The organism is Paraburkholderia ferrariae NBRC 106233, assembly GCF_000685035.1.
GTDB lineage: Bacteria > Pseudomonadota > Gammaproteobacteria > Burkholderiales > Burkholderiaceae > Paraburkholderia > Paraburkholderia ferrariae.
Genome location: NZ_BAYB01000003.1, coordinates 55905 through 113575, shown reverse-complemented (window position 1 = coordinate 113575; position 57671 = coordinate 55905). Strand labels below are relative to the sequence as shown.

49 protein-coding genes, 1 tRNA gene and 2 pseudogenes (1 of these 52 only partly in view) are annotated in these 57671 nt (G+C 62.6%); 15 read left to right on the top strand and 37 right to left on the bottom strand.

The genetic code is table 11. The features are described from left to right. The 3 genes from prfB to BFE01S_RS03555 all read left to right on the top strand — a co-directional run. Nucleotides 1-1041 (top strand): peptide chain release factor 2 gene (gene prfB, locus BFE01S_RS03565; RefSeq protein WP_156966893.1). Its coding sequence is split into 2 segments (ribosomal slippage): nt 1-17 and nt 19-1041, totalling 1104 coding nucleotides; it begins 64 nt to the left of the window's first position; the frame shifts between segments, so codons are not numbered across the junction. Nucleotides 1042-1116: 75 nt separating this feature from the next. Continuing rightward, nucleotides 1117-2652, top strand: a complete 1536-nt coding sequence (gene lysS, locus BFE01S_RS03560; RefSeq protein WP_028224426.1) for a lysine--tRNA ligase — start codon at nt 1117-1119, stop codon at nt 2650-2652. 296 nt (nt 2653-2948) lie between these two features. Beyond that, nucleotides 2949-3659 (top strand): glycine zipper 2TM domain-containing protein, encoded by a 711-nt coding sequence (locus BFE01S_RS03555; RefSeq protein WP_028224425.1) that lies wholly within the window; start codon nt 2949-2951, stop codon nt 3657-3659. Between the two features lie 127 nt (nt 3660-3786). On the opposite strand, the gene iscX is transcribed toward BFE01S_RS03555, so the two are convergent. From iscX to BFE01S_RS03495, 12 genes are all read right to left on the bottom strand, one after another. Next, nucleotides 3787-3984: a Fe-S cluster assembly protein IscX gene (iscX, locus tag BFE01S_RS03550; protein ID WP_028224424.1), complete on the bottom strand. Its 198-nt coding sequence runs from the start codon at nt 3982-3984 to the stop codon at nt 3787-3789. A 22-nt stretch (nt 3985-4006) separates the two neighbouring features. Further along, entirely contained in the window at nt 4007-4348 is a 342-nt protein-coding gene (gene fdx / locus BFE01S_RS03545) for an ISC system 2Fe-2S type ferredoxin (RefSeq protein ID WP_028224423.1), read from the bottom strand. 171 nt (nt 4349-4519) lie between these two features. Further along, nucleotides 4520-6391, bottom strand: a complete 1872-nt coding sequence (hscA, locus tag BFE01S_RS03540) for a Fe-S protein assembly chaperone HscA (protein ID WP_028224422.1) — start codon at nt 6389-6391, stop codon at nt 4520-4522. Nucleotides 6392-6489: 98 nt separating this feature from the next. Continuing rightward, on the bottom strand, nt 6490-7026 hold the full coding sequence (gene hscB / locus BFE01S_RS03535) for a Fe-S protein assembly co-chaperone HscB (protein WP_028224421.1): 537 nt from the start codon (nt 7024-7026) through the stop codon (nt 6490-6492). 101 nt (nt 7027-7127) lie between these two features. Then, entirely contained in the window at nt 7128-7451 is a 324-nt protein-coding gene (gene iscA / locus BFE01S_RS03530) for an iron-sulfur cluster assembly protein IscA (protein ID WP_028224420.1), read from the bottom strand. A gap of 166 nt (nt 7452-7617) precedes the next feature. Then, on the bottom strand, nt 7618-8028 hold the full coding sequence (gene iscU / locus BFE01S_RS03525; protein ID WP_028224419.1) for a Fe-S cluster assembly scaffold IscU: 411 nt from the start codon (nt 8026-8028) through the stop codon (nt 7618-7620). Between the two features lie 102 nt (nt 8029-8130). Beyond that, nucleotides 8131-9354: an IscS subfamily cysteine desulfurase gene (locus tag BFE01S_RS03520; protein WP_028224418.1), complete on the bottom strand. Its 1224-nt coding sequence runs from the start codon at nt 9352-9354 to the stop codon at nt 8131-8133. A 57-nt stretch (nt 9355-9411) separates the two neighbouring features. Then, nucleotides 9412-9945: a Fe-S cluster assembly transcriptional regulator IscR gene (gene iscR, locus BFE01S_RS03515; protein WP_028224417.1), complete on the bottom strand. Its 534-nt coding sequence runs from the start codon at nt 9943-9945 to the stop codon at nt 9412-9414. A gap of 149 nt (nt 9946-10094) precedes the next feature. Further along, a complete protein-coding gene (locus BFE01S_RS03510) occupies nt 10095-10577 on the bottom strand; it encodes a low molecular weight protein-tyrosine-phosphatase (RefSeq protein WP_028224416.1) in 483 nt (160 codons plus the stop codon). A gap of 81 nt (nt 10578-10658) precedes the next feature. Then, the gene (locus tag BFE01S_RS03505; RefSeq protein WP_028224415.1) at nt 10659-10889 is read right to left on the bottom strand and encodes a hypothetical protein; all 231 of its coding nucleotides are present in this window, start codon (nt 10887-10889) and stop codon (nt 10659-10661) included. A 162-nt stretch (nt 10890-11051) separates the two neighbouring features. Next, the gene (locus BFE01S_RS03500) at nt 11052-12491 is read right to left on the bottom strand and encodes a lactate utilization protein B (RefSeq protein WP_028224414.1); all 1440 of its coding nucleotides are present in this window, start codon (nt 12489-12491) and stop codon (nt 11052-11054) included. A gap of 78 nt (nt 12492-12569) precedes the next feature. Continuing rightward, nucleotides 12570-13292, bottom strand: a complete 723-nt coding sequence (locus BFE01S_RS03495) for a (Fe-S)-binding protein (RefSeq protein WP_028224413.1) — start codon at nt 13290-13292, stop codon at nt 12570-12572. A 202-nt stretch (nt 13293-13494) separates the two neighbouring features. Between BFE01S_RS03495 and BFE01S_RS03490 the strand changes: the two genes are divergently transcribed. Then, nucleotides 13495-14301 carry an IclR family transcriptional regulator gene (locus tag BFE01S_RS03490; RefSeq protein WP_028224412.1) on the top strand — a complete coding sequence of 269 codons (807 nt, stop codon included), beginning with the start codon at nt 13495-13497 and terminating at the stop codon, nt 14299-14301. Nucleotides 14302-14421: 120 nt separating this feature from the next. Here the strand turns inward: BFE01S_RS03490 and pbpG are convergent, their stop codons facing one another. Continuing rightward, nucleotides 14422-15441 carry a D-alanyl-D-alanine endopeptidase gene (pbpG, locus tag BFE01S_RS03485; RefSeq protein ID WP_245621019.1) on the bottom strand — a complete coding sequence of 340 codons (1020 nt, stop codon included), beginning with the start codon at nt 15439-15441 and terminating at the stop codon, nt 14422-14424. On the opposite strand from pbpG, the gene BFE01S_RS45550 reads away from it, so the two are divergent. Both BFE01S_RS45550 and BFE01S_RS03480 read left to right on the top strand, forming a co-directional pair. Further along, the gene (locus BFE01S_RS45550; RefSeq protein WP_245621018.1) at nt 15434-15700 is read left to right on the top strand and encodes a hypothetical protein; all 267 of its coding nucleotides are present in this window, start codon (nt 15434-15436) and stop codon (nt 15698-15700) included. The genes pbpG and BFE01S_RS45550 overlap by 8 nt on opposite strands. A 604-nt stretch (nt 15701-16304) precedes the next feature. Then, on the top strand, nt 16305-16877 hold the full coding sequence (locus BFE01S_RS03480; protein WP_028224410.1) for a phasin family protein: 573 nt from the start codon (nt 16305-16307) through the stop codon (nt 16875-16877). A gap of 250 nt (nt 16878-17127) precedes the next feature. Here BFE01S_RS03480 and lpdA read toward each other — a convergent pair whose 3' ends face one another. The 3 genes from lpdA to aceE form a co-directional block, all read right to left on the bottom strand. After that, nucleotides 17128-18906: a dihydrolipoyl dehydrogenase gene (lpdA, locus tag BFE01S_RS03475; protein WP_028224409.1), complete on the bottom strand. Its 1779-nt coding sequence runs from the start codon at nt 18904-18906 to the stop codon at nt 17128-17130. Nucleotides 18907-19004: 98 nt separating this feature from the next. After that, a complete protein-coding gene (gene aceF, locus BFE01S_RS03470) occupies nt 19005-20687 on the bottom strand; it encodes a dihydrolipoyllysine-residue acetyltransferase (RefSeq protein WP_028224408.1) in 1683 nt (560 codons plus the stop codon). An 81-nt stretch (nt 20688-20768) separates the two neighbouring features. Further along, nucleotides 20769-23474 (bottom strand): pyruvate dehydrogenase (acetyl-transferring), homodimeric type, encoded by a 2706-nt coding sequence (aceE, locus tag BFE01S_RS03465; RefSeq protein ID WP_028224407.1) that lies wholly within the window; start codon nt 23472-23474, stop codon nt 20769-20771. 290 nt (nt 23475-23764) lie between these two features. On the opposite strand from aceE, the gene fixL reads away from it, so the two are divergent. The 4 genes from fixL to BFE01S_RS03445 all read left to right on the top strand — a co-directional run bounded on the left by fixL (nt 23765) and on the right by BFE01S_RS03445 (nt 30419). Continuing rightward, nucleotides 23765-26281 (top strand): oxygen sensor histidine kinase FixL, encoded by a 2517-nt coding sequence (gene fixL / locus BFE01S_RS03460; RefSeq protein WP_028224406.1) that lies wholly within the window; start codon nt 23765-23767, stop codon nt 26279-26281. Beyond that, the gene (fixJ, locus tag BFE01S_RS03455; RefSeq protein WP_028224405.1) at nt 26278-26925 is read left to right on the top strand and encodes an oxygen response regulator transcription factor FixJ; all 648 of its coding nucleotides are present in this window, start codon (nt 26278-26280) and stop codon (nt 26923-26925) included. The genes fixL and fixJ overlap by 4 nt, the downstream gene beginning before the upstream one ends. 243 nt (nt 26926-27168) lie before the next feature. Next, nucleotides 27169-28029: a bifunctional methylenetetrahydrofolate dehydrogenase/methenyltetrahydrofolate cyclohydrolase FolD gene (gene folD, locus BFE01S_RS03450; protein ID WP_028224404.1), complete on the top strand. Its 861-nt coding sequence runs from the start codon at nt 27169-27171 to the stop codon at nt 28027-28029. 290 nt (nt 28030-28319) lie between these two features. Continuing rightward, the gene (locus BFE01S_RS03445) at nt 28320-30419 is read left to right on the top strand and encodes a M3 family metallopeptidase (protein ID WP_028224403.1); all 2100 of its coding nucleotides are present in this window, start codon (nt 28320-28322) and stop codon (nt 30417-30419) included. Nucleotides 30420-30528: 109 nt separating this feature from the next. Here BFE01S_RS03445 and BFE01S_RS03440 read toward each other — a convergent pair whose 3' ends face one another. Together BFE01S_RS03440 and dinB are read right to left on the bottom strand one after the other, a co-directional pair. After that, nucleotides 30529-31815, bottom strand: a complete 1287-nt coding sequence (locus BFE01S_RS03440; RefSeq protein WP_028224402.1) for an amidohydrolase family protein — start codon at nt 31813-31815, stop codon at nt 30529-30531. Nucleotides 31816-31917: 102 nt separating this feature from the next. Then, nucleotides 31918-33081: a DNA polymerase IV gene (gene dinB / locus BFE01S_RS03435; RefSeq protein ID WP_028224401.1), complete on the bottom strand. Its 1164-nt coding sequence runs from the start codon at nt 33079-33081 to the stop codon at nt 31918-31920. Between the two features lie 145 nt (nt 33082-33226). On the opposite strand from dinB, the gene BFE01S_RS03430 reads away from it, so the two are divergent. Further along, nucleotides 33227-33922 carry an aspartate/glutamate racemase family protein gene (locus BFE01S_RS03430; protein WP_028224400.1) on the top strand — a complete coding sequence of 232 codons (696 nt, stop codon included), beginning with the start codon at nt 33227-33229 and terminating at the stop codon, nt 33920-33922. Nucleotides 33923-34083: 161 nt separating this feature from the next. Here BFE01S_RS03430 and BFE01S_RS46470 read toward each other — a convergent pair whose 3' ends face one another. The 5 genes from BFE01S_RS46470 to BFE01S_RS03420 form a co-directional block, all read right to left on the bottom strand. Further along, nucleotides 34084-34434, bottom strand: a complete 351-nt coding sequence (locus BFE01S_RS46470) for an OmpA family protein (protein ID WP_169742589.1) — start codon at nt 34432-34434, stop codon at nt 34084-34086. A gap of 136 nt (nt 34435-34570) precedes the next feature. Continuing rightward, complete coding sequence (locus BFE01S_RS43900; protein WP_156966892.1) at nt 34571-35044, bottom strand: hypothetical protein; 474 nt, start codon at nt 35042-35044, stop codon at nt 34571-34573. A gap of 4 nt (nt 35045-35048) precedes the next feature. Then, a complete protein-coding gene (locus BFE01S_RS42500; RefSeq protein ID WP_169742588.1) occupies nt 35049-35996 on the bottom strand; it encodes a 3D domain-containing protein in 948 nt (315 codons plus the stop codon). An 883-nt stretch (nt 35997-36879) separates the two neighbouring features. Next, nucleotides 36880-36956, bottom strand: a tRNA-Met gene (locus BFE01S_RS03425). Nucleotides 36957-37109: 153 nt separating this feature from the next. Next, complete coding sequence (locus BFE01S_RS03420; protein ID WP_028224399.1) at nt 37110-37640, bottom strand: PadR family transcriptional regulator; 531 nt, start codon at nt 37638-37640, stop codon at nt 37110-37112. A gap of 221 nt (nt 37641-37861) precedes the next feature. On the opposite strand from BFE01S_RS03420, the gene BFE01S_RS03415 reads away from it, so the two are divergent. Next, nucleotides 37862-38854: an NAD(P)H-dependent flavin oxidoreductase gene (locus BFE01S_RS03415; protein WP_028224398.1), complete on the top strand. Its 993-nt coding sequence runs from the start codon at nt 37862-37864 to the stop codon at nt 38852-38854. Nucleotides 38855-38958: 104 nt separating this feature from the next. On the opposite strand, the gene BFE01S_RS03410 is transcribed toward BFE01S_RS03415, so the two are convergent. After that, on the bottom strand, nt 38959-39576 hold the full coding sequence (locus BFE01S_RS03410; protein ID WP_028224397.1) for a 2-hydroxychromene-2-carboxylate isomerase: 618 nt from the start codon (nt 39574-39576) through the stop codon (nt 38959-38961). Between the two features lie 304 nt (nt 39577-39880). Between BFE01S_RS03410 and BFE01S_RS03405 the strand changes: the two are divergent. Then, nucleotides 39881-40123: pseudogene (locus BFE01S_RS03405) on the top strand (IS5/IS1182 family transposase); the annotation flags it as partial. A gap of 31 nt (nt 40124-40154) precedes the next feature. Here the strand turns inward: BFE01S_RS03405 and BFE01S_RS03400 are convergent. After that, the gene (locus tag BFE01S_RS03400) at nt 40155-41162 is read right to left on the bottom strand and encodes a SphA family protein (RefSeq protein WP_028224395.1); all 1008 of its coding nucleotides are present in this window, start codon (nt 41160-41162) and stop codon (nt 40155-40157) included. 346 nt (nt 41163-41508) lie between these two features. Between BFE01S_RS03400 and BFE01S_RS03395 the strand changes: the two genes are divergently transcribed. Further along, nucleotides 41509-42519 (top strand): helix-turn-helix domain-containing protein, encoded by a 1011-nt coding sequence (locus tag BFE01S_RS03395; RefSeq protein WP_028224394.1) that lies wholly within the window; start codon nt 41509-41511, stop codon nt 42517-42519. A 50-nt stretch (nt 42520-42569) separates the two neighbouring features. Here BFE01S_RS03395 and BFE01S_RS03390 read toward each other — a convergent pair whose 3' ends face one another. From BFE01S_RS03390 to BFE01S_RS37195, 12 genes and pseudogenes are all read right to left on the bottom strand, one after another. Further along, entirely contained in the window at nt 42570-44033 is a 1464-nt protein-coding gene (locus BFE01S_RS03390) for a carotenoid oxygenase family protein (protein WP_028224393.1), read from the bottom strand. A 51-nt stretch (nt 44034-44084) separates the two neighbouring features. Next, complete coding sequence (locus BFE01S_RS03385; RefSeq protein WP_028224392.1) at nt 44085-45572, bottom strand: aldehyde dehydrogenase; 1488 nt, start codon at nt 45570-45572, stop codon at nt 44085-44087. 306 nt (nt 45573-45878) lie between these two features. Beyond that, complete coding sequence (locus BFE01S_RS03380; RefSeq protein ID WP_028224391.1) at nt 45879-47006, bottom strand: methyl-accepting chemotaxis protein; 1128 nt, start codon at nt 47004-47006, stop codon at nt 45879-45881. Nucleotides 47007-47117: 111 nt separating this feature from the next. After that, entirely contained in the window at nt 47118-47762 is a 645-nt protein-coding gene (gene leuD / locus BFE01S_RS03375; protein WP_028224390.1) for a 3-isopropylmalate dehydratase small subunit, read from the bottom strand. 82 nt (nt 47763-47844) lie between these two features. Next, nucleotides 47845-48975 carry a porin gene (locus BFE01S_RS03370; RefSeq protein ID WP_028224389.1) on the bottom strand — a complete coding sequence of 377 codons (1131 nt, stop codon included), beginning with the start codon at nt 48973-48975 and terminating at the stop codon, nt 47845-47847. Between the two features lie 86 nt (nt 48976-49061). After that, a complete protein-coding gene (locus tag BFE01S_RS03365; protein ID WP_028224388.1) occupies nt 49062-50378 on the bottom strand; it encodes an MFS transporter in 1317 nt (438 codons plus the stop codon). 93 nt (nt 50379-50471) lie between these two features. Then, the gene (locus tag BFE01S_RS03360) at nt 50472-51425 is read right to left on the bottom strand and encodes a PDR/VanB family oxidoreductase (RefSeq protein ID WP_028224387.1); all 954 of its coding nucleotides are present in this window, start codon (nt 51423-51425) and stop codon (nt 50472-50474) included. Between the two features lie 5 nt (nt 51426-51430). After that, a complete protein-coding gene (locus BFE01S_RS03355) occupies nt 51431-52507 on the bottom strand; it encodes an aromatic ring-hydroxylating dioxygenase subunit alpha (protein WP_042337157.1) in 1077 nt (358 codons plus the stop codon). 60 nt (nt 52508-52567) lie between these two features. After that, nucleotides 52568-53047 (bottom strand): annotated as a pseudogene (locus BFE01S_RS03350) (formaldehyde dehydrogenase, glutathione-independent); the annotation flags it as partial. Between the two features lie 188 nt (nt 53048-53235). Continuing rightward, nucleotides 53236-54297 (bottom strand): gentisate 1,2-dioxygenase, encoded by a 1062-nt coding sequence (gene gtdA, locus BFE01S_RS03345; RefSeq protein WP_042337154.1) that lies wholly within the window; start codon nt 54295-54297, stop codon nt 53236-53238. A gap of 3 nt (nt 54298-54300) precedes the next feature. Further along, a complete protein-coding gene (locus BFE01S_RS03340; protein ID WP_028224383.1) occupies nt 54301-55170 on the bottom strand; it encodes a fumarylacetoacetate hydrolase family protein in 870 nt (289 codons plus the stop codon). A gap of 61 nt (nt 55171-55231) precedes the next feature. Further along, a complete protein-coding gene (locus BFE01S_RS37195; protein WP_042337152.1) occupies nt 55232-56464 on the bottom strand; it encodes a 3-hydroxybenzoate 6-monooxygenase in 1233 nt (410 codons plus the stop codon). Nucleotides 56465-56632: 168 nt separating this feature from the next. Here BFE01S_RS37195 and BFE01S_RS03330 point away from each other — a divergent pair, with 168 nt between their 5' ends. Then, nucleotides 56633-57529 carry a LysR family transcriptional regulator gene (locus BFE01S_RS03330; RefSeq protein ID WP_028224382.1) on the top strand — a complete coding sequence of 299 codons (897 nt, stop codon included), beginning with the start codon at nt 56633-56635 and terminating at the stop codon, nt 57527-57529. The last annotated feature ends 142 nt before the right edge of the window (nt 57530-57671 follow it).

The following is a 57671-nucleotide window of genomic DNA, read 5'->3' as shown; positions in this document are numbered from 1 at the left end:
AGCTACGGGGGTATCTTTGACTACGATGCCAAGTCCACGCGACTGATCGAAGTCAATCGAGAACTCGAAGACCCTAACGTCTGGAACGACTCGAAGCACGCCCAGGGTCTCGGCAAGGAAAAGAAACTGCTCGAAGGCGTGGTGCACGTGCTCGACGGCATCGAGAACGACACGCGCGATGCGCAGGACCTCTTCGAGATGGCGCGCGAGGAAGACGACGAAGACACGCTCGTCGCCTGCGAGGCCGATGCTGCCGCCATCGAGAAGCGCGTGGCCGACGTCGAGTTCCGCCGCATGTTCGCGAATCCCGCCGACCCGAACAACGCCTTCATCGACATCCAGGCGGGCGCGGGCGGCACCGAGGCCTGCGACTGGGCTTCCATGCTGCTGCGCCAGTACGTGCGCTACTGCGAGCGCAAGGGCTTCAAGACCGAAGTGCTCGAAGAGTCCGAAGGCGACGTGGCCGGCATCAAGAGCGCGACGATCAAGGTCGAAGGCGAATACGCCTACGGCTTCCTGCGCACCGAAACCGGCATTCACCGGCTCGTGCGCAAGTCGCCGTTCGATTCGTCCGGCGGTCGCCATACGTCGTTCTCGTCGGTGTTCGTGTACCCGGAGATCGACGACTCGTTCGAGATCGAGGTCAATCCGGCCGATCTGCGCATCGACACCTACCGCGCTTCGGGCGCGGGCGGCCAGCACATCAACAAGACCGACTCCGCGGTGCGGATCACGCACATTCCGTCGGGCATCGTCGTGCAGTGCCAGAACGACCGCTCGCAGCACCGCAACCGCGCCGAAGCCATGGCGATGCTGAAATCGCGCCTGTACGAAGCCGAAATGCGCAAGCGCCAGTCGGAGCAGGACAAGCTCGAAGCGGGCAAGTCGGACGTGGGCTGGGGCCACCAGATCCGCTCCTACGTGCTCGACAACAGCCGCATCAAGGATCTGCGCACCAACGTCGAAATCAGCAACACCAAAGCCGTGCTCGACGGCGATCTCGACGACTTCATCAGCGCCAGCCTGAAACAGGGCGTGTAAGCCGCCGCGTGCCCGGGGCGTCCCCCGGGCACCGCGCAATCCGCAACATCGCCGTATCACCGAATCCGAGCCAACATGACCGAACCGACCCAGCCGACGGCGGCCAGCGCCGCACCCGACCTGGACGACAACCAGATCATCGCCGAGCGCCGCGAGAAGCTGCGCGCGCTGCGCGAAACGGGCGTCGCCTATCCGAACGACTTCCGCCCCACCCACCACGCCGCCGACCTGCAGCGCGACTACGCCGGCAGCGACAAGGACGCGCTCGAAGCGCAGCCGCTGGAAGTGGCGATCGCGGGCCGCATGATGCTCAAGCGCGTGATGGGCAAGGCGAGCTTCGCAACGGTGCGCGACGGCTCGGGCCAGATCCAGTTCTTCATCACGCCCGCCGACGTCGGCGAAGCCATCTACGAAGCGTTCAAGAAGTGGGATCTGGGCGACATCGTCGCGGCAAAGGGCGTGCTGTTCCGCACGAACAAGGGCGAGCTGTCGGTGCGCTGCACCGAACTGCGCCTGCTCTCGAAGGCGCTGCGCCCGCTGCCGGACAAGTTCCACGGCCTCGCCGACCAGGAAACGCGCTATCGCCAGCGCTACGTCGACCTGATCGTCACGCCCGAATCGCGCAATACCTTCGTCTCGCGCACGAAGGCGATTTCGTCGGTGCGCCGCTTCATGGCCGACGCCGGCTTCATGGAAGTCGAAACGCCGATGCTGCACCCCATCCCGGGCGGCGCGGCGGCCAAGCCCTTCGTCACGCACCACAATGCGCTCGACATGCAGATGTTCATGCGCATCGCGCCCGAGCTCTACCTGAAGCGCCTCATCGTGGGCGGCTTCGAGCGCGTGTTCGAGATCAACCGGAATTTCCGTAACGAAGGCGTTTCGCCGCGTCACAATCCGGAATTCACGATGATGGAGTTCTACGCCGCGTACACCGACTACGCGTGGCTCATGGACTTCACCGAAGCGCTGATCCGCCAGGCCGCCATCGACGCGCAAGGCACCGCCGTGCTCAGCTACCAGGGCCGCGAACTGGACCTGAGCAAGCCGTTCCATCGCCTCACGATCACCCAGGCCATCCAGAAGTACGCGCCGAACTACACCGACGCCCAGCTTGCCGACGCGGCGTTCCTGCGCACCGAGCTCAAGAAGTTCGGCGTGGACGCGAACCAGCCCGCGTTCCTGAACGCCGGCGTGGGCTCGCTGCAACTGGCGCTCTTCGAGGAAACGGCCGAATCGCAGCTCTGGGAGCCGACCTACATCATCGACTACCCGGTGGAAGTGTCGCCGCTCGCGCGCGCCTCGGACACGCAGCAGGGCATCACGGAGCGCTTCGAGCTCTTCATTACGGGCCGCGAGATCGCCAACGGCTTCTCGGAGCTGAACGATCCGGAAGACCAGGCCGCGCGCTTCAAGAAGCAGGTCGAGCAGAAAGACGCCGGCGACGAGGAAGCGATGTACTACGACGCCGACTACATCCGCGCGCTCGAGTACGGCATGCCTCCGACGGGCGGCTGCGGCATCGGCATCGACCGTCTCGTGATGCTGCTGACCGACAGCCCGAGCATCCGCGACGTGATCCTCTTCCCGCACCTGCGCCGCGAAGACTAAGTCGCGCGCTTGCGGTAGCACCAGGGGCGCATGCGGTTCACGCCGCATGCGCCCTTTGTTTTGCCGCTGCGGCTTGCCTTCCCGGTTTGTAACCATCGGTAAAAGCTGTCGGGGTCGAAACCTGCATCTGGCCCTGCCCCATTCGTCAGAACAAGCGTTCATGCGCCTCGCCGCCCGCTTGCGCGACGGCACGAGGCAGGAGCGACGCGCCCGGGTTACAAATTGAAACCCGCCGGGAATCGTTCTGGCTCAGACTTGTCTCATAAACATCAACTCTGCTGAAGACGGAGCCCTTCATGAACCAACCCGATCCGAATACCTCACGCAAACGTCTGCATCCCCTCATCGCCGCGGCCGCGGCCGCCGTGATTGTCGCGAGCCTCGCGGCCACCGCCGCCATCACGGGCGTCTTCCCGAAGGCGTCGAGCAACACCGAACAAAACGCCCAGACCCAGACCGGGCAGACCGCCATGGCGGCCTCGCAGCCCGTGGTCGATTCGACGCAGCCGGCGCCGGCCCCGCAAGGCGCAAACGCGCAGGTCGCGCAGAACACCGCACCGGTCGCGCAGCAAGCGGGGCAGCCCATGCCGGTCGCCCCGGCGCAGCCGCAACAGCCGCAATATGCCCAGCAACCGCAGCAGGGGGCCGAGGAGGCTCAACCGGCTCCGGCGCCGTGCGAATCGTGCGGCACGGTAGTGGCGATTTCGGCCGTCAGGCATGAAGGTCACGGCACCGGCATCGGCGCCGTGGGGGGCGCCGTGGCCGGCGGCCTGATCGGCAACCAGTTCGGCGCGGGCGGCGGACGCACCGCCATGACGCTGCTCGGCGCGCTCGGCGGCGGCGTGGCCGGCAACTCGGTCGAAAAGCACCTGCGCAGCACGACGAGCTACTCGGTGCGCGTGCGCATGGAAAGCGGCAAGCTGCGCTACTTCACGTACCACGAAGCGCCGCCGTTCCAGCAAGGCCAACGCGTGCGCGTGGAAAACGGCACGCTCGTCGCGGGCTGAGGCGGCTGCTACCTCGATCCGCAGAAGCGCGCAAAGAAAAAGGCGATCCACCCGACATGGGCGAATCGCCTTTTTTACGTCCTGCATGAACCAGCGCCCGCTGGAGCGCCGGGGGGCGGCTCGGTACTCAGTAACCGGCGTCCTCGATCCACGCGGCCTGGATGGCCTCCAGGATCTTCTCGTTCGAGCGCTCGGGATCGTCGTCGAAGCCTTCGAGTGCCGTGATCCAGCGATGCAGATCGGTGAAGCGCACGTACTGCGGATCCACTTCCGGATGCGTGTCGGTCAGTGCCACCGCGATGTCCTGCACATCGGTCCATTTCATGGCTGCGCGCTCCTCTTCGGGCTTAATGGTTTTCCTTCGCGTGATTGATCGAGTAACGCGGAATCTCGATCACCAGGTCGTCGTCCTTCGGCACGAGGGCCTGGCACGACAGCCGCGAGGTCGGCTCCAGACCCCACGCCTTGTCGAGCAGATCGTCCTCGGTTTCCTCGGACGGCTCGAGCGCGTCGAAGCCTTCACGCACGATCACGTGACAGGTCGTGCACGCGCACGACTTCTCGCATGCGTGCTCGATCTCGATGCCGTGCTCGAGCAGCGCGTCGCACACGCTCTCGCCCGGCTTCGCTTCGATCACCGCACCCTCCGGGCACAGTTCGACATGGGGCAGCACCACGATTTGAGGCATTGTGAATTCCGTTTCCAATAACGTTCATACCGGGTGCAGTCCCCCGTCCTCGACGGCGGCCTGCGCCCATTCTACTGGCGCCGCACGCTTTCCTGCATCGGGAAAGCACGCAGGCGCCGCGGCGCGCGCACGCCGCTTCGGCAGTCCTGGCCGGCTCTGCCGGCGCTATGCTCAGCCGATCTCGTCGAGCCGCTTGCCCGCAAGTGCGCGCTTGATGCCCTTGTCCATGCGGCGCGCGGCGAATTCGTCGGTGCCTTCGGCCAGCGCCTTCGTGGCCGCCTCGATCGCCCCGGCGTCCTCGCCTCGCGCGACGCCGCGCAGGGCATCCACGAGCGCGTCGAGCGCGGTGCGCTCACCGGCATCGAGCAGTTCGCCGTCGGCGGCCAGCGCGGCCGTGGTGGCCTCGATGATGCGCTCGGCTTCCACCTGTGCCTCGCGCAGCGCGCGGGCGCGCATGTCCACTTCGGCGGTCTTGAAGCTGTCTTCGAGCATCTTCGCGATGTCGTCGTCGGCGAGGCCGTAGGACGGCTTCACCACCACCGAAGCCTCCACGCCCGAATGCTGCTCGCGGGCGAACACGGAAAGCAGGCCGTCCGCATCCACCTGATAAGTCACGCGGATGCGCGCCGCGCCCGCCGCCATCGGCGGAATGCCGCGCAATTCGAAGCGCGCGAGCGAGCGGCAGTCGGAGACGAGCTCGCGCTCGCCCTGGACCACGTGGATCGCCATCGCGGTCTGGCCGTCCTTGAAGGTCGTGAAGTCCTGCGCGCGCGCGACCGGAATGGTCGAGTTGCGCGGAATGATCTTCTCGACGAGGCCGCCCATCGTCTCCACGCCGAGCGACAGCGGAATCACGTCGAGCAGCAGCCAGTCGTCCTCGCCGCCGCGGTTGCCCGCCAGCAGGTCGGCCTGGATCGCCGCGCCGAGCGCGACCACCTGGTCGGGGTCGAGGTTCGTGAGCGGCGCCTGGCCGAAGTACTGTTCGACCGCGCGGCGGATCACCGGCATGCGCGTCGCGCCGCCGACCAGCACCACGCCCTTCACGTCCTTCGCCGCGATCTTCGCGTCGCGCAGCGCACGGCGCGTGGGCGTGAGCGTGCGCTGCACGAGTTCCTGCGTGAGCGCTTCGAAGCGCGCTTCGTCGATCGTCAGCGCGATGGCCTTGCCGCTCGACAGCGTGACCTCGAGCTTCGCTTCGGGCGCCGACGAAAGCGCTTCCTTCGCGTCGCGCACGCGGTCGAGCAGGAGGCGCACGTCTTCGGGCGCGAGCGCGTGGGCATCGAGCCCGGCCTGCTCCAGCACGTAGCGGTAGAGCGCGTGATCGAAGTCGTCGCCGCCGAGCGCCGAGTCGCCGCCCGCCGCGAGCACCTCGAACACCCCCTTGGTGAGCTTGAGGATCGACAGGTCGAAGGTGCCGCCGCCCAGGTCGTACACCGCGTAGAGCCCTTCGGCGCCGTTGTCGAGGCCGTAGGCAATGGCCGCCGCGGTCGGCTCGTTCAGGAGCCGCAGCACGTTCAGGCCGGCGAGGCGCGCGGCGTCCTTGGTCGCCTGGCGCTGCGCCTCGTCGAAGTACGCGGGCACCGTGATGACCGCGCCGACGAGTTCGTCGCCGAGCGTGTCTTCGGCGCGCTGGCGCAGCGTCGCGAGAATTTCCGCCGAGACTTCGACCGGGCTCTTCACGCCATCGGCCGTCTGGATCTGCACCATGCCCGGCGCGTCGACGAATGCGTACGGCGCGTTCTCGGCGCCTTCGACGTCGGCCTTGCCGCGGCCCATGAAGCGCTTGACCGAGACGATCGTGTTGCGCGGATCGGTGGCGGCTTCGGCCTTGGCCTTGCGGCCGATACGGCGGCCGCCGCCCGCGAGATAGCGCACGACGGAAGGCAGCAGCGCGTGGCCGTCCTCGTCGGGCAGCACGTCGGGCACGCCGCTGCGCACCGCGGCGACCAGCGAGTTCGTCGTGCCGAGGTCGATGCCGACCGCGAGCCGCCGCTGATGCGGCGCCGGCGCCATGCCGGGTTCGGAGATTTGCAGTAATGCCATCTGTGTGATCGTGTGGGGAGCCCGTATGGCCCCTTGCTTTAATCCATTCGGCTCGCGCCCCGCCCTGCCCTACGCGGGCGGCCTGGCGCTCACCCCATTCAGCCTTCCAGACGCTCGATCTGCGCGTCGATCTCGCCCGCCACGCGCTCGATGAACATCAGCTGGCGCACCGCCTCGGCCGCCGCCTGGTTCGAACCGCTGCCGATCAGCGCCGCAAGCTTCGCGAGGCGCGCGCGCTCGTCGTCGCGCAACTCGGCCGCGAGCGCATCGAGTGCATCGACGTTCTTCGCGCCCACCGCGTCCTCGATCGCCTCGCGCCACTCCATCTGCTGCATGAGGAACGCGGGCTCCATCGCCGTGTTGTTCTCCGCACCCACGTCGATGCCGCGCAGATGCAGCAGATATTTCGCACGCCTGAGCGGATCGCGCAGCGTCTGGTATGCCTCGTTCGCGCGCGTGGCCCACTGCATCGCCACGCGCTTTTGCGCGTCGCCGGCCGCGGCGAAGCGGTCGGGATGCACCTGCGCCTGCACCGTGCGGTAGGCATGGTCGAGCGTATCGGCGTCGATCTCGAACTGCTCGGGCAGGCCGAAGAGGACGAAGTGGCTGTCGGAGAGTGAGGAAAGCGAGGTCATCGAATGTATGCCGCCCGGGCGGATTCCAGCGGGCGCGCCGCGCGCACCCATCAAAAGTCAAAAAGGCGGCACAGGCCGCCTTTTCACCGCTACGCGCGGACTCAGACGCGGAACGACTCGCCGCAGCCGCACTCGTCCTTCACGTTCGGATTGTTGAACTTGAAGCCCTCGTTGAGCCCTTCGCGCACGAAGTCGAGCTGCGTGCCGTCGATATAGGCGAGGCTCTTCGGATCGACGATCACCTTCACGCCATGGCTCTCGAACACGTTGTCTTCGGACGCGAGTTCGTCCACGTACTCGAGCTTGTACGCAAGACCCGAGCAGCCCGTCGTGCGCACGCCGAGGCGCAGACCCACGCCCTTGCCGCGCCGGGTCAGATACTTCTGCACGTGCTGTGCCGCTTTTTCCGTCAACGTAATTGCCATAGCGTCTTCGCCGCGCCCTGCAGCATGGGGTCCGGACTTGCCGTTCCCTCACGCCGCCGCGCCGGGCTGCCTGCCTTCAAAGTCGTTAATCCCGCAGCGGGCGGCGTCGCCGTCCGCTGCGCTCCTGCCTTCGGACCGCGAGGTCTCCCTCGGGTCTTTCCGCGCCTCAGGCCGCGTCGGCGTCGGCCTTCGCGTCCGCCGTGTGGCGCTGGCGGTAATCGGCCACCGCTGCCTTGATCGCGTCTTCCGCGAGAATCGAGCAGTGGATCTTCACCGGCGGCAGCGCGAGTTCTTCCGCGATCTGCGTGTTCTTGATGTCGAGCGCCTGATCGAGCGTCTTGCCCTTCACCCACTCGGTCACGAGCGAGCTCGACGCGATGGCCGAACCGCAGCCATAGGTCTTGAACTTCGCGTCTTCGATAACGCCGTCCGCGCCCACGCGGATCTGCAGCTTCATCACGTCGCCGCACGCCGGCGCGCCGACCATGCCGGTGCCCACTGTGTCGTCGTCCTTCGCGAACGAGCCGACGTTGCGGGGGTTTTCGTAATGGTCCAGAACCTTGTCGCTATATGCCATGATCACACTCCTTCAATTCGTTGGCCGCGCTGCACGCCGTGCGTTGCGCTGCGGCCGGGTCGATGTTCGCTACGTTCGCTACACTCCACGCCCGATGCGCCTTTAGTGCGCCGCCCACTGGATAGTCGAAATATCGATGCCGTCCTTGTGCATCTCCCACAGCGGCGAGAGTTCGCGCAGCTTGGCGATCTTCGACTTGAGCAGGTTGATCACATAGTCCACGTCCTGCTCGGTCGTGAAGCGGCCCACCGTGAAGCGGATCGAGCTGTGCGCCAGTTCGTCGTTGCGGCCGAGCGCGCGCAGCACGTACGACGGTTCGAGCGACGCAGACGTACAGGCCGAGCCCGACGACACCGCCACGTCCTTGACCGCCATGATCAGCGACTCGCCCTCGACGAAGTTGAAGCTGATGTTCAGGTTGTGCGGGACACGCTTTTCCATGTCGCCGTTCACATAGGTTTCTTCGATTTCCGAGAGGCCGCGCAGCAGCTTGTCGCGCAGCATGCGCACGCGCTCGTTCTCGGTTGCCATCTCTTCGCGCGCGATACGGAACGCTTCGCCCATGCCCACGATCTGGTGCGTGGCGAGCGTGCCCGAGCGCATGCCGCGCTCGTGGCCGCCGCCGTGCATCTGCGCTTCGATGCGCACGCGCGGCTTGCGGCGCACGTACAGCGCGCCGATGCCCTTCGGGCCGTAGGTCTTGTGCGCCGAGAACGACATCAGATCGACCTTGAGCTTTTGCAGGTCGATGGGCGCCTTGCCCGTCGATTGCGCGGCGTCCACGTGGAAGATGATGCCCTTCTCGCGGCAGATCTCGCCGATCGCCTCGATGTCCTGGATCACGCCGATCTCGTTGTTCACGTGCATCACGGAAACGAGGATCGTGTCGGGACGGATCGCGGCCTTGAATGCCTCGAGGTCGATCAGACCGTCGTCCCTGACGTCCAGATAGGTGACTTCGTAGCCTTCGCGCTCGAGTTCGCGGCAGGTGTCGAGCACGGCCTTGTGCTCGGTCTTCACCGTGATGATGTGCTTGCCGCGGCTCTTGTAGAAGTGCGCGGCGCCCTTGATCGCGAGGTTGTCCGATTCGGTGGCGCCGGAGGTCCAGATGATTTCGCGCGGGTCGGCGTTCACGAGCGCCGCGACGTTTTCGCGCGCTTCTTCGACCGCACGTTCCGCATCCCAGCCGTAGGCGTGGCTGCGCGACGCCGGATTGCCGAACTGCTCGCGCAGGTACGGAATCATCTTGTCCACCACGCGCGGGTCGACCGGGGTCGTCGCGCTGTAGTCCATGTAGATGGGCAAGTGGGGAATGTCGTTATTCATCTATCGCTCCGGGGATTCTGTCTGCTGCTCTGTGTATTGCGCTGGCCGTGGTCCGGGTCAGGAGCCGGCCATGTTGAATATGGAATTCGGCCCGAGCGGCACGGTACGCACCGGATCGAGCGCTGGCGCCTCGGCGCGGCGGTCGCGCAGGACGGCGGGCGCGGCGCCTTCGCGGGCGCGCTGCTTGTCCACCAGATCCTTGAGCGACACGGAATCGAGGTACTCCACCATCTTCTGGTTCAGCGTGGACCAGAGCTCGTGCGTCATGCAGTGGCCGTCGTGCTGCTTGGTGCCTTCGCACGCGCCCTTGCCGCCGCACTGGGTGGCGTCGAGCGGCTCGTCCACGGCGATGATGATGTCCGCCACCGTGACGTCCTCCGCGCGGCGCGCGAGGTTGTACCCGCCGCCCGGCCCGCGGACCGATTCGACGATTTCATGACGGCGGAGCTTGCCGAACAGCTGTTCGAGGTACGACAGCGAAATATGCTGGCGCTGGCTGATACCCGCAAGCGTCACCGGGCCCTGCTCCTGGCGCAGGGCCAGGTCGATCATCGCCGTGACGGCGAAACGGCCTTTCGTGGTGAGTCTCATGATGTAGGGGAACCGCAATTCTCGACAATTTTCGTCAAGTATAAATACATGACTAGTTTAGTCAAGTATCCGCACAGCGATACGGGTTATTCGGTGGCCTGCGAATAGCCCAAATTCGCCCAAAAACGACGTACGACGCGAATCAGGGCTCAGACAGTAAACTGAGTGCGCAAGGCGGCCAGCAAACCCGTGCACGCTGCCTCGCACTGATCGAGCACCGCTTCAAAACCGGCCTCGCCGCCGAAATAAGGGTCGGTGACGACACGTTCATTCCGTTGCGGCGCGAACTCCATCAGGAGGCGGATCTTGTCGCGCGTCGCCGTCGGCGCGACGTTCTGCAACGCGGTGACGTTCGCGTCGTCCATCGCGACAACGAGATCGAAACGCTCGAAGTCGTCCGCGCCGATCTGGCGCGCGCGCAGCGGCGCGAGGCCGTAGCCGCGGCGCTGGCCCGCGCGCTGGGCGCGCTCGTCGGGCGCCTCGCCCAGGTGCCAGTCGCCCGTGCCCGCCGAATCGACGTCGATGCGCTCAGCCAGCCCCGCCTGTCCGACCAGGTGCCGCATCACGGCTTCGGCCGTGGGCGAACGGCAGATGTTGCCGAGGCAGACGAAACAGACGGAAACTTTCTTCATCGGGTCGGACGGCGCGAAGGTCAATATGAGATGGCCAGGAAGGCGCAATTATACAAAGCACAGCGCAGCCGCGCCGCGCGCTCAAATGGCGCTCGTGCGCGGCAGCGCTTCGCCGGCCACGGGCGTCTTGACGGGAACCTTGCCTTCGCTGCCGACGAGGCCGTACGACACGGCACGCGCCAGTTCGGCACTCAGTTGATCGGCGGCGAGCGGCATTTGCTGCTGCGCCGTATTCCATGCATGGGCCCACGCGATGGCCGCGCAGGGCAGGATCAACGCCAGCGGCCAGTACACCGATATTTTCTTTTTCATGATGCGCACTCTCTCGACTTGGGCGACCGGTGCGGGACGCACTATCGCCAGTCGAAATGATATAGACATTCGCAATCAGGAAAAACCCGGTCGCGCCGAACACACTGTTGCTCCAGGTTAAACAGTGGTCAGACCCGGCTTGACTGCCCCGCTCGCGTCTGTTCAGCCCGGCCCGTTCTGTCGCCGTGTCGCGTCGAGGTGGGTGCGCTGGGCCGCGTAAAGCTCGCGGAAGGTCCGCCCGACGGGCGCCGGCAGGTCGCGGCCCTCGGTCCAGCCGCGCGCGAGCGGCAGTTTGCGGATGAGCCGCGACTCGCCGCCGAGGCGCTCCAGCACCCGCACGCCCAGCTTCGTCAGGAGCGCGTAGGCGCCGGGGTGCAGCGCGAACCAGCCCCACACGGCCAGCGCGGCGCGCTCGCGCCAGGGGCGCAGATGACGCTCGGTCTGCTTCTCGCGCAGTTTGCGCAGCAGGTCCGAAAGCGGGATGCCCACCGGGCAGACGCTGTTGCATTCGCCGCAGAGCGTCGCGGCCTGCGGGAGATCGAGAGCCTGCTCGATGCCCACGTAGCTCGGCGTCAGCACCGAGCCCATCGGCCCCGGATAGACCCAGCCATAGGCGTGTCCACCGACCTTCTGATAAACGGGACAATGGTTCATGCACGCGCCGCAGCGGATACAGCGGAGCATGTCCTGGAACTCGCCGCCGATGAGCCCCGTGCGGCCGCCATCCACGAGCACTACGTACATGTGCTCCGGGCCGTCCTGGTCATCCGGGCCGCGCGGCCCCGTGAGCACGGAGAAATAGTTCGACGTGGCCTGCCCCGTGGCCGAACGCGGCAGCAGCCGCATGGCCGTGGCGAGGTCTTCGAGCGTGGGCAGCACCTTTTCGATGCCCGTCACCGCCACGTGCACGCGCGGCATCACCGTGCACATGCCCTCGTTGCCTTCGTTCGTCACGAGCACGACCGAACCGGTTTCGGCCACGAGGAAATTGCCGCCCGTCACGCCCATGTCCGCCGAAAGAAAATGCGGGCGCAGCATCTCGCGCGCCTCGCGCGTCATGTCGGGAATTTCGGTCAGGCGCGGCTTGTGGTGCGTCTTCGCGAAGAGATCGGCGATCTCCTCCTTGTCCTTGTGCACCACGGGCGCAATAATGTGGCTCGGCGGCTCGTTGCCGTTGATCTGCAGAATGTATTCGCCGAGGTCGGTTTCGATGGACTGCACGCCCATGCTTTCGAGCACGGTATTGAGCTGCATTTCCTCGGACACCATCGACTTCGTCTTGATGACCTTGCGCACGTCGTGCTGCCGCGCGATCTCGGCCACGAGCCGCGCCGCGTCGCGCGCGGTCTGCGCATACAGCACCGTCACGCCGCGGCGCGTGGCTTCGGTCTCGAACTGTTCGAGCCAGACGTCGAGGTTCTCCAGCGCGCGGTTGCGGCGTTCCTTGAGCGCGGCGCGCGTGGCCGGGAAGTCGATCTCGGTCATGCCGGCGGCGCGGGCCGTGACGAACTTGGTCGAGAGCTTCGTGAGGTTCTGCTGGAGGCGCTGGTCGGCCAGCTTCTGGCCGGCGCGCGCCTTGAACTGCATCGACTGGACTTGCATGGTTCGGGAATCCTGGTTCGAAGAGCGCGGGTGAAAAACGCGGAAGGCGCGGCTGAAAGAGGCGCGGAAAGCGGCCCGTCAGACGTCGCCGGCCAGCACCTGGGCCACGTGCAGCACGCGCGTGGACGTGTCGCCCGTGCGGCGCAGGCGCCCTTCGATGTTGAGCATGCAGCCGAGGTCGCCGAGCACGACGGCGCCGGTGCCGCTCGCGCGCACGTTCGCGCATTTTTCGTCGGCAATCGCGGTCGAGATCGCGCCGTACTTCACCGCGAACGTGCCGCCGAAGCCGCAGCAGTGCTCGCAGTCCTTCATCTCCTGCACCGCTACGCCGCGCTGCGCGAGCAGCGTGCGCGGCTGCGCCTTGACGCCCAGTTCGCGCAGGCCCGAGCACGAATCGTGATACGTGACCGGCCCTTGGAATTCGCCCGCCGGCAGCTCCACCTTCGCGACGCTGACAAGAAAGTCCGTGAGCTCGTACACGCGCTCGCGCAACAGGCCGTACCGGCGCATCAACTCCGGATCGTCGCGAAAGAGATCGCCGTAGTGCGCGCGGATCATGCCGCCGCACGAGCCCGACGGCACCACCACGTAGTCGTACTGCTCGAATTCGCGCAGCGTCTTTTCGGCGAGGTCGCGCGCGAGCGCCCGGTCGCCCGAGTTGTAGGCGGGCTGCCCGCAGCAGGTTTGCGCGGGCGGCACATCCACCTCGTAGCCGGCCTGCTCCAGCAGCTTGATGACCGAAAACCCGATTTCGGGACGCATCGTGTCGATGAGACAGGTGACGAACAAACCGACTCGCATGGGGGCTCCTCTCTAAAACCGTCCCCGATTATCCGACGTTTCGGAGCCGCCACCAATGCATCGGGCGCATTGCGGCCTGCGTGCGACTTCCCGGCAGCCGCTTACTTTTTTCACAATACGAGATACAATGGATTTCCCGCCTAATATATCGAGCTCGGTGTCGGCCCCGGCCTCTACCCCGGCGTCAACCGAATCTGAACCCATGAGCGAAAGTGGAAACACGCCAGATCCGAAGACCTCGATTCAGGTAATCGAGCGCATGATGCGCCTTCTGGACGCGCTGGCCGCGCACAGCGACCCTGTCAGCCTCAAGGAACTGGCGCAGCGCACCGAACTGCACCCCTCCACGGCGCACCGCATTCTCAACGACATGGTGAGCTGCCGCCTGGTCGACCGCTCCGATCCCGGCACCTACCGGCTGGGCATGCGCCTGCTGGAGCTGGGCAATCTCGTGAAGGCGCGCCTCTCGGTGCGCGACGCGGCGCTCACGCCCATGCGCGAGCTGCACCGCCTCACCGGCCAGACCGTGAACCTCTCGGTGCGCCAGGGCGACGAGATCGTCTATATCGAACGCGCCTATTCGGAGCGCTCGGGCATGCAGGTGGTGCGCGCGATCGGCGGCCGGGCGCCGCTGCACCTCACCTCGGTCGGCAAGCTCTTTCTCGCCGCCGACGAGGCCAACCGCGTGCGCGCCTACGCCACGCGCACGGGCCTGTCGGGCCACACCCGCAACAGCATCACCGACCTGAGCCGCCTCGAACGCGAACTCGCGCACGTGCGCCAGCAGTCCTGCGCGCGCGACAACGAAGAGCTGGAACTGGGCGTGCGCTGTATCGCCGCAGGCATTTACGACGATACGGGCAAGCTCGTTGCGGGGCTCTCGCTCTCGGCGCCGGCCGACCGCCTGCAGGATTCGTGGCTCGGCCAGCTGAGCAAGACGGCGCTCGTGATTTCGGAATCGCTCGGCTATCACGCACAGCCCGCCGAGGGCCACGTTCAACCGGCCTGATTGCGGCGGCACCCTTCCGCCGCATCTGAATTTGCGCTTCGGTAACGAGAACGCCCCGCAACTTGCGGGGCGTTTTGCATGGGCGCCGGGAAAAGCGCCGAACGACGCGAAACCCGTCGATCAGGTTCCTGCGCCGCCCGCGTCCGCACTGGTAATGCGCGGCTGCTGGTCGGCACCGCCGTTGTCGAGCCACGCGCGCACGCGCGTCGCGTCGGCAAAGCGCGAGTACTTGCCGCTCGAATCGAGCAGCACCATGATGACCGGGCGATCGTGAATGGTCGCCTGCATCACGAGGCATTCGCCCGCTTCGTTGATGAAGCCGGTCTTCTGCAGGCCGATGTCCCACGACGGGTTGCGGATCAGCGCATTCGTGCTGTTGTAGGCGATGGTGCGCTTGCCCGTGAACACGGTGTAGCTATGATCGGTCGAGAACTGGCGGATCATCGGGTACTGATAGGCCGCGTTGACCATCTTCACGAGGTCGCGCGCGCTCGAAACGTTCTGGCTGGAAAGGCCCGTGGAGTTCTCGAAGTGCGTGTCGGTCATGCCGAGTTGCTTGGCCTTCGCGTTCATCGCGGCGATGAATGCCGGACGGCCGCCCGGATAGTAGCGCGACAGCGCGGCGGCGGCGCGGTTTTCGGAGGCCATCAGCGCGATGTGCAGCATGTCTTCGCGCGAAAGCACCGAGCCCACCGAGAGGCGCGAGCCCGTGTTCTTGTCGAAGTCGCGGTCTTCGTCGGTGACTTCGATCTGCTCGGTCATCGGCGCCTTCGAATCGAGCACCACCATCGCGGTCATCAGCTTCGAGATCGACGCGATCGGCACGACGGCGTGCGAATTCTTGTCGAAGAGCGGTTCGAGCGTGTTCTGATCGACCACATAGGCCACGCCCGAGCGCAGCATCAGCGCGTCCTGCGCCTCATGCAGGCCGAACGCCTGGCCCACGGTCGGCTGGCGCGGCTCGTACGCGACACGGCGCACCACCTGGCGGTGGCCATTCATCGTGTAGCTCACGCGCTTTTTCTTCGCCACCGGGCGCGCATCGGCGTCGTTGGCCGCGACCGTGCGCGCGCCTTTGACCGACTTGTGCGAGACCTTGGCCGGCGCCGTCGCGGCCGGTTTGGCAACCTTTTTGGTCACTTTCTTCGCCTTCGCCGTCTTGGCCGGCGCTGCATCTTGCGTTGCAGCGAAAGCGCTTGCGGGCATGGCGATCGTCGCACTGATGGCTACGGAAACAGCCACCGACAGCGCGGTGCTGACCACGGCACCGGGCATCAGTTTGAACGACAGGAGCTTGTCGGATTTCATTGATGTTCTGGATGAAGCGGCGGGATTGTTCGCCAAGTGTAGTAAAACCACGAAAATTTCGCAAATTGAAGCACTTATCGCCACTCATTAAACCGAAGTCTGACTTTCGATTGAAATGATCGATAGGCTTCATGCACCCATTGACTGCAGCAATCAAAACGCCGGCTTTTCTCCATCGACTCGGCGCCTATCTCGTTTTTACGGAGATTACGGCCCGAGTCAGATGAAACTTGATATGGGGAAAATACCGGGGAGCGATCGCATACGCGACGCGCATTCGACTGCAACGAATCTTTAACGTTCCATTATCCATTCTGGTGGACGCGCCGGGAATATCTTGTACGCATATACCGGGACGCCTCCCGCGAGGCCGGAACGCTATCCTGCCCGATCCCGTGCACCCTTGCCGGGCGCCACCCTACCCGTTCTACGCCCACCCTGTCCCCGCGCGAGCCCCGTGCGGCGAAGCATCGCGGCCGCTCCGCTTCGACCCTAACCAGTCGGCATAAGCATCTGTTTAATAAGAATTTATTGAGATTGTGCGACGCACAAAATAAGCTTGACTTTCTTTGGCGGCATCCTACAATCATTGACAATGTTGCGACGCACAAAGCGCGTGGCAGATCGCCTCGAGTCTTGCCACTTATCTACACGGACCGCATCAGACGGCCCGTCATCCATCCAGGAGCGTAAACATGAGTCTGCTGACCCCTGAGCAATTCGCCGCTGCCCAGAAAGCCAACCTCGAAACCCTCTTCGGTCTGACCGGCAAGGCCTTCGAAAGTGTGGAAAAGCTCGTCGAATTGAACCTTCAGGCCGTCCGCTCGAATCTGGCGGAAACGCAGGAGCATGCGCAGCGCGCGCTGTCCGTGAAGGACGCGCAGGAACTGCTGGCCCTGCAAACGAGCTATGCCCAGCCGCTCGCCGAAAAGCTGCTGTCGTATGGCCGTCACGTGTACGAAATCGCATCGGCTACGCAAGCCGAATTCGCGAAGGTCGCTGAAGCTCACTACGAAGAGCAGAACCGCAAGGTCCAATCGCTCGTCGACAACGTGGCGAAGAACGCCCCGGCCGGCTCGGAAACCGCCGTTGCCGTGATCAAGTCGGCCATCAACGCCGCGAACACGACCTACGAAACGGTTCACAAGGCCACGCGGCAAGCCGTCGAAATCGCCGAAAGCAACTTCAACGCGGCCACGGCTGCCGCGAGCAAGGCTGCTGCGCAGGCTTCGCGCTCGGCTGCCGCCACGGCCAAGAAGGCGGTCTAACGCCCGGCGCCGATTTCCGGTGCGCCTGATGGCGTGATGCGCACCGCTGCGCCGGACCCGACGCTCCGGCATGCCCGACGGGCGTGCCGCTTGCCCGGCCAGTCTTGACCGGGACTTTTTTTACGCTCCGGCGCCTCTCGCAGACCCCAAGGAAAAACGGCGCACCCCTCGCGGGGTGCGCCGTTTGCTTTGGTGCACTTTTTTGCGCTTTGGTGCGCACGTCGAACCGACCGTGCGCACGAACTTCCTCTTACTTCTTCTTTTGCGGCGGCAGGTCCGTGCAGACGCCTTCGTACAGCTCGGCCGCCATGCCCACCGATTCGCCCAGCGTCGGGTGCGGATGGATGGTCTTGCCGATGTCGGTCGCGTCCGCGCCCATTTCCACGGCGAGGCAGACTTCGCTGATGAGGTCGCCCGCGTTCAGGCCGACGATGCCGCCGCCGATCACGCGATGCGTCTCTTCGTCGAAGATCAGCTTGGTGAAGCCCTCGTCGCGGCCGTTGGCGATTGCGCGGCCCGAAGCGGCCCACGGGAACACCGCCTTGCCGTACTTGATGCCTTCGGCCTTGCACTGCTCTTCGGTCTTGCCCGCCCACGCCACTTCCGGATCGGTGTAGGCCACCGAAGGAATCTGCAGCGCGTCGAAGTAAGCCTTCTCGCCGTGCGCCGCTTCGGCCGCCACGTGCCCTTCATGTACGGCCTTGTGTGCCAGCATCGGCTGGCCGACCACGTCGCCGATCGCGAAGATGTGCGGCACGTTGGTGCGCAACTGCTTGTCCACCTCGATGAAACCGCGATCGGTCACCGCCACGCCGGCCTTGTCCGCGCCGATCTTCTTGCCGTTGGGCGAGCGGCCCACGGCAACCAGCACGAGGTCGTAGCGTTGCGGCCCGGCCGGGGCCTTCTCGCCTTCGAACGTGACGTAAATGCCGTCTTCCTTCGCTTCGGCCTTCGTGGTCTTCGTCTTGAGCATGACGTTCGCGAAGCGCTTCGCGTTGTACTTCTCCCAGACCTTCACGAGATCGCGGTCCGCGCCAGCCATCAGGCCGTCGAGCATTTCCACCACGTCGATCTGCGCGCCGAGCGTCGCGTAGACGGTCGCCATTTCGAGGCCGATGATGCCGCCGCCGATCACGAGCATCTTCTGCGGGATCTGGCGCAGTTCCAGCGCGCCGGTCGAATCGACCACGCGCGGATCTTCCGGCATGAACGGCAGCTTCACGGCCTGCGAACCGGCCGCGATGATCGCCTGCCTGAACTTGACAACCTTCTTGCCGCTCTCGCCGGCCACTTCCATGTGATGCGGATCGACGAAGGTGCCCACGCCGGTCACGACTTCGACCTTGCGCGCCTTCGCCATGCCGGCGAGACCGCCCGTGAGCTTCTTGACCACGCCCGACTTGAAGTCGCGCAGTTTGTCGAGGTCGATCTGCGGCTTGCCGAACGAGATGCCGTGCGATTCGAGCGCCGCGGCTTCGTCGATCACGAGCGCCGTGTGCAGGAGCGCCTTCGACGGGATGCAGCCCACGTTCAGGCACACGCCGCCGAGCGTCGAATAGCGCTCGACCAGCACGGTCTTCATGCCGAGGTCGGCCGAGCGGAACGCAGCCGAATAACCGCCGGGGCCGGCGCCGAGCACGAGCATGTCGCACTCGATATCGGCGCTGCCGCTGAAACTGCCGGCTTGCGGCGCGGGCGTTTTTGACACCTCGGCGGCCTTCGGTGCTTCGGCTGCCCTGGGCGCTTCGGCTTTGGGCGCTTCAGCCTTCGGTGCCGGCGCAGCCGCGCCTTCCGAGGCTTCGACCAATGCAATCACGGTGCCTTGCGACGCCTTGTCGCCGGGCTTGATCTTCACTTCCTTGACAGTGCCCGCGACATCGCTCGGCACTTCCATCGTGGCCTTGTCCGACTCGAGCGAGAGCAGCGTCTGCTCTTTCTCGATGACGTCGCCCTCCTTGATGTTGACTTCGATGACGTCGATGTCCTTGAAGTCGCCGATATCCGGCACTTTCACTTCGACGAGACTCATGGTGTCCCCTTCAGAAACGACCGGCCGAGGCCGCCGCGCCGCGCACCTGCTTGAACAAAGCGTGTGCGGCGCGGCGGCGCGGGCCGGTCGAAGCGGTTTTACAGGATCACGCGGCGGAAATCGCCGAGGATCTGGCCGAGATACGCGTTAAAGCGCGCGGCAGCCGCGCCGTCGATCACGCGGTGGTCGTACGAGAGCGACAACGGCAGCGTGAGACGCGGCACGAACTGCTTGCCGTCCCACACCGGCTTCATCGCGCTCTTCGACAGGCCGAGGATCGCCACTTCCGGTGCGTTGATGATCGGCGTGAAGTGCGTGCCGCCGATGCCGCCGAGCGACGAGATCGAGAAGCAGCCGCCTTGCATCTGGTCCGGCTTGAGCTTGCCGTCGCGCGCGAGCTTCGAGAGCTCGGCCATTTCCTTCGCGATGTCGACGAGGCCCTTCTTGTCCGCGTCGCGGATCACCGGGACGACGAGGCCGTTGGGCGTATCCGCAGCAAAACCGATGTGGTAGTACTGCTTGAAGACGAGGTTGTCGCCGTCGAGGCTCGCGTTGAACGCCGGGAACTTCTTGAGCGCGGCGACCACGGCCTTGATCACGAAGGCGAGCATCGTGAACTTCACGCCGGCCTTCTCGTTTTCCTTGTTCAACTGCACGCGCAGCGCTTCGAGGTCGGTGATGTCCGCTTCGTCGTTGTTGGTGACGTGCGGGATCATGACCCAGTTGCGGTGCAGGTTCGCGCCGGAGATCTTCTTGATGCGCGAGAGCGGCTGCGCGTCGATCGGGCCGAACTTCGTGAAATCGACCTTCGGCCACGGCAGCAGGTTCAGACCCGCGCCGCCGCCGGCCGCGGGTGCGGCAGCCGCAGCGGGCGCCGCCAGCGCGCCCGTCATCACACCCTTCACGAACGCGGTGACGTCGTCCTGCGTAATGCGGCCCTTCGGCCCCGTGCCCGTGACGCGCGACACCTCGACACCCAGCTCGCGCGCGAACTTGCGCACCGAGGGGGAAGCATGGCTCGGACGGCGCGCGCCGCCTTCGCCTGCGGGGATGATCGGCGCCTGCGCGAGCGCCGACGGTGCGGCGGGCGCGGGCTTCGCGGGCGCAGCGGGTGCGTCCGACGGTACTTCGACCGGGGCCTTCTGCGCGGGGGCGGCGGCCGGCGCCGCGGCGCCTTCGGCTTCGATCACGAAGATCTCCGTGCCTTCGGACACCGCATCGCCCACCTTGACCTTCACTTCCTTCACGACGCCGGCCACCGGGCTCGGCACGTCCATGGTCGCCTTGTCCGATTCGAGCGTGACGAGCGACTGCTCCTTCTCCACGCGGTCGCCCACCTTCACGGCGACTTCGATCACGGGCACGTCCTTGTAGTCGCCGATATCGGGAACCTTGACGCTTTGCGCGCCGCCGCTCGCGGCCGGGGCAGCAGCAGGCGCTGAGGCCGGTGCGGGCGCAGCAGCCCTGGCCGCCGCGGGCGCGGCAGCCGCAGGCGCGGCAGCGGGGCTAGCAGCGGGTGCCGCAGCAGCGGAAGCAGCAGCGGCGCCATCCAGCACGAGCACGAGCGAGCCTTCCGACACGTTGTCGCCCACCTTGACCTTCACTTCCTTCACCGTGCCCGATGCGGGGCTCGGCACGTCCATCGTCGCCTTGTCCGACTCCAGCGTGACGAGCGATTGCTCTTTTTCGACGGTATCGCCCGCCTTCACCAGCACCTCGATCACAGGAATGTCCTTGTAATCGCCGATGTCCGGCACCTTGACTTCGATCGTTTGACTCATTGTTGATGTCTCCAGGGCCGCATAAGCAGCGCCTCCCCGTTTCGGGGAGGCGCACCTGCGATGCACACGGGGGGTGATGCGTTAGACGGTCATCGGGTTGGGTTTGGACGGATCGAGGTTGTATTTGGCGATCGCGTCGCCCACCACCTTGCGTTCGATCTTGCCTTCGTCCGCGAGCGCGTTGAGCGCCGCAACCGTGGTCCAGTAACGGTCGACTTCGAAGAAGTGACGCAGCTTCTCACGCGTATCCGAACGGCCGAAGCCGTCGGTGCCGAGCACCACGAACTTGCGCGGCACGAGGCCACGGATCTGGTCGACCAAAGCGCGCACGTAGTCGGTCGAAGCGATGACCGGGCCTTCCGTGCCCTTGAGCAGCTTCTCGACGTGCGATTCGCGGCGCGGCTCGCTCGGGTGCAGCAGGTTCCAGCGCTCGACTTCGTGGCCTTCGCGCGCGAGTTCCGTGAAGCTCGGCACGCTCCAGAGGTCGGCTTCGACGCCCCAGTCGTTCTTCAGCAGGTCGGCGGCGGCGATCACTTCGTTGAAGATCGTGCCTGCGCCCAGCAGTTGCACGCGCGGCGCCCTGGCGTTGTCCGCGCCCTTGCGGAAGGCGTACATGCCCTTGATGATGTCGGCCGCCACGCTCTCCAGGCCCGCGCCCTGCGGGATCGCCGGGTGCTCGTAGTTCTCGTTCATCACGGTGATGTAATAGAACACGTCCTCCTGCTCCTGCACCATGCGGCGCAGGCCGTCCTGCATGATCACGGCGAGTTCGTAGCCGAAGGTCGGGTCGTAGCTCACGCAGTTCGGCACCGAAGCGGCCCACAGGAGCGAGTGGCCGTCTTCGTGCTGCAGGCCCTCGCCGTTGAGCGTCGTGCGGCCCGCGGTGCCGCCCAGCAGGAAGCCGCGCGAGCGCATGTCGCCCGCCGCCCATACCAGGTCGCCGATGCGCTGGAGGCCGAACATCGAGTAGAAGATGTAGAACGGCACCATGATCTCGCCATGCGTCGAGTACGACGTCGCGGCTGCGATCCAGTCGCACATGCCGCCGGCTTCGTTGATGCCTTCCTGGAGAATCTGGCCCGTCTGCGATTCCTTGTAGAACATCAGCTGGTCGGAATCTTCCGGCACGTACTTCTGGCCTTCCTGGTTCCAGATGCCGATCTGGCGGAACAGGCCTTCCATACCGAAGGTACGCGACTCGTCCGGGACGATCGGCACGACGCGCTTGCCGAGCGCCTTGTCCTTCAGGAGGATGTTCAGGATCCGCACGAACGCCATCGTCGTGGAGATCTCGCGGCCCTCGCCCGTGCCCTTGAGCAGCGGCTCGAACACTTCGAGCGACGGCACCGGCAGCGACTCGGCCTTCTGGCGGCGCGCCGGCAGGTAGCCGCCGAGGTCCATGCGCTTCTGGCGCATGTATTCGAGTTCCTTCGAACCTTCCTCGAACGTGAGGTACGGCACGTCGACGATCTGCTCGTCCGTGATCGGCAGGCGGAACTGGTCGCGGAACTTCTTGAGCTGATCCACCTGCATCTTCTTCTGCTGGTGGGTGATGTTCATGGCCTGGCCGGCTTCGCCCATGCCATAGCCCTTGATCGTCTTGGCGAGGATCAGCGTCGGCTGGCCCTTCGCGTGCTGGGCCTGATGGAACGCCGCATAGATCTTGTGCGGATCGTGGCCGCCGCGGTTCAGGTTCCAGATGTCGTCGTCGGACCAGTCGGCAACCAGCGCCTTCAGTTCAGACGTGTTGAAGAAGTGTTCGCGAACATACGCGCCCGACTCCGACTTGTACGTCTGATATTCGCCGTCCACGACTTCCATCATGCGGCGCATCAGCGCGCCCGACTTGTCGCGTGCGAACAGTGCGTCCCAGCGGCTGCCCCAGATGACCTTGATGACGTTCCAGCCGGCGCCGCGGAACTCGCTTTCGAGTTCCTGGATGATCTTGCCGTTGCCGCGCACCGGGCCGTCCAGACGCTGCAGGTTGCAGTTGATGACGAACACGAGGTTGTCCAGGTGCTCGCGGCCGGCCATGCCGATCGCGCCGAGCGATTCCGGCTCGTCCGTCTCGCCGTCACCGAGGAAGGCCCAGACCTTGCGGCCTTCGGTCTTCGCGATGCCGCGCGCCTGCAGGTACTTCATGAAGCGGGCCTGGTAGATCGCCATGATCGGGCCGAGACCCATCGAGACGGTCGGGAACTGCCAGAAGTCCGGCATCAGCCACGGGTGCGGGTACGACGAAATGCCGCCGCCGTCCACTTCCTGGCGGAAGTTGTCGAGCTGGTTTTCCGAGAGGCGGCCGAGCAGGAACGCGCGCGAGTAGACGCCCGGCGACGAGTGGCCCTGCACGAACACGAGGTCGCCGCCGTGCTCGGCGGAGGGAGCATGCCAGAAGTGGTTGTAGCCGACGTCGTAGAGGGTGGCCGCGGAGGCGAACGAGGCGATGTGGCCGCCCACGTTGGTGTGCTTGCCCGCGCGCAGCACCATGGCCATGGCGTTCCAGCGCGTGTACGAGCGGATCCGGTGTTCGATGTCCTGGTCGCCCGGGTTCTGCACCTGGTTGGCGACGGGGATCGTGTTGATGTACGGCGTGTTCGCCGAGAACGGCAGGTGCTCGCCATGCACGCGAGCGAATTCGATCTGCTTTTCGATCAGGTGGTGCGCACGGTCGGGGCCGACCGTCGAGATGACGCCGTCCAACGCTTCAAGCCATTCGGCTGTTTCCTGCGGATCTTCGTCCTTGTCGGCGGCTACGTACTTCAGGACTTCGTCGGGTACTGCGGACATGCTCGTCTCCTGATTGGGGAACGCTGTTGAACGGACCATGCGGACGACAGTTCGGGACGAGCCGGGGCCGACCGCAGCAGCTTTCGGGCGATTGTAATGACCCCCCCGGATCTTGCGCAACAAAATTTTCGAATTGCGAGATTGAATTTTATAATGTGGAAAATTGCTGCACCGCACGCTGAATCGTTCGCGCCCCTGCAGCGATAACGGCCAGTTTGCGCCCGTTTATCGGCGATTTACCGTTTTTTTCGCGTCATTTCCGTGTCTTACGCTGAGCTACAATCCTTGCCATGTTGACCGAACGGCTTTTCGCTCGCTCGGCGCGGCCGCCCGGTACGCCCGGCGACACGTCGCCGTCCCGCTGGCACCACGGACCCTGGTGGTCCAATTCCTATTTGCTGACGCCGCTCCTGTCGATCCTCGTCTTTCTGATCGTCATGAGCCTGATCCTGTGGAGCCTGAACCGGCGCGAGCAGCAGCAGCAGGAAGACACGCTCTACCGCAATGTCGCCTGGGCCCAGCAGCAGATCCGCCTTTCGATGACGGGCGCGCAGGAGCAGCTGCAGGCGCTCTCGCGCGATCTGGCCGCCGGCCACGCCGACCCGCAGTCCTTCCAGACGTCCACCACGGACATCATGCAGGGGCATCCCGAGATCCTCTATCTCAACTGGTACACGAGCGCGGAAGAGCCGCGCTGGCCCAATACGGCGATGCCGGTGTTCGGCCAGCGCCTCGCCAAGCCCAACGACGAGCAGATGGACGAGGCTGTCAAGGCGGCCTTCAACGAAGCGCGCGAAACGCGCCGCCAGGTGTATTCGCCGCTTATTTACGACGACCTCGGCAACGGCTACATCACGCTGCAAACCCCTGTATACCGCGACCGCGATTTTCTCGGCTCGATTGCGGCCGTGTTCTCGGTCGAAGGGATCCTGAAGCACGACATCCCGCCCGAGCTGTCGGCCAAGTACAAGATCTCGATTCTCGACGTCAACAACCGCGAGCTCGCCACGACCTCCACGCGTCCGCGCCTGCCGCGCGACGTCTATTACGACCTGCCGCTCGATCCGCCGGGCCAGGGCGTTTCGGTACGCGTGTACTCGTACCCGCAGATGACCAACTTCACGAACAACACGCTCGTGTGGCTGGTCGCGGGGCTGTCGTGCTTCGTGCTGTGGAGCCTCTGGAGCCTGTGGAAGCACACGCGCCAGCGCTTCGAGGCGCAGCAGGCGCTCTATGCGGAAGCGTTCTTCCGCCGCGCGATGGAAAATTCGGTGCTGATCGGCATGCGCGTGCTCGACATGCACGGCCGCATCACCCACGTGAACCCGGCGTTCTGCCGCATGACGGGCTGGGACGAAGCCGATCTCGTCGGCAAGAACGCGCCGTTCCCCTACTGGCCGCGCGACGCCTACCCCGAAATGCAGCGCCAGCTCGACATGACGCTGCGCGGCAAGGCGCCCTCCTCGGGGTTCGAACTGCGCGTGCGCCGCAAGGACGGCTCGCAGTTCCATGCGCGGCTCTACGTCTCGCCGCTCATCGACAGCTCGGGCCGCCAGACGGGCTGGATGTCGTCGATGACCGACATCACCGAGCCGAGGCGCGCGCGCGAAGAACTCGCCGCCGCGCACGAGCGCTTCACCACCGTGCTGGAGAGCCTCGACGCCGCCGTCTCGGTGCTCGCCGCCGACGAAGCCGAACTGCTGTTCGCGAACCGCTACTACCGCCACCTCTTCGGCATCCGCCCGGACGGCCATCTGGAGCTCGCGGGCGGCGGCGGCTTCGACTCGGCGAACGCCTCCTCCGATTCGATCGACATGGTCGATGCCTTCGCGGGCCTGCCCGCCACCGCGCTCACCGAGAGCACGGCGGACGCGCAGGAGGTGTACGTGGAGAGCATCCAGAAGTGGTTCGAGGTGCGGCGCCAGTACATCCAGTGGGTGGACGGCCACCTCGCGCAGATGCAGATCGCCACCGACATCACCACGCGCAAGCAGGCCCAGGAACTCGCGCGCCAGCAGGACGAAAAGCTGCAGTTCACGAGCCGCCTGATGACGATGGGCGAAATGGCCTCCTCGCTCGCGCACGAGCTCAACCAGCCGCTCGCCGCGATCAACAACTATGCCTCGGGCACCGTGGCGCTCGTGAAATCGGGGCGCGCCGCGCCCGACAACCTGCTGCCCGTGCTGGAAAAAACCGCGCAGCAGGCCGTGCGCGCAGGCATGATCATCAAGCGCATCCGCGAATTCGTGAAGCGCTCGGAACCCAAGCGCCAGGCCACGCGCGTGGCCGACATCGTCGCCGACGCCGTGGGCCTGGCCGAAATCGAAGCGCGCAAGCGCCGCATCCGCATCGTGACCGACATGCGCTCGCGCATGCCCGTGATCTACGTCGATCCGGTGCTGATCGAGCAGGTGCTCGTCAACCTCCTGAAAAACGCTGCCGAAGCCATGGCCGACGCGCGCCCGAATGCGGTGGATCCGGTGATCCGCGTGCTCGTGAAGCGCGAAGGCGGCAACGTGTGCATCAGCGTCGTCGACCAGGGCCCCGGCGTGGACGAAGCCACGGCCGAGCGCCTCTTCGAACCGTTCTACAGCACCAAGTCCGACGGCATGGGCATGGGGCTGAATATTTGCCGCTCGATTATCGAATCGCACCGAGGGCGCCTCTGGGTGGTCAACAACGTCGAAGCAGACGGCCACATCAGCGGCGCAACGTTCCATTGCAGTCTGCCGATAGGCGAAGCGGATACGCCGTCTCGCGACGGCTCCGACGAGCCGACTCCAACAACCGTTACGGGAGAGCCATGAACAGCCCAGTCACTACCCAGGAAACCGTCTTTGTCGTCGATGACGACGAGGCCGTACGAGACTCCCTGCGCTGGCTGCTTGAAGCCAATGGCTACCGCGTGCAGTGCTTCCTCAGCGCGGAGGAATTCCTCGAGGCGTACCAGCCCGCGCAGCAGGCCGGGCAGATCGCCTGCCTCATCCTGGACGTGCGCATGTCGGGCATGAGCGGGCTCGAGCTGCAGGAGCGCCTGATCGCCGATAACGCCTCCCTGCCGATCATCTTCGTGACGGGCCACGGCGACGTGCCGATGGCCGTCTCGACCATGAAGAAGGGCGCGATGGACTTCATCGAGAAGCCCTTCGACGAAGCCGAACTGCGCAAGCTCGTCGAGCGCATGCTCGAAAAGGCCCGCAGCGAAAGCACCAACGTGCAGCAGCAGCGCGCCGCCGCCGAGCGTCTCGGCAAGCTCACGGCGCGCGAGCACCAGGTGCTCGAGCGCATCATCGCGGGCCGCCTGAACAAGCAGATTGCCGACGATCTGGGCATCAGCATCAAGACCGTCGAAGCGCACCGCGCGAACATCATGGAGAAGCTCAACGTCAACACGGTCGCCGACCTGCTGCGTCTCGCGCTCTCCAACAAGCCGCAGCAGCCGCAACAGTAAGCGGCACAGCCTCAGTTCCTGCCGCCCGCGCGCCGGCCACCCCGTGTGGCGCATCCGGCGCACGGGCGGCGGCGTCCCCCGCCGTCCCCCCTCCCGCCCACCGAACCCGTTGCGCTACGCCGCGACGGTATAATGTCGGCCTTCGCAAGAGCCCCGCTGCGCACCCCGCGCCGGCGCCTGAAAACCGCTCGACAGCATCGAGCGCCCTTGCCCCGCATCGCCCACTCTGAAGCCCGACCGACCATGACAGCCACCCTCATCGACGGCAACGCCCTCTCCAAGCAACTGCGCGCCGACGTCGCCGTGCGCGCCGCCGCCCTCACCGCCCGCGGCCATCAGCCTGGCCTCGCCGTCGTGCTGGTCGGCGACAATCCGGCGAGCGAAGTCTATGTGCGCAACAAGGTGAAGGCCTGCGAGGACAACGGCCTCCATTCGTCCTACGACCGCTATCCGGCCACGCTCTCCGAAGCGGACCTGCTCAAGCGCATCGACGAACTGAACCGCGACCCCCGGATACACGGCATTCTCGTGCAGTTGCCGCTGCCGAAGCACATCGACAGCCACAAGGTGATCGAGGCGATCGCGCCGGAGAAGGACGTCGATGGCTTTCACGTCGCCAATGCGGGCGCGCTCATGACCGGCCAGCCGCTCTTTCGCCCCTGCACGCCCTATGGCGTGATGAAGATGTTCGAGGCGCACAAGATCGCGCTCACGGGGGCGAATGCCGTGGTGATCGGCCGCTCGAACATCGTCGGCAAGCCGATGGCGATGCTGCTGCTCGAAGCGGGCGCCACGGTCACGATCTGCCACAGCAAGACGCGCGATCTCGCCGCGCACACGCGCGAGGCCGACATCGTCGTGGCGGCGGTGGGCAAGCGCAACATCCTCACGGCCGACATGGTCAAGCCCGGCGCAACGGTGATCGACGTGGGCATGAACCGCGACGACAACGGCAAGCTGTGCGGCGACGTCGATTTCGCGGGCGTCAAGGACGTGGCCGGCTACATCACGCCGGTGCCGGGCGGCGTGGGTCCGATGACCATCACGATGCTGCTCGTGAACACGATCGAAGCGGCCGAGCGCGCTGCGGCCGGCGCGGCGTGACGTAAGCCGGACACGATCCGGCACGCCAGGGCGGCCCCTTTGCGGGCCGCTTTTCTTTTGCGCGCGGGGTTGCGCAGGGTTTCAGGGGGGCCTCGCACGGCGCCGCCCGCGTTGCAGTAGCATCCCGTTCATGCGACACCGTTGCGCCGGCGCGCGCCGACATCTGTTAATTTGCTGGCATCGGCCGGTTGTGAAGCGAGCACCGCGCCCCAATACTCGACATGTCGGGGGCCGCCGCGCCCCCGGACCCCATTCAACGCGAACCGCGACAGACAGGAACAGGAAGCACCATGGCTACTACTCCCTCCGATAATCCGCTGCTCGACTTCACCGGCCTGCCGCGCTTCGGCGAGATCCACCCCGAACACGTGACGCCGGCGCTCGACGTGCTGCTCGCCAACGCGAAGGCCGCCGTGGACCGCGCCGCCGAGCCGATGACGCCCGCCCAGTGGGACGACGTGGTCGAGCCGGTCGAGCGCGCGAGCGAGCCGCTTTCGCGCGCCTGGGGCGTGGTCGGCCATCTGAACGCCGTGGCCGATACGCCGGAGCTGCGCGCCGTCTATGGCGAGAACCTGCCGCGCGTGACCGAATTCTGGGCGAGCGTCGGCCAGAATCTCGCGCTCTACGAGAAGTACAAGGCCATCGCCACGCACAACTCGTTCGAACTGCTTTCGGGCGAGCGCAAGAAGATCCTCAACAATGCGCTGCGCGACTTCCGCCTTTCGGGCGCCGAGTTGCCCGAAGACCAGAAGCCGCGCTTCGCCGAACTGCAGGAACGCCAGGCGGCGCTCGCGAAAGCATTCTCCGATCACGTGCTCGACGCCACCAACGGCTACGCGTACTACGCGACGAACGAAGCGGAACTCGCGGGCCTGCCCGAGGACGTGATCGCCGCGGCGCGCGAAGCGGCCGAGCGCGAGAACAAGGAAGGCTGGAAATTCACGCTGCACTTCCCCTCGTACTTCCCGGTGCTCCAGTATTCGGAAAACCGCGCGATGCGCGAAACGATGTACCGCGCTTACGTGACGCGCGCTTCGGAACTGGGGCCCGTCTATGGCGGCGGCAAGGCCGAGTGGGACAACACCGAAATCATCGCCGGGCAGTTGAAGCTGCGCCACGAGGAAGCGACGATGCTCGGCTACAACAACTTCGCCGAGGTCTCGCTCACCCCGAAGATGGCCGAGTCGCCGCAACAGGTCATGAGCTTCCTCGAAGACCTGGCCACGCGTGCGCGCCCGTATGCCGAGCAAGACTGGGAAGAACTGCGCGAATTCGCCGCGAAGGAACTGGGCCTCGCGCAGATCGAGCCGTGGGACATGGCCTTCGCTTCCGAACGCCTGCGCCAGCAGCGCTACGCGTTCTCCGAGAACGAGGTGAAGCAGTACTTCCCCGAAGACTTCGTGCTGCCGGGCCTCTTCAAGGTGACCGAGACGCTCTTCGGCGTGCGCATCCGCAAGGACAGCACGCCCGTGTGGAATCCGGACGTGCGCTTCTTCCGCGTGGAGAACACGGACGGCACGCTCGTCGCCCAGTTCTATCTCGACCTGTACGCGCGCGAAGGCAAGCGCGGCGGCGCGTGGATGGACGACGCGCGCTCGCGCCGCAAGCTCGAAGGCAACGGCGTGCAAACGCCGGTTGCGTACCTCACGTGCAACTTCTCGGCGCCCGTGGGCGGCAAGCCCGCCTGCTTCACGCACGACGAAGTGATCACGCTCTTCCACGAGTTCGGCCACGGCCTGCATCACATGCTCACGCGCGTGGACGAACTCGCGGTGTCGGGCATCAACGGCGTGGAATGGGACGCGGTCGAACTGCCCTCGCAGTTCATGGAAAACTTCTGCTGGGAGTGGGACGTGCTGCGCGAAATGACCTCGCACGTCGAGACCGCGAAGCCGTTGCCGCGCGAACTGTTCGACAAGATGCTCGCGGCCAGGAATTTCCAGAGCGGCCTCGGCACGCTGCGCCAGATCGTGTTTTCGATGTTCGACATGGCGCTGCACGTGGACTTCGAAGCGTCGGCGGGCAAGAGCGTCAACGACCTCGCGCGCGAGATCAACGAGCGCTATCACGTGATTCCGCAAACCGCGTTCTCGCGCTGGCCGAACACGTTCAGCCACATCTTCGCGGGCGGCTACGCGGCGGGCTACTACAGCTACAAGTGGGCCGAAGTGCTCTCCGCCGACGCTTATGCAGCGTTCGAAGAAGCGGCGCAGGCCGCGAAGTCGAGCGTGCTCGATGCGGCCACCGGCACGCGCTATCGCAAGGAGATTCTGGAAGTGGGCGGCAGCCGCCCGGCGATGGAATCGTTCAAGGCGTTCCGCGGACGCGAGCCGAGCATCGACGCGCTGCTGCGCCATAACGGCATGGAGCAGCCGCCTGCCCAGCATTGAGTCGAGGGGGTACGCGTTGCTTTAGCGGCTACGCGCCCCGCAGAAAAAACGCGCCCGGGATTGAATCCCGGGCGCGTTTTTTATTGGCCATTCGTCAGCCGCCGCGACGCTACCGGTGCAGCCTGAAATCGACGCTCTGCGGCCGGCCTTCGAGCGCGAGCGCCGCGCGCTGCGCCGGTTGCCGGCTCACCACCCTGCCCCGGCTCACCACCGCAAGCCGCGTTGCGCGCAAACGGATGGCCTCGATGGGGTCGCGCGCGTCGAGCACTACGCAACTCGCTTCACACCCTGGCGTGAGGCCATAGCCTTCCAGCCCCAGGATCTTTGCCGGATTCACCGTCACAGCGTCGAAACACGCGCGCGAGGCAGCCACGCCCGTCATCTGCGCGACGTGCAGCCCCATGTGCGCGACTTCGAGCATGTCGCCCGAGCCGAAGCTGTACCACGGGTCCATCACGCAGTCGTGGCCGAACGCCACGTCGATACCGGCCGCCATGAGCTCCGGCACGCGTGTCATGCCGCGCCGCTTTGGATAGGTATCCGAACGACCTTGCAGCGTGATGTTGATGAGCGGATTCGCGATCGCCGCCACACCCGCCTCGCGCATGAGCGGCAGCAGCTTGCTCACGTAGTAGTTATCCATCGAATGCATGGACGTGAGATGCGAGCCCGCTACGCGGCCATGCAAGCCCAAACGGTGCGTTTGCGCCGCCAGCGTTTCGATGTGGCGCGAGAGCGGGTCGTCGGACTCGTCGCAATGCAGGTCCACGCGCAGGCCCTTTTGTGCCGCGAACTCGCAAAGAAGACGCACGGACTCGGCGCCGTCGGCCATCGTGCGCTCGAAGTGTGGGATGCCGCCCACCACATCGACACCCAACGCAATCGCACGCTTGAGGTTCTCGAACGCACCGGGGCTGCGCAGCAACCCGTCCTGAGGGAAGGCCACCAGTTGCAGATCGAGATACGGCGCCACGCGGCGCTTCACTTCGAGCAGCGCCTCGACCGCAAGCAGGCGTTCGTCGCACACGTCGACGTGACTGCGGATGGCCAGCAGCCCGCGCGCGACGGCCCAGTCGCAGTACTGCAGCGCGCGCTCGACGAGCGCTTCCTGGGTGAGATGCGGTTTGAGCTCGCCCCACAGGGCGATGCCTTCGAGCAAGGTGCCCGAGGCGTTCACGCGCGGCAGGCCGTACGAGAGCGTGGCATCCATGTGGAAATGCGCATCGACGAACGGCGCGCTGACGAGCGCACCGGCCGCGTCGATCTCTTCACGCGCCTGCGCTGCGATATGCGGCTCGACGGCCGCGATGCGCCCGGCATCGATACCGATATCGACGGTGGCATGCCCGGCAGGATGCCCCTGCGCGAGCACGGCGCGGCGGATGATCAGGTCCATGAACGGCTCCTCTTCGTCTCCTCGTTGCGCCGATTCTATCGGCGCCAGAAAAGGCGCGCCAGTGAGAGGCGGCGCTGGATAACGGGGCTTCTCAGGCGCGACTCAGACGCGAGAGTCGCCGTGCTCGTCTTCGGGGTCCTCGTCGAAAAGCGCGAACTGGCCGCGCAGCGCCGGATTCTCCTCCTCGAGGCGCACACCCACGCCCAGGAGCCGCACGCCCAGCTTGCGCCGCGCGAGCCCCTTCTCGAGCAGCGCGAGAAACGTGGGCAAGTCGGTCGCGTCGCGCACGCACTCCACCGTCGTGCGCTGGAAGTCGGCAAAGCGGATCTTCACGTAGAGCTTGCGTACCGCGTGCGCACAGCCGGCCCGCTCGATGCGCGCATCGAGCTGCGCCGCAAGCGGCTTGAGCTCCTCGCTGCAGGCTTCGAGCGTCAGCAGATCGTTCACGTAGGTCGTCTCGACGCTCACCGACTTGCGCTCCTGGTCCGGGCATACGGACCGCTCGTCGATGCCGCGCGCGCGCTCGTAAAGCCGCTTGCCGAACACGCCGAAGTGACGATGCAAGTCGATCAGCGACCACGTGCGCAGCTCTGCGCAAGTCGCAAGACCCAGCTTCTCGAGCTTGCCGGCCGTCACCTTGCCGACGCCGTGAATCTTGCGCACCGGCAACGCGGCGACGAAAGCATCGACCTCGTGCGGACGTACCACGAAGAGACCATCGGGCTTGTTCCAGTCGGACGCGATCTTGGCAATGAACTTGTTCGGCGCGACGCCCGCGGACACCGTCACCCCCACCGTCTGCCGCACCCGCTCGCGGATTTCCTCCGCGATCAGCGTGGCGCTGCCCTTGCAGCGCGTGGCGTGGGTGACGTCGAGATAGGCTTCGTCGAGCGAGAGCGGCTCGACATCGGACGTGTAGTCGCGATAGATCGCCATGATCTGCCGCGACGCGACGCGGTACTTCTCCATTGCCGTGGGCAGGATCAGCAGATCGGGACACTTGCGCATGGCGAGCGCCGACGACATGGCCGAATGCACGCCGAAACGCCGCGCCTCGTAGTTGCAGGTGGCGATCACGCCGCGCTGGTCGGGCCGACCGCCGACAGCCAGCGGACGCCCGCGCAACGAAGGATCGTCGCGCATTTCAACCGACGCATAAAAGCAGTCGCAATCGCAATGGATGATCTTGCGGGCGGGGCTGCTCGCGGCGGGCTGCGGCGTGGCGGAAGAGAACGCGTTCAAGGTATCGATACTGTACAAAAACACAGTGCCATTTTCAAGAGAACTGTTTGCGATCTGCTCCCTGACCGTACCGCTACAGCGCGGCGGCACCGTACCTGTACGCGGGCGCGCGGCGGCCTATACTCGTGCGCTCAACCCGGCTGAAAGGCGAGCGAAAAGAGCGAGAACCATGAAGACGATAGGCGTGATAGGCGGCATGAGCTGGGAATCGTCCGCCGAGTATTACCGGCTACTGAACCGCTACGCGAAAACGCGCCTCGGCGGTCATCACAATGCGCGCAGCCTCATGGTGACGGTGGACTTTGCGGGCGTCGAGGCGCTGCAACGTGCGGGCGACTGGGATGCGCTGGGCGTGCAGATGGCCGAAGCGGCCGCGCAACTCGAACGCGGTGGCGCGCAGATCGTTCTGCTGGCGACGAACACGATGCACCGCGTCTGCGCTTCGATCGAAGCGGCGATCACGGTGCCCTTCCTGCATATCGCCGATCCTACCGGCGCTGCGCTCAAGGCCGCGGGCGTGACGCGCGCCGGACTGCTTGGCACGCGCTATACGATGGAGCAGGATTTTTACGTGGGGCGGTTGCGCGAACGGCACGGCATTGAGGCCATCGTGCCTGATGAGAGCGGCCGCGAGGACGTGCATCGCATCATTTACGACGAGTTGTGTCATGGCGTCGTCAAGGACGAATCGCGGCGGGTCTATCGACGCGTGATTGAAGACCTCAAGGCACGCGGCGCGCAAGCGGTCATTCTGGGGTGTACGGAGATTACGCTGCTGATGGGCGCCGGCGATTCGGCTTTGCCGGTGTTCGATACCACCGCGCTGCATGCAGAGGCGGCGGTGGATTGGGGTGTTGAAGATTGATCCAGAATTCGGGCAACGCCGCGCCCTGGTAGATTGAGAAGGAAGTGTATGCGAGTTGGCGTTTTGAGGTCATTCAATATTTCTCGGGGCACACGACGTGGGCCTTCATGCTCCCTCATGAACGACGAAGCCCTGCCGCAGCGAGGCCGATCTCTCCGCAACTATTGCTTTGGTTCTGTGATGCCACACGGATTTTCACAGCCGTTAGGACTACATGCCGGTTCAAACTCAACCTCAATCTGGTTTCGCTCCGCGACCGGTACTTGCGAGCCAACACGCCAGATCCTGGTATCAACGTTGATGCGGTTCGACGCGACGCCAAGACTCTGGAGATAGTCGCTCACCGACTTGGCGCGCTGTCGTGCAATCTGAAAGGCATCGCGTTCGCGCTCATCCGCGAAACCGTATATGACCACAGGACCGCCCTTAGCCGCACTATTCCTGACGGTTACCAGCAAATCAGCTAGTTTCAGCCTGTCAACGTTAGAAAGCTCCGTAGCATTGCGCTCCATCCTCGCACCATACTGCAACGCAAAACTACATGCGGATGCTGAGACAGGCAACAACAAGGAAACCAGGCTAGTCATTGCAAAGGACATACCAGGCGATATTGTCCGCATTCCGGAGAGCCATCGCTGGCACGCTTGCTTATGAAGTGAACTTCTTAAAGCATTCCTTTACATCCACCGCGTGCTTTAGTCCGCCGGGCACAGCTTCCGGTTGATCTTTATCCGGTGGTTCTATCGTCACACTGTCAATGTGTTCACGTATGCGAACAGCTTTTTGCAAGCTCCCTTTGATTATTTTTCCGCGCGAGTCAAGAAAATCAGTGTGCGTATTGATCGTTAGAACTACTGGTTTTATACCTGAATTCCCGTGCCAGTTTGCCCACATCGAATAAGGTCCGATTCTCGCACCTCCCAGAGCTTTCGATTGAATACTTCCAATTCGGGTTCCCATTGGATCGCCAACGATGTCGAAGTTACAAAGCACAAGCTCTTTGAAGACGACATTCTCATCCAGCAGCGGAATGATGGAAGAATCGAAATCGACTGACCCCGTACCTTCCAACGCTACCGCAGTAAGTGGAAAGAACAATAAGATCACCAGGACTTTCTTCATGTCGTTACGCGAGGAATTTGACACGGGCATTTTGAAGATCCCCTCCCGAGGCCTGCCACGCGCGCGTCGCCGCGCTTCCGGGACCGCTGAAATGATCAATATGTGCACCGCGAATGCCGCCACCTGTGTCGTCGGCAGATCGCTCGCCAACGACCCGGCTACCGTCGCTGGAGGCAATATAAACGCGCGCCCTCGCCGGAATCACAGCAGGATCGACCGCGATTGAACGATTTGCGACAACATCGGCAAATCGACCGTGCGCAGCGTCTGTTTCGCTTAAGCGCGCATCAGCGGGATTGTTCAGGATATCCGGGTGCCCGGCGGCGTTGCTACGCCATCCACCTCCACCGCCATCCCAGCGGATAATACGATGATCCAACGTTTCACCCGTTCCCTGCATGGGCACGCCACCCGCCCCGAACAAGAAGTCCTGGCGATGGCTGCCAGAGATGCCGGGCACCCGAACCATTGGGCCGTGCGCATCGCGTTCGTCCGCAATAATGTAGTGCGTGATATGAAAACCGGCCTCGTACCAGGCTTCTTTCAGCGTTATACGAAGAGGAGCGGCTGTAATATCTTCATCCGCGACTGTTAGCATCGCGCCCCCGGGTTCACGTGATTCGAGCACAATCGTCGCACAACCGTTTGAGTCAGTCGCCCCCAATACCCGTACAGTATCGTTGCTGCGGTTGCTTTTGACTACCAGACTACGACCCGAAAGTGGTACACCACCGCGGCTTTTCACCGTCGCCCTGATTGGCAAATGATACAAAATCTTCCCGCGCTGCACGTGCGCAGTCGAGGGAATCATGGGCAATTTATCGCCATACTTGTTATCTGGAATCTCCCACGCCAATATGTTCGCCGCTATCTCAACTACGACGCACGAATTGGGAATCTCATTTGTACATGCCGTGTCGTGAACCGTTACATAGTTGATGGCATCTCGCATTCTCATTTCGCCAATTGAAGTTTGAGATTCGACGCGCTTCGCGTGATAACGCGCGCAGTTTGGCCGCTTGCGTTTGTCGTTCCGGTTATCACCCGTTCGCCATCAACCACGATCCGGTAGCTCACATTCGCGAGCGGTTGACCATCGCCATCTTTCAATATGTACTGCTGATCATATGTGAAAGATTTAGACCACCACCGAGACGCTGCCCTGCCCTTTCGCTCGATACACCGGCACGCCCACGCAGTGCCCAAAGCTTCGGCCATCTCGTAACCTGACTGATACGAGCGAAGCGTGGCAAGCGGAAGGAAACAACCCGTTTCGGCGTTCAAGACCATCCCGTCAGGAAGATCCGGGAAATTTTCGAATACCGAATATGTCACACGGCAAAGCGGGCACGTCTCCCCGTCTGTCATATCAACGTCTCCTGTAGGGACTCCGGCAGTCGTCTGCAAGTAGATTCAGCCTCTCTAAAGCTACAACAGGTTTGTCGTCGATAATATTGGATAAATCAGAAAAAATAAGGTATCCAAAATATTTAAGCAGCCATCTGACGCGCCTACACGGACAAAAGAGATGGCAAAAAATCATGCAATGGTCGAAAGCGCGCGTCGGATGATCGGTTGTATCCGGCGACGACTCATGCAGGAGGAGGAACGCTTAGTACCGCTCACGGGAGAAGAGCGAAGGGCGAAAACGCCAAGGGAAGATTCGGCGCGGAAGGTCGCGCGCGATCAGCAGATAACAAAAAACCCGCTCAAGGCGGGTTTCAGTTTCGGGCCAACTACGCGCAGAATCTGCACGCTTTGCCCTGTGCTTGCCCCAACGATAAAACCAGGGCAATCCAATCGGATACACAAACCGGCGAAAAGCCTGGCTGTGTTGGTTGCGGGGGTAGGATTTGAACCTACGACCTTCGGGTTATGAGCCCGACGAGCTGCCAGACTGCTCCACCCCGCGTCCGTCAGAGAAAAGAATTATAGGGCCTTGCATCCACTACGTCAACTATTTTCTCAACGCACAACCCAATCCGGGTGCGAACGCTAACGAAGCACGGCAACACGGATGCGCACCGAAGCCTATTCATCTGGACTCCAGATCAAATTGTCCCCCCTACACCCCCAACAGCGGCCGCACGTCCCCGGCCCATTCCAGCCAGGTCTCCTGCGACTGTATGCCGGCCTTGAGAATCGCATACTGCACCTGCTGGGCGCGCGTGAGCGACGGCGCGCCGAAGTCCCGTTCCTCGATCTGTCGATAGATATCGAGCCGCGCCTGGTTCTCGTCGATCAACCGCAGCAGTTCCTCGCCCAGTCCAAGCGGTCCGATCGCCGCATCGGCACGCAACTTGAGCAGAAACACGTTACGGTCGTCGGGCCCGAGCGACGTCTCGCGCACCCAGCGGCTCACCTCCTCGCGCCCGACCGGCAGCACGCAATACACTTTCCTTCGCGACGCAGCCGCCGCCTCGTCCTCGATCACGGCAACCCACCCCGCCTCGACCATGCGGCCCAGTTCCCGGTAGATCTGCTGATGCGTGGCCTGCCAGAAGTAGCCGATCGCGCGATCGAAGCGCCGCGCAAGGTCGTAGCCGCTGGAAGGCTTCTCCAGCAAGGCGATCAGGATGGCATGGGGCGTGGACATGCGGCGATTCTAAACCACCGCTTTCGCCATGCCGACCCTCAATTCCCCGAGCGCGAACACTATGCAACTGGTTGCATAGTGTTCGCGGCTTTGCTATGTTTAGTCCTGTCGAACCTTGCGGCGCCTCGGGCGCTCCGGATTCGGTGCCATATGAATGCTACGAAGATCACGTCGGCGGCGGCCCCGAAAGCGCGGCCGCCGTCCCCTTCCAGGAGATTTGGATGTCCCTGCCTGCCGTGCTGCGTCGCGGCCTCTCGATTCCCGTCGTAGGCTCGCCGCTCTTCATCATTTCGAACCCCGATCTCGTCATCGCGCAGTGCAAGGCCGGCGTGGTCGGCTCCTTCCCCGCGCTCAACGCCCGGCCCGAGCCTGTGCTCGGCGAATGGCTGGACCGCATCACCACCGAGCTGGCCGAACACAACGCGAAGCATCCCGACAATCCGGCTGCGCCGTTCGCCGTGAACCAGATCGTGCACAAGTCGAATGATCGTCTCGCGCACGATCTCGGCATCTGCGCGCAGTACAAGGTGCCGATCGTGATCACGTCGCTCGGCGCGCGCGAGGAAGTGAACCAGGCCGTGCATGGCTGGGGCGGCATCGTGCTGCACGACATCATCAACAACACGTTCGCGAAGAAGGCGATCGAAAAAGGCGCCGATGGTCTTATCGCCGTCGCCGCCGGCGCGGGCGGCCATGCCGGCACGCTCTCGCCGTTCGCACTGATCCACGAGATCCGCGAGTGGTTCGACGGACCCCTGCTGCTCTCCGGCGCGATCGGCAACGGCAACGCGATCCTTGCCGCGCAAGCCGCGGGTGCGGATCTCGCCTATGTCGGCTCGGCGTTCATCGCCACGAACGAGGCCAACGCGATCGATGCATACAAGCAGATGATCGTCGAGGGCAACGCCGGCGACATCGTGTATTCGAACCTCTTCACCGGCGTGCACGGCAACTATCTGCGCCAGAGCATCGTGGCCAGCGGCCTCGATCCGGATGCGCTGCCCGACTCCGATCCTTCGAAGATGAACTTCGGTTCGACGCGCGTGAAGGCGTGGAAGGACATCTGGGGTTCGGGCCAGGGCATCGGCGCGGTCAAGGGTATCGTGCCCGCGGCCGAACTGGTTGCGCGCCTGAAGCGCGAGTACGAAGCCGCGCGCGTGCGGCTCGGTGTTACAGCGCAAACGCCCGCAACGGCGCAAGCGGCCGAGGCCTAAGCCGCTCGCTCGTACGCGAGAGGCATCCTGCGTGGATGTCTCTCGCGCGGCCCGCGCCGCATGAAGCCGATGCAGACATGGATGCATCGGCTTTTTCTTTGTCGCTAGAGCGCCCTCACGCGCGCGATCTCTTCTTCGACATCGCGCAACTGGTCCTTGCCGAAGAACATTTCATTGCCGACGAAGAACGTAGGCGAGCCAAACGCACCGCGCTCGAACGCAGCCTGAGTGTTGGCCAGCAGTGCGTCCTTCACCTCCGGGTCGCCGATAGCGGCTTCGAATGCCGCGCTGTCGAAGCCATCGGCTTCGAGCGTCGCATGTAGCACCGCCGGATCGTCCATCTCGAGGCCGTCTTCCCACATGTGCGCAAACATGCGATCGACGTAACGCTCGAAGGTCCCGTTGCGCTGTGCCGCAATCGCGCCGCGCATGAGTTGCAGCGTGTTCACGGGAAAGTGGGGATTGTGGCGATAAGCGGTAAGTCCATGCCGCGCGATGAAGCGGCGCATCTCCAGCATCATGTACTTCCGCTTGTTCTCGATGCCCGCGAACGCCTCCGCGGGCGAGCGGTTGCCGCTCAGCTTGAAGAGCCCGCCCAGCAGGACCGGCACATACTCGAAACGCGCGCCCTGGCGCGCCTCGATTTTCCCGATCACCTTGTGGCTCAGATAAGCATTAGGACTGCCAAAGTCGAACAGAAACTCCACTTTCACGTCGCTCATCGTGCCTCCGCCATGGATTGTGCTCCGCCACGCAGGCCAATATACCGGTAGACCCTTCAGGCGACAATCGACGACCACCCGGCACTCACCCGCTTCGAACGTTATCTCCCGCCTGCCGCCTGAAGCGGTACATAATGACGCGTTGCGCGCGCCCGGAGCGTCGGACGCGCATCCCCGCATCCCGTTTTACTGCTCTCAGCCGATCGAGCCGCTTATGAAAATCGCCACGTGCTATCTTCATGACTGACCGAGTATGTCCGCCGGATTCCATGAGACGGCTGAAACCTTGGTATTTACAAGGATTGCCGATGGCGCATACGACCGCACGGCATTGATGGACAAGGCGGCCACGCTTGAGTTTGTCGTCGAGGTGGTGCGCCGCCACGAACAGCAGACGGGCTTCGCCGTGTTGCCCCGACGCTGGGCCGTGGAGCGCACCTTCGGCTGGATGGTTCGCTGGTGTCGTCTGGTCCGTGACTACGAGCAGCGCACCGACGTGTCAGAAGCCATGATCCATATCGCGATGGGTAGTCTGTTATTACGATGAATCGCCCATCCCTGATTTTTCAAACGGGCTCTTAAAACATGTGAATCCACCGCAAATTGACCACAGCGGAGTTTCTGAACCGGTTTCGTACAAGTGTTTCGGTGTAGGTATTCAGCCAGAATTTGTCGCTCTTACGGAGATCATAAAAGAGGCCCGGGCCGATACCGAGCACCTGCTCGCGCGAGTCGGGAACGCTTGCTCCATTTATACGATTGTCAGTTAGCTGACGAAGGTAGTAACCGTTTATACCGATGCGCAGCTTATCGGTTACCTTGTACGAGGCGGCGAAGTTCGTGTAAAACACTTGACCGGCCTGCGTATCCTCAATGCCCGGATCGAGCGGGGCGCTACTTGCAGGCTCCCCATTCTTGAAGCTGTATTGATAATGCGGTCGCAAGCTGATCTCGAAATTCGGTCCCAGCAGGAAAGTGAACGATCCCGTAATGCCTACCCCCCAGAAATGATTGCCCGGATTGAGGTCGGCAGACGGATCATACCTGCCGGTCGGGAGCGCGCCGTATACCTCTGCGCGGCTCACAAACACGGGGTGACCATCGACCATCACCGGGTCCCATTGCAGCAGGACGCCCAGATTCATATCGCCAAGCCCCGCATGGCTGGTCGTTGGTGTAACTCCGGGATAGGGCGGGGGCGGAGTGAACGACGGATTCATATTCACAAGGGGCAGGATGACGTCAATACCTGGGTGGCCGCCGAAAATCGTTGTAGCCGTGGGAAGCTCGTATAGAACCTGCTCCACCAGCGTTTGTACATTCAACTGCGGATCGTTGAAGAGAGGTGAATTCGCCCCGTTGCTGGTCTTGTACGCGTTGGCATGTGTGATAGTGAAATAGCTTTGCACTGCCAGGTCGCCGGGGCTCCCACCGAAGCCGTCAAGGAATGAGGTGCTTCCCAGATCCAGTCCGCTCGGAAGCGTAACCGTCGGCAAGACTGCATGGGCATCGAACTGCGCGCTGGCCGCAAGCGCAACGAGAAGTTTGGAAGCGGCGAGGCCCCAGTTGCGGAGGGGTCGTCTCATTTTTTAGTCTCCAAGGTGGTTATGAGAATTCTGTTGATCTTCCAGGGAAGCTCTTCGGCGCGTCGGGAGCCCCATGGATAGGAGTGTAAGAAGCGCAATTAGTCGCGTCTTACCCGCCAGTGACAAGGAGATGCCTGTCCGTGACGAACGGGCTTGACTCTGCGATTTGCATCATGATTAGCATCGCGAGTTAGCGGCTTAAAGGTGGGATTGACTTCGTGAAGCGAAATGTCGAATGTGACGCGAGAGCCGAATGGCCGGGTAAGGGATAATCCGCCTCGCACCTTCTCCAAAAACTGCCGAAAATCAAATAATCGCGCCTTGGTGCGCACCGGCAGCCCAGAACGTGCAGGAGAAGCGCATCAGTACCCTACTGAGACATGAGATTCAGCAGGCCACTTCGTTGACTGCAATGCGGGTATGGCCGGATCTCATCAGCAGGCTGCTTGCGGGAAGTTCGCATACGCAAGGATGTCAACAGGCCTGCACGTTCAAACCGATCGGCCCGACCGCGTTTGAAGGTTCGATAACCTGCGGCAAGGTGGGTGCCGCGCGCTTTGCCCGGGTAGCGGCCACACCATCAACCTATCGTGGCCAGCCAACACTGGGGGATGAACTATCTCCACTTTACGTCGCGCTGCAGACCCGCGGCGGGAGCCTTCTCGGTGACGGCACCTCTCAGGTCGCGCTTTCCGCAAGCGAATGGACCATTTTCGATGCGCGCCGGCCATTCGCAATCAGCAGCGATCAGCCCACGGAGCTGATTTTTATTAATCTCCCGGGGCTTGGACCTGCGAGAGCGCAGGACCCGTTGGCATATCCGACCTTTGAGTCCTTGGGAACGTCCGGGTCGGCACGCATTTTCTCGGACCTCGTCACGTCGCTGTTCAGGGAACTGGAACACGTCGATGAGGCCGTCGCAATGACGTCAGTCGATAACCTGAGGATACTGTTTTCAGACGCATGTCGCGTCCGCTTTCCTCGCGCCTTGCAATTCGTGGAAACGCAACGTCGGACGGTGAAGGAGTATATCGAACGACATCTCGCGGACCCGGAGCTTGGCCCCGCTTCCATTGCCCGGGAATTCGGGATGTCCGTACGCCAGATTCATCGCATCTTCAAAGGGACTTGCGGCGAAACCATCGGCGAGTTCATATGGAAACGACGTATTCACAAGTGCGCCGAGGAACTCCGCTGCGCTGGAAATGCGGTCAACAGCGTGACGGCTATTGCCTTTCGGTGGGGCTTCAGCAGTTCGCCCCATTTTTCACGCGCGTTCAAGGATGAGTTCGGACAGACCGCGTCCGACTATCGACGGACTTTCCTTGCCAGCCCAGCGGTAAGCGAGCTTGAGTAAGGCAAATGGCATCGCGCCTCGGGCAGACGGCGCGATGCATTCCTGGCCGGCTAGCGGGAGTTCAGCTGCGAACGCGAAATCCAGTTGCCATGAAATGCCAGCGGGATCCGGTTGTCGATCTTCACCCGCGCGACCGGTTCCTGGTCGAAAGCCTGCGCGTCGAGAATCACCAGTTCAGAGGCGTTTCGCGTCGGGTCCCACCACACCGACAGTACCCATCCGTGGTCTTCGCTTTCGGCCCGTGGATGAGGCACGAAGACGGGCTCACCTGGGATCATGGGATAGTGCGGCTCGACACCCTGCAGTTGCATCGTGCCGGTCTCGAAATCGAATTTCGCCAGTGAATTGAAGCCCTGGCCACCCTTTTGCGGGTCCACGAACGCGAGGTAGCCGAAGCGATGCTTCGCCCCCGAAACAGCCTCGTTCATCCGCAGGAATTCGCCGTGCACGCCCTCAAATGCGCGCTGGACCGATTGCGCGCGCGGCACGTCGACCACCGTACGCACCATTCGCGGAAAACCGAACAACGGTTCCTGGATATGGGGGAATGGGAACGGGAACACCTCACCCACCGGCGGAACGTTCGGCACGGGCAGCAGATCTGCGATGCACGCGTCGATGACAAGCGCATCACCTTCCTGATACGCGTTCAGGAAGTGCGTGATCTCGAAGTCGTTCGGCTGTTTGATCGTGACCGTCGAACCGTCGTGCCGATTCACCAGCAAGATCCGCGTGCCGACAGACCGGTCGAGAGACAACACACCGTTGCCCTGGGCTACGGCGCCGTCTTCGGCCACATCGCTCAACAATGGGCTCGGGAACAGGATAAACCAATCCTTGCTGAAGATGAAATCGTGAATCCACGAGCGGCTGCCCAGGTCTGCCGTATGTTCGCCCGTCACAATCCCGCTCCCGTCGACCGCAAAGCAGGTCACCGTCTGAGCCTTGTAGTCAAGGGCGACAAACAGTGTTTCACCGGTTGACGGATCGATGTGCGGGTGTGCCGTCAGCAGTTTGTCGCCGAAACGCCCATCGAAATCGAACGTACCGATCGTCTCCAGGGTCAGCGGATCGAGTTCCCAGTAGTGGCTGCCGAGCTCATGGAGCGCCAGTACCTTGCCAGCCAGCGGGATGACATTGATACCAGCGACGGTCTTGATCGCTGGCGCCCCGGGCGGCAGCTCGCCTTGCGCGACATTCGATACACCGTACAGCCCGTTGTAGAGCGCACGCCCTGCCTTCTGCTCCACCGCCAGACCTTCGGTTTTCACCCATTTACAGGCATACCGCGCTGCACCGCCGTGCAGAAAGAATGCATGGGTCATGCCGTCTCCGTCAAACCAGTGCGTACGGTCCGGGTTGAGCGGCTTGAAGTACTGGGAATTGCCGGTGCGATACAGTGCGCCGCTCAGCTCCGCCGGGATAGACCCGATGACAAGAGGTGTGTCGTCCGTATATTCCTGGGTCAACGGCTCAAACGGTCCGTTCAGGAACGGATTGCTTTTGCTCCACATGTTTTATCTCCGTATTTAGCGGTTTTCAAGGTCTGCGTTACTGCCGCCGATTTACTTCAAAGAGTCAGCCGGCAGATAGATCGCCTTGGTCTCGGTGAACGTGGCCAGGCCTTCGGGACCGCCCTCGCGGCCAACACCTGACTGCTTGTATCCACCAAACGGAACCGACGGGTCGAGCTGGAGGCCGTTGACGGTCAGATTTCCTGTACGGATGCGTCGCGCGATTCGCTCCGCCCGTTCAACGTCATTCGAAAAAACGGTGCCGCTGAGGCCGTAGTTGCTGTCGTTGGCGATGCGGACCGCATCGTCGTCTCCATCGTGGTCGATGATGGAAACGACGGGTCCAAACACCTCTTCCCGGGCGATTGTCATATCGCTGCGGACATTGTCGAAGACGGTCGGTGCCACGAAGTAGCCTCGCTCATGGCCCGACGCGCGAGCGCCGCCGAGCACGGTGTTCGCACCTTCCCGCTTCGCGATGTCAATAAAATCCATCACGCGGCGATACTGGTTCGCGGTGGCGACGGGGCCGATGATGGTATCGGGCTCCCAGGGATTGCCGACCTTCATTCGTTGAGTCGCCGTCGTATAGGCATCAACGAATTCATCGTGACGCTTGCGCGGGACAAGGATGCGGGTTTGCGAAAAGCAGATCTGCCCACTAAACGGCATCGTGAACGGCGCGACATTCGCAATCCAAGCATCGAGGTCAGCGTCATCGCATATGACAGCCGCCGACTTACCACCGAGTTCAAGACTGACCCGCGCGAGGCGGTCCGAACAAACCTGCGCGATATGCTTGCCTGCCGCAGTCGACCCGGTAAAGCTCACCTTGTCGATCATCGGCTGACGAATCAGCCAGTCGCCGACCTCGCGCCCCGCTGGCACGACGTTGAAAACGCCATCAGGAAGCCCGGCATGCGCAACGCATTCCGCCAGGACCTGGGCGTCCAGAGGCGTCTCGGGGCTCGGCTTCGCCACGACCGTGCAACCCGCCGCCAAAGCAGCTGCCAGTTTCTGGGTAAGCAGTACGAGGGGGGCGTTCCAGGGAACAATCAGCGCGCAGACGCCGACGGGCTCGCGAATGACCTTCACGCGCCCGGTGCTGATCGCGCGCTCGGACTCGAACGTGGACTCGGAAATCAGATCGGCGTAATAGTCGAAATATGCAGCAGCGAGGCCGGTAAAGCGTTCCGCGAACCAGCTGGGGGCGCCGACCTGTGCGGTCCACACTCTGGCGAAGAGCGGAAGGCGCTTCTTCATCTCAGCGGCAATTCTGCGCAGTGCTGCTGCTCTGGCGGACGGCGCTGTCGCAGCCCATGGACCGCTATCGAAGGCGCTCCGTGCAGCCCTGACGGCCGCATCAACGTCTTCGGCGGTAGCGGCGGGCAAGCGGAAGAGGACTTCTTCGCTAATGGGTGAAACAAGCTCGAGCTCTTGTGCACTTTTTGGTTGAGCCCACTCCCCGTTGATGTAAAAGCGCGTCCGGAGATTTTCGGAAAGTTCCCGCTCGAAATTAAACTGGTCTGTCGCCGTCATGGTCAGCCTCCTTGAGTATTGACTGGAGGTTAGCCGGCGCAACGGGGGGAGTCTTGCCTGACCGTGACATGCACTTATCCCGGCGAGACTCCAGATACCTGTGGGCAGAACAAAACGCGGGGACGACCAGGAGCCGCGCTTTCAGCGTCTGAATCCGGGAACGCAGTCTATTGCCAACTATCCCAATGGCGCTGGCGCGAGAGAACTTTCACTAATGCCAGGAACCACTTTGCTCTCGGCAACCGTCAGGAGGCGATACCCGCAAAGGCGGCAGACGCTCCCCTGGCGGGACATTTGCGCATTGTTCTAGCATTCAGCGTGGGTGAACAACGCGATCTCTGCCTTAAGCTTTAGAGCCTGTTCGTCCAAAGATGCGGCCGCTGCCGCCGCCTGTTCGACGAGCGCTGCGTTCTGTTGGGTAACGACGTCCATCTGCGTAACTGCCCGGCTCACCTGGTCAATACCGCGCCTTTGATCCTCGGAAGCACCGGCGATGTCGCTGACAATTTCAGATACCCGGCCAACCGCCTTCCTGATTTCGGCCATGACACTACTCACCTCGACCATTCGCTGGAAGCCTTTTTCGATACCGGACACAGAATCCGAAATCACCGATTTGATTTCCTTAGCTGCAGCAGCGGAGCGCTGCGCGAGACTGCGGACCTCTCCCGCTACAACGGCAAACCCTCTTCCCTGTTCTCCTGCTCGTGCCGCCTCAACTGCAGCATTGAGCGCGAGGATGTTCGTCTGGAAGGCAAGCTCCTCAATCAGGCCGGTAATCTGCGAAATTCGCGTCGAGCTCTCACTGACATTCCCCATCGTTTCTACCATCGCGGCGACCATATCATTCCCGGTGGTCGCAACGTCAGCGGCGTTCGCGGCCAGCACCGTCGCTTCCCGCGCACTGTCCGCATTCTCGTTGACCGTTTCCGCCAAACGGGTCATGCTCGATGCGGTCTCCTGGAGTGATGCAGCCTGTTCTTCGGTTCGGGCAGAAAGCTCGATATTTCCGGCCGCAATCTCGGCGGTAGACCTTGCCACGACGTCAGCGGAAGCCCGTACGGAGGATATGGTTGATTCGAATCGTTGCATGAGTCTGTCGAATGCAACCGCACCGACTCCGAACTCGTCCAATCGGGGACTCTTCGATCGCTGAGACAAATCGAGAGTTTCGGTAATATCCTCAAATCGCTCGCGCATGCGGTTCAAACCTCCGCAAACGAGCCGCTGGAAATAAAGTGCCGAATAGAACGATCCAACTGTCGCTGCCACGCCTGAGATTATGGCCGCCAGCAACACCGCGTCGCTCCGGCGAATGCCTTGCACCCTGTGGAACAGCTCGACAGCAGTCAACGACGACGCCGTAGCGGCCAGTATCGCTGATGCGCCGAACGCGAAGAGCAGTCTGAGTTTGATTGTTATAGTATTTTTCATCTTCGTATCCCCGTCGAACTCGTGGCACCTATCCGGCCACGACAGTCTGAACTTCCAGGAAGCAGTTCGCCAACCGAACGGACCTTGTGCGCATTTGTGGCCGCCATCTCATCACAAGGACCTGGCTAACCATGGTTGGGTCTCGAGTCGCTTTTTTTCGTACTGCCGAATCAGATCGGCGTGTCTGAGAGTGAGTGCGATCTCGTCATAGCCGTTGAGCAGACAATGTTTTCGGAACACATCGACGTCAAACTGATACGTCTGTCCTGATGGGGTCTTCACCACTTGCACCTCCAGGTCAATGGTTACCTGGAACCCAGGGATTGCATGCGTCGCTTCAAACAGCTCATTGACCTGCGTCTCAGGAAGCACAATCACCAGAAGGCCATTCTTGAAACAGTTGTTGAAGAAAATATCAGCAAAACTTTCGCCGATTAGTGCGCGAAATCCAAACTGCTGCAACGCCCAGGGAGCATGCTCCCGGGAGCTTCCACAACCGAAGTTCCTGCGTGTCAGCAAAACTGACGCGCCCTGGTATCGCTCCTGATTCAGGACAAAATCGCGGTTAATCACACGCGTTGAATTGTCGATGCCCGGCTCTCCATGGTCGAGATAACGCCATTCGTCAAAGAGATGCGGCCCGAAACCCGTCCGACTGATCGACTTCATGAATTGCTTCGGGATGATCGCGTCCGTGTCCACATTTGGGCGGTCTAGCGGTGCGACTAGGCCTGTATGAATGTTGAATTTTTCCACGATACATTTGCCTGCAATTGCAGGAATTGGTCCAACGGCGCGGCCAGCAAGTCTTGCTTGCACAGCCGAGCCGTCGTTGCCGTTAGAAACTGTGCCGGATACCGACCATTGCACCCAACTGACCCTCACCCGCAGCGGGCGTCGTGCCCCCCCCTCCTGAACTGACCGTGAAGCGCGCTTTCGCACTGTTCTCGAGGTAAGAGGTTTGCGCGTAGACCGCTGTACGCTTGGACAGCAGATACGTGAGTCGCACGGTGCCCAGCGTGCCCCGAGTGTCATGCTGTGACACAATCATCCGATAGACTTCGCCGTCAACGATAAGCGTCGGCGTAGCCTGGATGCTCGTGCCAAGATAGAAGAGATTTGCGCGAACGCCCGTGACACTGGGTCCCGTGACCATGCGGGCAATCCAGCCAGCCCCTATGCGCGCGGGTCCGAGCTGGGTCCAGCCGTTGGCTTCGATGCGTGCGTCCTTGTCGCCGCTGTTCGGAATGGGCATCGGTGCCACACCGTCAAAAAAGTTCGCTGCGGCGCTTGCGCCGCCTCTCTGCTCGTCGTACACGGCAGAGGCGCCAAAAAAGCCGCCGTCATACTTCAGACGCGCGCTCAACTGGCGACAATCGGTGAACTGACCGGGGACACCGCCGGCGCAGGTGCCTTGACCCGGGGAATTTCCCGTACCCGTCGAGTCGCGCCCGAACGAATATGTCGCGCCGAAGCTGAAACCGTAGAAGGTAGGGCTCAGGTAGACAACGGAATTGTCACTGCGAGCGTTCGGGAGGTAGGCGTCAAATGATGCAATTGCATATATGTTAGGGCCCAGGACGTCAGACTCCTGGATCCCCCAGTAGGCCATTGAGTACTGCCTCCCAAATGAAAGCGTACCCCACGTAGAAGACTTCAGGCCAACCCACGACTGCCGGCCGAACAATCTGCCTCCCTGCCCAAGACTCCCACTGCCCGGGTTGAACCCATTCTCAAGCACAAACACAGCCTGGAGTCCTCCACCCAGGTCCTCGTTACCGCGCAAGCCCCAGCGGGAGGGCAGCTCGCCGGTTATCGAGGGCATACGGACGATTGAGTCTCCCTGTGCGTTTGCATGAGTGACATACTCCACTCCCGTATCGATGATCCCATACAGAGTCACACTGCTTTGCGCGAACGCCGGGCCAGCGATACATGCGGCAAATCCCGCAATAGCGAACTTTTTCATCAGATCTCCTAATTTTATAATATTTAAGGTTTCAGAAAATTTCGAGGCGTGACTTCTCTCCTGTCCTCCTGCAGGAACAATGATTGTTAGCCTTTACCCGTACTCTTGTTCAGTGCGATTGCAGCGGTGGCGATGACTGCCGGCACGATGCCGGCGAGAAATACTTCGCTGACACTCCAGTGCATCTGAAGCAGCAGCCCGCCCACAAGTGGCCCAGAAATCGAACCGACTCGTCCAATGCCGACAGCACATCCAACTCCTGTCGCACGCATATGGATGGGATAGATCTCCGCGGCCAGAGCATTCAACCCTGCCTGTACACCTTGCGTTGCAACACCCATCAGTACGCTGACCACCACCACGACATCGACGCTGCTCGCGAAGTTGGCAAGAACGGCGGCCAGTACTGTGTAGACGACCAGCTCGGTAATGAGCACCTTGCGCATACCGAAGCGGTTCATTGCGGGGCCCTGGAGCAGACAGCCAGCAACGCCGCCAAGACTGAAAAGCGCAACGGCCCGGATGCCCGCCGAAACCGAATGCTGAGCATCGGCCAAAACTGCAGGCATCCAGCTCACGATGAAATACAGCACGACCAGGTTCATGAAGTATGGAACCCAAAGAAGGAACGTCTGGGCGGCATGTCCTCGCGCGAACAAGTCCCGTAACGGAACGCGGATTGCCTCCTCAGTGGGCGTGTAACGCACCGTTTCAGGGTCGATGTCCGGAGCGATTCTTCGTACGATCTCACCCAGTTGCCTTTGCTTCCCCCCTCGCAAAACCAGAAACCGGGGAGATTCCGGCATGAGCAAAACCGACAGGAGCGCAACAACGAGAGGCAGCGCACCGCCGACAAGAAAAACCGACTGCCAGCCATGTATCGGAATCAGCGTTGCACTGATAATCCCGCCAAGCACTGCACCCAACGGCATCCCGCACATCAGCGTCGAAACAACCGTTCGACTATGGCGCCTCGGTGCATATTCCGACGCGAGTGAGATGGCGTTGGGGAGAGCACCACCGAGCCCGATTCCCGTTACGAAGCGCAAAACAAGGAGTTGGTCGTACGTTTGGGCATACGCAGTAGCGAATGAAAGCGCACCGAAGATCGCAGACGAGAGAACGATCATGGTCCTACGTCCATATCGGTCAGCGAGTGGTCCGAGTGTCAGCGCACCGACAAGCATCCCAACCAGTCCGGCGCTGAAAACGGGACCGAACTGTTTGACAGGCACTGCGAGACTATGGGAAATCACCGGTGCAAGCATACCGATGACCTGCGTGTCGAAGCCATCAATAACGGCGGTCAGCATGCACAGGGCGATTGCGTAGAATTGAAGCCGGCTCAACGGACGATTGTCGATGACCTCATGGACCTGCAACGAGGCCGAGGGGGTGCTCATGTGTTGTCTCCATTGCGGTCAAATAGCCGCTTATTGTTGGGATTGCATGGCGAGAGCGTATGGCGCGCCTGTCCAGGGGCACGCCACACGGAATCAGGGAAGGTCAATCGTGAGGCTTTCTCCGCAGATACGCGAGACGCACGCGCAGAGTTTCTCGCCTTCTTTCTTTTGCTCGTCACTGAAGAAGACGTCCCGGTGGTCGAGTTCCCCCGAATAGCCAAGGACCGCTATCGCACAAAGTCCACACTCACCCTTCCTGCAATTGAAAAGCGGATCCGCGCCGGCGGCTTCGAGTGCATCAAGTACAGTCTCGTCCGCCCCGATATTCACCTCGAGACCGAGGCGGGGAACCTTGAGTGTGAATGACCGGTTCGGATATGCACCACCATTGGCAAACGATTCGAATCTCAAGTCGCCGCGCCTGCGGGTACTGCTCTCCCAGGAATGGCGGGCCGCTGTCAACATGCCAATAGGGCCGCAAACATACATCTCGGCACTCGGGTCCAGGTCATTGAGCAGTTGGTCGAACGATACGATGTCACCTTTGCTGGCATCGTAGACTTCCAGCGCACCGCCCAACCGCTCCTCGATGCGGTCGAGAAATGGCATCGAGGCGCGGTCTCTCCCCGCATAGACCAGCCGGAATCTGGATCCTGCCGCGAGAGATGCTTCTACCATCCCTACGATAGGCGTTATGCCAATGCCACCGGCGACGAAGACGCGGGGTACAACGTGAGCAGAAAGCGGAAATGCATTGTGTGGTCCGTCGATCTCAAGCTCGTCTCCTTCAGAGAGACGCCACATGAAGGCCGACCCGCCTCGCGACGGCTCGACCCGACGGACGGCGATAAGCCCTTTGCTTCCTCCGTTCGCCAGCCCAATGAGGGAATACGACCGTGACTGAATGCCCTCGCCGACACGGCAACGGACATCAATGTGACTGCCCGGCTGGAATGTGAACGGCCCGCCAAAATCCAGTTCGAAGAGCCGCACGTCCTCGCAGACGTTTTCGATTCGGCCGATACGCACGCTCTGTCCAAATTTCATGTTGCTTACCCCTTCGCGTGCGTGCCGACAGAGACAATCGGAATCACCGGACTCTTTCCGGCACAACCACCGCGCTCACGCTCAACCATCTGATCGATGTACCGACGAGCCAGGATTGCGCCACCGTCAATGTTGAGCGGATAAAACTCGCGGTCGGGATAGCGCGAGACAGCTGCCTGCTGCGCTTCCAGAATCGCTTTGTCCTCGGCAAAAATCGAGCGGACTGCCTCCCGCCATTCTGTTGTCAGGCGCTGGCTGGCAAGCTTGTAATTGCGCACGATCGCCCAGTAGTAAATACAGGACGTCTCGGTTTCCGGCGTACTCACGTGAATCACGAAGCCCGTAATGCCCTGGCTGCGATCGCCTTCCGGAGCGCCGGTGCCGGTAAGTGCGACGCCGACGTCAATCGTGACGGTGCTCGGTGCGTGGAAGGTGATGTGTTGCCACCGGTCGACCAGCCCCTCCTTGCCCAGATGCTTCTTGAAGAAGGGCGGCGGTTCGATATTCACCATCCACCGCGTCACGTCCACGGTCTTTTCAGTGCGCGAGACGGTAAACGGCGCCTCGGCTACCGCACGATTGCCTATACTGCTGTGGTGCACGAAGGTCTCATGGGTGAGGTCCATGAGATTGTCGATGAGCAAGCGATAGTCGCACTGCAGGTGAGTCGTGCCGCCGTCTCCCGCCCATTCCACGCTATCGTTCTGAAAGAGATCCGGGATGAGCGTCTCATCGGCCTCCAACGGGTCGCCCATCCACACCCATACAAAGCGATGACGCTCGACAACGGGAAATGACCGCACGCACGCCGAAGGATTGAGCGTTTCCTGCGACGGCATTTGCACGCATCGGCCGTCCGGTGCGAAAACGAGCCCGTGGTAACCGCACACGACATCGTCGCCGTTCAGCGTGCCAAGGGAAAGGGGCAGCAAGCGATGCCAGCAGGCATCCTCGAGCGCCGCTGCTGAGCCGTCCACCTTCCGGTAGACCACAATCGGGATGCCGCATACCTTCCTGGACGTGAGCTGGCGTCCAATTTCGTGGTCCCAGCCTGCCACATACCATGCGTTCATCGGGAACATACTTCGTCTCCTCACTTACTATCGCTCTTCATTCGAGCTATCAAACTGCCAGACTCCGCCCTACTGGCTCACCAGGATGTCGTGCGGGTCAATTACAAATTTCTTCGGAACGCCGGAATCAAACTCAGCGTAGGCGCTCGGCGCATCATCGAGCGAGATCACGGTCACATTGACGAGATCGGCAATCTTGATTCGGTCCCAAAGGATGGCCTGCATGAGATTACGTTGGTACTTCGTGACCGGGGTCTGGCCGGTGAAAAAGCTGTGCGATTTTGCCCAGCCAAGCCCGAGCCGCAGTGACAGGCTGCCCGCACGCGCAGCCTGGCCGGTCGCGCCCGGGTCGTCGGTCACATAGAGACCGGGGATACCGATAGAACCGGCAGCACGGGTGATCTCCATCAAGGAATTGAGCACGGCGGCGGGCGCTTCCGAGCGCGAGCCCGTGTGCCCGTGGCCTCGAGCTTCGAAACCGACGCAGTCAATCGCGCAGTCGACCTCCGGCGTCCCGAGCAGTTCGACAATCTGCTCGGTCAACGACGCATATAGACGACTCCTCGATTTGCATCCATGCTTGTCTCCAACATTTTTCAGCTTGGTTTAGCGATGTCTGAACGCGAACGCCCCGCCGTGCGACTCGCATCACCTCGACAGGCACGACACAGTCGCTTCAGTCGATCCAGCGCCGACATGCCTGGAGGCACCCGCTACCCGGGCGCGGCAGACATCAATTAGTCGTACCTTATCTCCCGCCAAAACCCGAGTGCTTTCTGGGCTGGGCGATCCGAGAAGCTGAACAGGACGGATTTTCCGGTTGTCCGATGCGAAGTGATGCTCCAGGAAGGGACGACGAACACGTCGCCCTCACTCCACTCGATAACCTCGCCGTTGATCGAGGTGCTACCCTGTCCTTCGCGGACGCAGTAGACGCTCGCATCAGTTGAGCGATATGCCCGACCGATGAAGCCCGAAGGCAGCGTTTGGATGAATGCCCCCATCGTTGGCATTGGATAGCCGCCGGTCGTCGGATTCGTATATTGAAGCTTGAAGCCGTGGCAAGCGTCGATTGCCCCACCAAGAGCAACCTGGCCAAGCGCCTCTTTAACCCGTGAATACTGATAGTGAAAAACAGGTGAAGAGTTCCCGGTCGGGACATACTCGACTGGAAGCAGGTTCATCCCGTAACGCGCAACCGCATCGCCGGCAGTACGTTCGACTTTCTGCACGTCACCGGACGGATAAGCCTCCGCGAAGCTCGCGTCGAAGAGGTTGACGATTGGAACGTCGAGGCCATCGAGCCAGATGACGGGGTCATCGCCCACGTTGCCGTGGTCATGAAAGGTCCACGACGGCGTCAGGATGAAATCGCCGGGCGCCATCGGAATCCGTTCACCGCTGACGGACGTGTAGCCTCCGGTTCCTTCGATTACCAGACGCAACGCCGAGGCAGCATGCCGATGGCTCGGCGCGATCTCGCCCGGCAAAATCAGCTGGAGCCCGGCGTAGAGACTCTGCGTTATCTGGGACATCCCGCGGATGCCTGGATTCTCGAGCACAAGTACCCGGCGCTCTGCCTCCTTCGCGGTGATCAGCTCCCCTGCCTCGAGCAGGAGTTTGCGCATCGCGGCATAGTCCCACTTGTGCGGCACACAGCGCGGTCGCGGTTCCGGTGTCACGAGCTGCGACATGACGGCCCAGAGGGGAGCCGAGTCGACCTTGTCGAGACGGTCATACAACGCGAGCCGCTCCGGGCTCTCTCCGCTCACCGATGAATTTTCGCAGGACGTCTCCATGGCTTAAGCCCCGATGTCGTTGCTACGCACCGCCACCGTCATTGAACCAATGCGATCGATTTCGGCGAACATGGTGTCGCCCGGTTGAATCGAAGCGACCCCTTCGGGGGTACCGGTGATGATCACGTCTCCCGGCTGCAGGGTGTAGAAGGAGGACGCGAACTCAATCAGTTCCCGCACACCGAGAATGAGTTCGTTTGTATTCGACTTCTGGCGGGTTTCGCCATTCACGGAAATCGAGAAATCCAGGTTACCTGCGTCGGGAAGTTCGTCGCTCGTCACCAGCCAGGGCCCAAGCACCGTGTACGAGTCGGGGGACTTCCGGAAGCTACGCTCTTCGGGTCCGCGAATGGTGATGTCCAGACCGATGCAATATCCCGCCACATACTGGAGCGCGTCCTCCCTGGAGACATTTGCCGCCGTCTTCCCAATCACGACCGCCAGTTCCACTTCATGGTCGTTTCGACGGTCCAGCTTGCGAAGCGCCACCCCCTCGGAGGGACCGACGAGCGAGCTGGTCGCCTTCAGAAAGAGGCCGGCGCGTTGAATCTGGTTGATTTGATTGTCGTGATGCAGATTCGGGTCGCCCAGCACTTCTTTGAGATGCTTCTGGTAATTCACCGGAGCGGCGACGATTTTGCCCGGGTTTGCGACCGGGCTCAGCAGTCGTACATCCGACAGAGGAATCGACTGCGCCTGCGGCGCGAGTTCGGCAGCCAGACGGCGAATCTGCTCGATATGGGCAATCAGCACATCGTGACGGGGAAACGGGTACGCGGCCGGGGGCAGAAGTTCGAGAGCCTCGGTCACATCGCGAACGATGTTGCCCTCGACGACACCGAGTCGGTTTTCGTTGAATCGACAGATTTTCATGTTAGGTTCCAGCTGGTATCAGGAGACGTAGAGTCCGGTATCGTGCGGCGTGGAATCTGCCTCAGAGCGCTAGTTCGGACTTTTCGCCCAGCCGCGCGGAAGAAGGTCGAATCGCGTTCGCGTCGTAAAGCCATGCCATTCCGTCCAATGTCTGCTCAAGCGTTCGTGCCTGGAGGAACTGATTACGCAGCTCGCGATTCACTCCGTTAGCGTGATAAAACTCTCCATACAGGCGGGCACTCATCTGGACTTTGCCCGTGCGCAGATATCGACGTTCCTGAAAGCGCTCGAAAGCAGCGGTCAGATCATCATCGGCGTGAGCGATTTCTTCGGCGAGAACCACCGCGTCTTCCATGGCCATACAGGCGCCTTGAGCCATGTACTGCAACATCGGATGCGCAGCATCGCCGAGGAGGGTTACGTTGCCCTTTGACCAGTTCTTGACAGGGTCACGGTCACACAGAACCCACATACGCCACGTTTCGATCTTCTCGAGTAGGGTTTTGACCGCCGGCACAGCATCCCGGAAACGAAGATGCAACTCTTGGGCGTCGCCGACGGCATCCCAGCCTTCCACATAGCGGTCACTGTGAAAAACAGCGACGAGGTTAAACAGTTCACCGCCGCGCAAAGGGTAGTGAACGAGGTGGGTCTTCGCGCCAGCCCAAAGGGTCATCGTGTTTGAACGAAGCTCTTCAGGGACCTCGCCGACAGGAAGGACTGCACGGTAGGCAATGTGGCCCGAGACACGCGGCGCACCGTCCCCGACGATCTGGGCGCGCACCGTAGACCAAAGCCCGTCGGCACCGATCAGGGCACGTCCGCGTACCTCTCCGTCCGTCGTGTCAAGGACAACACTGTCCCCGTGGTCAGTGAATCCATTGACCTTCACGTTCGTCGAGAGTTCGATCAGATTCGACTGCAGGCAGGCATCGAACAGAATCCGATGAAGGTCGGCCCGATGAATCAGCGCGTATGGGTAGGTGAATCGATTGATGAACTGATCATCGAGCGGAATGGATACAACCTGCTCGCCGGAAATTCCGTCCATCATCACGAGCCTTTGCGGCATCGCGGCTTTCGCACGGACAGCGTCGGTGATGCCAAGGCGTTCGAACACGTGAAACGCGTTCGGGCCGATCTGAATCCCGGCGCCAATCTCCTTGATTTCCTGAGCCCGCTCCAGAAGGCGGACTTTGAAGCCTGCCTGGCTTAACGCGAGTGCTGCGGCGAACCCGCCGATGCCGCCGCCCGCGATAAGGATGGGCAGGGGTTGTTGCTGGCCTGAAATCATGCGTCTCCTCCGATTCATCTGCAAGTTCACGATGGCGTTCGGCCCGCCGGGAGAAGCCCATGGCGGTGACCTACGTCAAATTTGAATCGATTGTAGGGACTCGCATTGCCTCAATCCATATGTAACAATTGATATGAATAATCAAAAAAATTGATAGAGGTGGTGAGGATGGACAATCTCGATTTGAAGAACCTGATGGTCTTTGATGAGGTGTACAGGACCGGCAGCATTTCGCGAGCGGCGGAGAAGTTGGATCTCGGTCAATCGGCCGTCAGCATGATCCTGACCAAGTTCCGCAAGCACTACGGTGACCCGTTGTTTGTCCGGACGTCCGAGGGCATGCAACCGACCCGCCTGGCCGACGAAATCGTGGGTCCCATCCGCCAGGCCATGACTGCCCTCAAGACGACGTTGCATCACCGGGCAGAATTTGACCCCAAAACCTCTGACCGGATGTTCAGCCTCTGCATGACGGACATTGGCCAGCGGGTAATGATGCCGCGCCTGCTGAAGCACTTCGGTGACGTCGCACCTCACATCCGGATTGACCTGAGCTACACCTCAGAGCACACGGCGCGGCAGTTGGAGTCCGGCGAAATTGACCTCGCGATGGGCTTTCTTACAAATCTGGACCCTGGTATCTATCAGCAGCAACTCTTTACCGACCGATTCGTTTGTATTGTCAATCGGGAGCATCGCCGCCTCGCTGGTACGAGCCTTACCCTGGAGGAATTCGAGGGCGAGTCCCATCTGATAGTCGCAACTCACGGAACCGGCCACGTTATTGTCGAAGAAACGTTGAAGCGCCACGACATCACGCGAAGAATAGGGCTGCGCATCCCAAACTATCTGGGAGTCGTTTCGAATATCGTCTGCACCGAATGTCTTGCTATCGTCCCTGAACGATTCGCGCGCATAATTGCAGAAAGCAATCCCATCAAGGTAATGGAGTTACCGTTCACGGTTCCGAACTATCGTGTCATGCAGCACTGGCACGAGCGATATTCGCGCGACCCCGCTAGCGTCTGGTTGCGCGAAACGATTGGAACCCTGTTTCGGGAATAGACCGGCAGCGTCCGCGCCCAGGCACGATGACGCTGAACCTCCTTCGCCGTGGAAACGCCACACAGATCAATTGGTTTTCGCCAGTCGTGCCATAGCTGGCATCGCCGGCATCAGTCGGGAACGTCCATGCGCGCTCGATGTG

What these genes read in the sequence shown, in the direction of transcription:
- lysS (WP_028224426.1), top strand. Translation starts at nt 1,117, where the DNA reads ATGACCGAACCGACCCAGCCGACGGCGGCCAGCGCCGCACCCGACCTG.
- BFE01S_RS03555 (WP_028224425.1), top strand. Translation starts at nt 2,949, where the DNA reads ATGAACCAACCCGATCCGAATACCTCACGCAAACGTCTGCATCCCCTC.
- iscX (WP_028224424.1), bottom strand. Translation starts at nt 3,984, where the DNA reads ATGAAATGGACCGATGTGCAGGACATCGCGGTGGCACTGACCGACACG.
- fdx (WP_028224423.1), bottom strand. Translation starts at nt 4,348, where the DNA reads ATGCCTCAAATCGTGGTGCTGCCCCATGTCGAACTGTGCCCGGAGGGT.
- hscA (WP_028224422.1), bottom strand. Translation starts at nt 6,391, where the DNA reads ATGGCATTACTGCAAATCTCCGAACCCGGCATGGCGCCGGCGCCGCAT.
- hscB (WP_028224421.1), bottom strand. Translation starts at nt 7,026, where the DNA reads ATGACCTCGCTTTCCTCACTCTCCGACAGCCACTTCGTCCTCTTCGGC.
- iscA (WP_028224420.1), bottom strand. Translation starts at nt 7,451, where the DNA reads ATGGCAATTACGTTGACGGAAAAAGCGGCACAGCACGTGCAGAAGTAT.
- iscU (WP_028224419.1), bottom strand. Translation starts at nt 8,028, where the DNA reads ATGGCATATAGCGACAAGGTTCTGGACCATTACGAAAACCCCCGCAAC.
- BFE01S_RS03520 (WP_028224418.1), bottom strand. Translation starts at nt 9,354, where the DNA reads ATGAATAACGACATTCCCCACTTGCCCATCTACATGGACTACAGCGCG.
- iscR (WP_028224417.1), bottom strand. Translation starts at nt 9,945, where the DNA reads ATGAGACTCACCACGAAAGGCCGTTTCGCCGTCACGGCGATGATCGAC.
- BFE01S_RS03510 (WP_028224416.1), bottom strand. Translation starts at nt 10,577, where the DNA reads ATGAAGAAAGTTTCCGTCTGTTTCGTCTGCCTCGGCAACATCTGCCGT.
- BFE01S_RS03505 (WP_028224415.1), bottom strand. Translation starts at nt 10,889, where the DNA reads ATGAAAAAGAAAATATCGGTGTACTGGCCGCTGGCGTTGATCCTGCCC.
- BFE01S_RS03500 (WP_028224414.1), bottom strand. Translation starts at nt 12,491, where the DNA reads ATGCAAGTCCAGTCGATGCAGTTCAAGGCGCGCGCCGGCCAGAAGCTG.
- BFE01S_RS03495 (WP_028224413.1), bottom strand. Translation starts at nt 13,292, where the DNA reads ATGCGAGTCGGTTTGTTCGTCACCTGTCTCATCGACACGATGCGTCCC.
- BFE01S_RS03490 (WP_028224412.1), top strand. Translation starts at nt 13,495, where the DNA reads ATGAGCGAAAGTGGAAACACGCCAGATCCGAAGACCTCGATTCAGGTA.
- BFE01S_RS03480 (WP_028224410.1), top strand. Translation starts at nt 16,305, where the DNA reads ATGAGTCTGCTGACCCCTGAGCAATTCGCCGCTGCCCAGAAAGCCAAC.
- lpdA (WP_028224409.1), bottom strand. Translation starts at nt 18,906, where the DNA reads ATGAGTCTCGTCGAAGTGAAAGTGCCGGATATCGGCGACTTCAAGGAC.
- aceF (WP_028224408.1), bottom strand. Translation starts at nt 20,687, where the DNA reads ATGAGTCAAACGATCGAAGTCAAGGTGCCGGACATCGGCGATTACAAG.
- aceE (WP_028224407.1), bottom strand. Translation starts at nt 23,474, where the DNA reads ATGTCCGCAGTACCCGACGAAGTCCTGAAGTACGTAGCCGCCGACAAG.
- fixL (WP_028224406.1), top strand. Translation starts at nt 23,765, where the DNA reads ATGTTGACCGAACGGCTTTTCGCTCGCTCGGCGCGGCCGCCCGGTACG.
- fixJ (WP_028224405.1), top strand. Translation starts at nt 26,278, where the DNA reads ATGAACAGCCCAGTCACTACCCAGGAAACCGTCTTTGTCGTCGATGAC.
- folD (WP_028224404.1), top strand. Translation starts at nt 27,169, where the DNA reads ATGACAGCCACCCTCATCGACGGCAACGCCCTCTCCAAGCAACTGCGC.
- BFE01S_RS03445 (WP_028224403.1), top strand. Translation starts at nt 28,320, where the DNA reads ATGGCTACTACTCCCTCCGATAATCCGCTGCTCGACTTCACCGGCCTG.
- BFE01S_RS03440 (WP_028224402.1), bottom strand. Translation starts at nt 31,815, where the DNA reads ATGGACCTGATCATCCGCCGCGCCGTGCTCGCGCAGGGGCATCCTGCC.
- BFE01S_RS03430 (WP_028224400.1), top strand. Translation starts at nt 33,227, where the DNA reads ATGAAGACGATAGGCGTGATAGGCGGCATGAGCTGGGAATCGTCCGCC.
- BFE01S_RS46470 (WP_169742589.1), bottom strand. Translation starts at nt 34,434, where the DNA reads ATGGAGCGCAATGCTACGGAGCTTTCTAACGTTGACAGGCTGAAACTA.
- BFE01S_RS43900 (WP_156966892.1), bottom strand. Translation starts at nt 35,044, where the DNA reads ATGAAGAAAGTCCTGGTGATCTTATTGTTCTTTCCACTTACTGCGGTA.
- BFE01S_RS42500 (WP_169742588.1), bottom strand. Translation starts at nt 35,996, where the DNA reads ATGCGAGATGCCATCAACTATGTAACGGTTCACGACACGGCATGTACA.
- BFE01S_RS03420 (WP_028224399.1), bottom strand. Translation starts at nt 37,640, where the DNA reads ATGTCCACGCCCCATGCCATCCTGATCGCCTTGCTGGAGAAGCCTTCC.
- BFE01S_RS03415 (WP_028224398.1), top strand. Translation starts at nt 37,862, where the DNA reads ATGTCCCTGCCTGCCGTGCTGCGTCGCGGCCTCTCGATTCCCGTCGTA.
- BFE01S_RS03410 (WP_028224397.1), bottom strand. Translation starts at nt 39,576, where the DNA reads ATGAGCGACGTGAAAGTGGAGTTTCTGTTCGACTTTGGCAGTCCTAAT.
- BFE01S_RS03400 (WP_028224395.1), bottom strand. Translation starts at nt 41,162, where the DNA reads ATGAGACGACCCCTCCGCAACTGGGGCCTCGCCGCTTCCAAACTTCTC.
- BFE01S_RS03390 (WP_028224393.1), bottom strand. Translation starts at nt 44,033, where the DNA reads ATGTGGAGCAAAAGCAATCCGTTCCTGAACGGACCGTTTGAGCCGTTG.
- BFE01S_RS03385 (WP_028224392.1), bottom strand. Translation starts at nt 45,572, where the DNA reads ATGACGGCGACAGACCAGTTTAATTTCGAGCGGGAACTTTCCGAAAAT.
- BFE01S_RS03380 (WP_028224391.1), bottom strand. Translation starts at nt 47,006, where the DNA reads ATGAAAAATACTATAACAATCAAACTCAGACTGCTCTTCGCGTTCGGC.
- BFE01S_RS03370 (WP_028224389.1), bottom strand. Translation starts at nt 48,975, where the DNA reads ATGAAAAAGTTCGCTATTGCGGGATTTGCCGCATGTATCGCTGGCCCG.
- BFE01S_RS03365 (WP_028224388.1), bottom strand. Translation starts at nt 50,378, where the DNA reads ATGAGCACCCCCTCGGCCTCGTTGCAGGTCCATGAGGTCATCGACAAT.
- BFE01S_RS03360 (WP_028224387.1), bottom strand. Translation starts at nt 51,425, where the DNA reads ATGAAATTTGGACAGAGCGTGCGTATCGGCCGAATCGAAAACGTCTGC.
- BFE01S_RS03355 (WP_042337157.1), bottom strand. Translation starts at nt 52,507, where the DNA reads ATGTTCCCGATGAACGCATGGTATGTGGCAGGCTGGGACCACGAAATT.
- gtdA (WP_042337154.1), bottom strand. Translation starts at nt 54,297, where the DNA reads ATGGAGACGTCCTGCGAAAATTCATCGGTGAGCGGAGAGAGCCCGGAG.
- BFE01S_RS03340 (WP_028224383.1), bottom strand. Translation starts at nt 55,170, where the DNA reads ATGAAAATCTGTCGATTCAACGAAAACCGACTCGGTGTCGTCGAGGGC.
- BFE01S_RS37195 (WP_042337152.1), bottom strand. Translation starts at nt 56,464, where the DNA reads ATGATTTCAGGCCAGCAACAACCCCTGCCCATCCTTATCGCGGGCGGC.
- BFE01S_RS03330 (WP_028224382.1), top strand. Translation starts at nt 56,633, where the DNA reads ATGGACAATCTCGATTTGAAGAACCTGATGGTCTTTGATGAGGTGTAC.